The organism is Methylovorus mays, assembly GCF_020531915.1.
Classification (GTDB): domain Bacteria; phylum Pseudomonadota; class Gammaproteobacteria; order Burkholderiales; family Methylophilaceae; genus Methylovorus; species Methylovorus mays.
This window is the reverse complement of the sequence record NZ_JAJAVG010000001.1, coordinates 57672-101439: the sequence shown is the minus strand read 5'-3', so window position 1 is coordinate 101439 and position 43768 is coordinate 57672. Positions and strand designations below refer to the sequence as shown.

Sequence of the window (43768 nt, the reverse complement as noted above, 5' to 3'; positions counted from 1 at the left end):
CGGCTTCCACCGAGCCAGTGTTGAAATAGTTGGTCTCGGGGTCGTAATCGGTCGGGGTGGCGATGATGACATAGTCGGCACCTTCATACGCCGCCTGCTTGTCCATGGTGGCCTTGAAGTTCAGGGTCTTGGTGGCGAGATACTCTTCAATCTCGGCATCGGCAATCGGCGACTGCTTGCGGTTCAGCATCTCCACCTTCTCCGGCACGATGTCGAGCGCGACCACTTCGTTTTTCTGGGCCAGCAACACCGCCATGGAAAGTCCTACGTAGCCGGTACCGGCAATTGCTATCTTCATAAAACCACCTTAATGAGTAATCAGAGGAATGTGATATTGTTTAAAGCAAATGTGTAATGTATCCCAATCTGGGAATGCAAATTGCTTGATGCTGCAGGGGGGTATCTGGGCCTGTTTTAGTATGCATGCATTTACACGGAAGCAATATTCGTACTCAGTTTAACAGCCTGAGCGTCATTAATTCTATAGGTCCAATATTTACAAGGCATGAAACAACAACTCGTAAAAGGCGTGGCTTGGCTATCCGCTGCCAAGCTCATCGTTAACGGTCTTAGTACCGTCAGCACACTGATTCTGGCTCGATACTTAACGCCGGATGATTTTGGTCTAGTTGCTTTTGCCACCACTATGCTCACAGTTATCACTTCGGTGACGGAGCTTTCATTGGCCTCTGCGCTCATCCATCATCGAAATCCTTCCGAAGTTCATTACAACACGGCATGGACATTGAATTTTTTGAGGTCTCTTACCGTAGGCGGCCTGTTTTGTCTGGCGGCAACCTGGGTTTCTGACCTTCATGGTGACCCGCGCTTGCAACTGGTCATGATGATATTGGGGGCTTCGCTGGCGTTGAATGGATTTGCAAATCCTAAAATGGTGGTATTGACTAAAAATCTCGTGTTTTGGCAAGAATTTGTGCGTAATGTCGCTGAGCGCTTGGTTGGTGTTACTGTCGGTATTGTGATCGCGGTTGTTTACCAAAGTTATTGGGCATTAATAGCTAGTACCGTCGCTTCGCAGCTTGTTAGTATTCTCGTGTCTTATCTCGTATACCCTTATCGTCCCAAAGTTTCCTTTAAGCATGCGACAGAGTTGTGGTCATTTTCAATCTGGCTAACCTTGGGGCAGATCGTTAATACCCTCAACTGGAAGTTTGATCATCTGCTGGTGGGTTTTCTGCTTGGCAATAAATTATTGGGTTATTACACCGTAGGGGATAATCTCTCGACCAAGCCTACGCGAGAGATGATCGCTCCGCTGGAAACTACGCTATTCCCAGGATTCAGCAGAATTGGCGACGATAAGCAAAGACTTAAAAATGCTTATCGAAAAGCCCAGACACTCGTTGCCCTTATTGCACTTCCTCTAGGTGTGGGCATTGCCCTGGTGTCCTCATCCATCATTTTGTTGTTTTTGGGTGAGAGGTGGGAGCCCGTGATCCTTGTGATGCAAATTATGGCGGGATCTGTAGCAATTCAAACCTTAAGCTCGGCTGTACAACCTCTAGCGTTATCGCAAGGGCAAACAAAATTATTATTTAAGCGAGACCTCATCAGCTTTGCCATACGTGTTCCTTTGATTGCTTTTGGCCTATGGTATGCGGGGTTGCTGGGCGTTTTGATCGGGCGAGCAGTATCAACACTCATCAGTGTTCATATGAATATGACCATCGTTAGAATGATTATTGGCACTTCAATACGTGATCAATGGTGGGCCAATATACGATCCTTGGGCGGACTTGTCAGTATGATCATTGTTGTTATATTCGCTCAATATTTATTAGGTCTGGGTCACGGCATCATGGAGATGACGACACATCTTGTGATTTTTATTGCCTTAGGCGTTATTGCCTATGGATTAACTATACTGGGGCTATGGATGGCTTATGGAAAGCCTGAAGGCCCGGAGGGCGAGTTAATCAATGGGATTCAATCCGTGTTTTCCAAGTTAAAAATTAGATTCAAATAAATTTATTATAAGAAACTATCAAGGAATATCATGCTTGTTTCAATATATATGCCAACTAAAAACCGTCTCGCCTCCTTACAGTTGGCAATTAATTCTGTGCTCAGTCAGAGTTACAACGATATAGAATTACTCGTTGTTGATGATGGATCTACAGATGGTAGTCGAGAATATTTGCTGCAACTTCAGAAAGATGAGCCACGAGTAAAAGTTTTCCTGAATGATAAAAGTCGCGGTGCTTGTTATTCAAGAAATGTTGCGATTAAAGCAGCTAGCGGTGACTTTATTACAGGACTTGATGATGATGATGAGTTTCTCCCGTCCCATATTGAAGCATTGGTGGATTATTGGCACTTCCTGACCAAGTACTCTGATGAGCCAGTTTCGGCTATTTACACAAACTTTCTCTCACGTCAACCTCAAGGGGTTTGTAAAATTCGTAAGCGAAACAGGGTGACGTTCTCTGACCTTTATTCAGCAAACCAGGTTGGAAACCAAATGTTTGCCCCAACTTCACATTTTCGAATTGCAGGGCTCTTCGATGAAGAAATGCCAGCATGGCAAGATCTGGAATTTTTCTTCCGAATATTGAAAAAATTTGGTGATGCAAGACTTATGGATTTGCATACATATGTGTTTGATGAAATGCCTAGGGAGGACCGTATATCTTCGGGGAAAAAACAGCGTATTATGCAAGCATACAAATTAATGTCTATGAAGCATGCGGAAAATTCAGTCGACTCTCAGAGGCTTTATATACAAATGTTTTCAAGTCATTACAACTTCCCTATAAACCTAATTGATTTGATTAATTTTATGAAGATTGGATTTTGGTTTTCTGGGTACAAACAGATGATTGGAAGATACATTAGACGTAATTTTTTAAAGTAAGTGTAAAGCTAATGATTTGGTCTTTTGAAGGCCGATTAAATGTTTTCTAAATAATCTCTAGATATCTTAGAGATATAAAAGTAGGGCGCCTAAATTTCATAGTAAATTCTTTATGGATAAGATTATCTTGGCAATGAAATTTTACTTAGCTATTTGAGATGTTTTTCAAGTATTTTATTAATATTTGATTGGAAATATTAAACACATTAAATTAGATTTTTGATAAATATGATGACCTTCTGTATTAATAATAGTGTTCGGAGCGGGGTTTGCTCAATTGACATAAATATTATGCTGCAGCGGGCCATGCTGAATAGTTATTTTTTTACAATAAAATTTTGGTGATGAGAGTAATGAATTCTTTGAGCTATCCAGAATACAGTGCAATTATAAGAACATCAGCCAGTTTTCCTATCGTTGTTGATGTTATTAAGGCTTTGAAGGGGCAGTCATGTCCTCCCAAGGAAATCATCATCGTAGATTCAAAGTCCACAGAAGAAGATCGACTTAAGCTCGGCCAAATGTCTGATCAATTGATAATTTATCCAGATGAGGATTTTAATTTTTCTAAAGCCATTAATATTGGTGTTGAGCGCGCAAAGACAGATCTGGTTTTAATTATAAGCTCGCACGTTTTGATGCAAGATGATAGGGTCATGGAGCAATGCTTTTCCTATGAGGATATCTGGAGTGAAAGTTGCATAGGGGCCTGCCTGTACCCATCTCCATCTATAGCCGAGGGTTATAAGTTTAGAATAATGGATCGCACAAACCATTCTCCATATGATGGCTTTTCTAACTCGTGCGCCATAATAAAGAAAGTATACATAGATCAACGACCTTTTAGAGAAGAGGTTTTCTCTGCTGAAGATCAGGAGTGGGCAGCATATTATTTACAAAGATTGAATAAATGTTTTATTGGAATAAGTTGTAGCAAGCTACTCTACCTTAATAGTCGGGTTAATGATATCAAGAAAATTAATGAAATTACTTCCATGGCTATGTATTCTTTCCCTGAGCTGATTAAGTTCAAATCGTTATGTAAATATTTTAGATTAACTATACAATCTATAAGAGCTGGCGAGAGGCGAAAATTTTTACTAAACTTTAGAATATTATGTGAATTGATAATGCTTAGATTTAGAAAAATAAAAAGGAACTCTACTTATTACTAATTAATGATTTAGAGCTTACTTTAGCATGCATTATGCCTGATATTTTTCTAAGTAAATTGCTCTAAAATCAGAAACAAATATATTAAATTAACATTTAGATAGTAGATAAAAATGACAGAATCTCCATTCATTACCATGATTATTTGCACGCGAAACCGTGCGGCACAACTACGGCAAGTGTTGCAGTCAGCAACAGAAATGGATATTCCAAATGACTTGTCGTGGGAGTTTATCGTTGTTGATAACGGTAGTTCGGATGGCACTTTGGATGTTGTGATCAGCTTTGCAGATCGCTTGCCCATACGCTGTGTCCGGGAAGATATGGCTGGGTTATCAAATGCCCGAAATCGGGGTGTTGCAGAAGCAAAGGGGCAATATATCTGCTGGACGGATGACGATGTTGAGATCGATTCCAATTGGTTAAAGGCATATCACGAGGCGATTTTGCGCCACCCGGAAGCAAGTCTTTTTGGTGGAGAAGTGATACCCAGGTTGTTGCCGCCAACACCTGGATGGTTTGCCAAAAATATGAATGAGTGGCCATTGAGCAACTTGATTGCTCAACGTCTATTTGGTGTTGAGTTCGAGTTAACATTTCAAGGATGGAAAATTCCTTGGGGCGCAAACTTTGCAATTAAAACATCGGAACAAAAAAAATATCTTTATGATCCTGAACTGGGAGTGTCTCCAAAACATAGAAGGGTTGGGGAAGAAACAAACATGATGTATCACCTGTTCAAAAATGGTGGCTCGGGATGGTGGGTGCCAGGTGCGAAGGTGAATCACATCATTCCAGCCTCAAGGCAAACATATAAATATTTATATCAATATTCTTATTTGACGGGTGAAACTTTCGCATTCTTGCGTCATACATATCCTGATGATAATTATCTGTTGGCATCAGGTCGGCCACCTAATGAATATAGTTTTTCTAAGTTTGAACTTTACTTTTTTGCAGCTAAACGCCTGTGTAGATTTTCAATTGCTTGGATGTTAAATAAACCATCTCATTTGAGATATTTAAGAGATTATGCATATTATATGGGGGCAGCCTCATATAAAGAAATGATGAAAGATTAAATTGAATGACGATTGATAACATGTCAGATTCAGGTTCACCTACAGTCGATGTTCTTATTACCGTATTTAACGGAGAAAAGACATTATCTAAATCGATAGATTCAATTCTTAATCAAACATATTCCAATCTGAATATTGTAATCGTTGATGATGGTTCTACTGATAAAAGTAGGGAGTTGTTGAAGGATATTTCTGCTAAAGACCATAGAGTCCAAGTGGTTGAGAAAGCACATTCCGGGATTGTAGATTCTTTAAATACAGGGTTGGAGTTTTGTAAAAACCAATTTCTAGCTCGGTTTGATTCTGATGATATTTCTTTCCCGACTAGAATAGAGCGGCAAGTATCATTTCTACAGAATAATCCCGAATATGTCGCGGTATCATCTGCATTTGTAACTATCGATCAGGCTGGCAACCCAATTAGTGGCAAGAATAAACATCCTGATGTTTCTTTGGCTGATCCTGAGTGGGTGCCCGCAAAAGAACCATTTCTGATGCAAACTTTATTAATGGTCAGGCGCTCCGCTTTTGATTCTGTTGGTGGATATAGGTTTTGTGAAGTTTCTGAAGATTCAGATCTTTATTGGAGGTTAAGTCAGCTCGGTGGAATGCACATAATTGATGATGTCTTAGGCCAATATACTTATAATCCAGATGGGGTCTCGAGCAAATCGATTGTAAATGGTAGACGAATGTCGTTTTGGTCGCAGTTCGTGGCTACATCAGCTCGAAGGCGAAGAAATAATGTCCAAGACATGGTTTTTGACAAAAAACGTTTAGATTCAATTGGTCCTGCTAAATCAATGCAGGATTTCATGGACTTTGGTGCCTATGATCTTATGCCGAACGAGATTCAGTTTTTTAAGACGACTTTCTCGGCAAAATTGCTGCAACTGACTTCTTACAGGCCCTATGAGTTGGAGGTTGAAGATTGCGAATTTATAAATTTAAATTTAGTAAAAAGATTAAATGATATTTCTTATGTTAACAGATGGATATTGAAGCGAGATATTGAGAAAGCAGCATTAAGGCTTTTTAGTAAATTTAGACTTCGAGAAATGATTGCATTATGTGGGATTTCATTTCCTTTTGTTTTGATGAGTGCTTTTGCCAAAAAGGTGTTGCCAACCTCTTTTAAAAATAAGTTAAAGGCTTTATTCATTCATTATAAAAAATGAAAAGTGTATTATTTTTTTCATGTTTTATTCTGCATGTTGGGTTTATTAAAGAAATTAAATATTGAAAATTTAGAAATGGATGCTGAAAATATCCATTCAGTCTTCGTTTTTCTGATGTAATAAAAAGCAAGCATGGGGATAAGTATTCCCGCCATACACCCTGCAATGATATGAAAAGAGATGTCGCTGACGTGCAGTAGTTTGCTTAAGGCGATGCGGGTGCCACTTCCAATAATGATATGCATCAGGTAGATAGCGAGAGAAGCTGATCCTATAAAAGCAAAGAATTTGCTCTGCACAAGATTGGCCAAGGCAGATGATAGTGATGCGATAAAAAAGATAGAGATAATGGCGAGCAACAGGCTGGGAATGCCATGTGCTTGGTAGGTAAGATGTAATGTGGCGTGAAAGTAGTACTGACCCGTAAGAAAGAGAAGAGTAAAGAAAAGAAGAATCCATGGAGACGAGAGTGCATCTTGGCTGCTTTGTTTGCTAACTAGGATTCCCAGGGAAAAAAATACTAAATTATTGCTTATCATTGAAATTAAACTCCATGAAGGAAAGTAATCATGAAGTAAATAAACAGCTATGGAAAAGCAGAAAAATACGCTGATAGCCTGGAATGATAGTAGTCTAAAAAAGACTGAACAAATTAGAAAACAGAACAGCAGTGTGTACAAGAACCAGAATTGTGCTCTGGGCTCCCAAAGCAAACTGAATACTTCCGTAAGTTTCACATGACCATTGGTGTATGGAGATAATCCAAATTCAATGATTCCCTGAAGCAGTGACCACAAAATATAGGGATAAAGAATGGTGTCTATCTTGCTGAGCAGCATCTTTTTATGTCCATGTTTCTTTGTAGATGCGACAAAGAAAATGCCGGACAAGAAAAAGAACAAGGGCATATGGAAGCTATATATAACGCTATCTGCTAGCTGAAAGCTGGCATTTGTGCTGTTAAAACTTTGGCATATTCCCCTGGCTACATGGCCATATACAACTAAAATAATCCCAATTGCTTTGGCATAATCGACCCACAACTCCCGCGATCGCATGAGTGTTTCTCCAGATTAGTGAATGTTGCCTCCCCCCACAAACTGGTTTTATTAATTAAGCGAGATTTTCTCGTCAATGTTATTTGTCATGGCATTTGTAATGCTATTCCAAGCATGGCCGAGCATAAAGAAGGGGGCAATAGTGCATATGCACTATTGCCCCCTTTTGTACCTGCTTTAATGCTTAGTGGTGATGGCCGCCTGCGCCATGCACGTGACCGTGCTCGACTTCTTCCTTGCCTGCTTCGCGCACGCCGGTGACCGTACACTTGAACAGGACGCGCTCGCCAGCCCATGGGTGGTTGCCATCGACGATAACTTTGCCGTTTTCAATGTTGGTGATGGTGTAGAGAATAACTTCGCCGGTTTCGTCTTCGCCTTCAAACTGCATGCCGACCTTGAGGTCTTTGCTAGGGAATGCCGAGGCGGGTTCCATTTGCACCAGCTCTTCGTCGTAGTCGCCAAAGGCATCGGATGGCTCGAGGGTAATCTCTACGGTGTCGCCCACGGATTTTCCGTGCAGTTCTTCTTCAACACGTGGGAAGATGTTGTCGTAACCGCCATGCAGATAGCTCACGGGGTCGGTGCTGGACTCCAGGATTTCGCCTTCGCTGTTGCGAAGTTCGTAGGTCATGGAGACAACAGTGTTCATGGTAATTTGCATAGCGGTTCTTTCAGTCCAAAGTTTTGATAATGTTCAGTATTTCGAGTGCATGGCCTTTGGCCGTGACACCATATTGCATGTGACGCAGTAAACCTTTGGCATCAATAATAAAGGTGGAGCGTACTACCCCCATTTTTTTGATGCCGTCTTTCTCTTTTTCTTGCCATACCTTGTATTTTTCACAGACTTTACGGTCTTCATCGGCGAGAAGCGTGATGGCGAGTCCGTGTTTGTCGCGGAATGTGGCGTGGCTGAGACAATCGTCTTTGCTGACGCCGACAATCAAGGTGTTATAGCGGGCAAAATCCTCTTCGTGGTCGCTGAATTCAATGGCTTCCACAGTGCAGCCCGGCGTATCATCCTTGGGGTAGAAATAAAGGACGACATTTTTGCCACGGACACCGGAGAGCTTGAAAAGCTCCATGTCTGCGTCAAAGAGGGAAAAATCAGGAGCCGGTGCACCAAGCTGCAACATCTTGACCTTGCAGTAAATGAGTGTGATCAAATTCTAACCTATTTTTTATTGGCAAGTCGCTACACAGTAGGATGATTGGATGAAAAAAACAGATAAAACGCCGCAGACAGGCGAGCAGCCACTGGCCTTGCTGGGCGGCATTTCAGCAGAAATATTTCTGGCAGAGTACTGGCAAAAAAAACCGTTGCTGATTCGCGGGGCTATCCCGGATTTTGCAGGCTTGCTCAGCCCGGATGAGCTGGCAGGGTTGGCTTGTGAAGAGGATGCCCAGGCGCGCCTGGTGAGCCAGGTGAAGGGGCAATGGCGCTTGCGTCAAGGGCCTTTTGCGGAAGAGGTGTTTGCCAAGCTGCCGCAAAAAAACTGGACGTTGCTGGTGCAGGGCGTTAATCATCATTTACCCTCGGCGATGGCCTTGTTGCAGCAGTTTTCTTTTGTTCCCCATGCGCGGCTGGATGATTTGATGGTGAGTTATGCGCCCAGTGGCGGTGGTGTTGGGCCGCATTTTGATTCTTACGATGTTTTTTTGCTGCAAGGGCAGGGCAGTCGGCTCTGGCGCATCAGTGAGCAGCGCGATCTTGCTATCGTCGATGGGGCGCCGCTGCGCATATTGCAGCATTTTGATACTGCGCAAGAGTGGGTGCTGGATGCGGGTGATATGTTGTACTTGCCGCCTCATCTTGCACATTGGGGCATAGCCGTAGGGGATTGCATGACCTATTCCATCGGGTTCCGGGCCCCATCTGCGCAGGAGCTGGGTAGCGAATTTCTGGCGTATCTGCAGGAGCGCTGTGCTCTGGATGGCATGTACGCCGATCCGGATCTCACCATGCAAGCGCATCCGGCAGAGATCAGCACTGGTATGTTAAATCGCGTCGCCCGCATGCTCGAACCATTGCGTTGGCAACAAGAGGATATTGCGCATTTTCTCGGGTGTTATCTGTCTGAACCTAAACCGCATGTGGTGTTTGATACGCCTGCAGGCATGCGGCCTGCTACCTTTGCTAAAAAGTTACAAACACATGCTCTGGCACTTAGCCTTAAGACGCAGATGCTGTTTTTTCGCGATGCCCTGTTTATTAATGGCGAAGAGGTGGGCATGGCTGAGTCAGTGAGAGCTCTGCTGATTGAGTTGGCGGATCGACGTCTGATTGAGCCCCAGGAGGTAACAGACCCTGACCTGCTCTCGCTTTTGCAGGATTGGTATCAGGCGGGTTACGTCGAGTTTTTATAGTGCAGTTCAGCCGGAGGATGCCATGAGTTCCTTGCCAGAAAACACGGTGTTAACCAGCAGGCTTGACTATCAATTTGCCTTGACGGCAGTGCTGGAGCAAGCGCAGCAGAAGGTATTTATTTTTGATACTGATTTGTCGTTTGGGGGATTCGAGACGGCAGATAATGTGGAGCGGCTAAGAGCCTTGCTCGTGAAGCAGCCCGCCGTCACGGTGACGCTGATATTGCAGGATACGCGCTACCTGCTTGGCCGCTGCCCGCGGCTGCTGGGCTTGATACAACGATATCAGCATGTGATGACCGTGTATGAGACAAACGACGAGGGTAAACGCGTGAGCGATAGTTTTGTGCTGGCGGATGATCGTGCTTATCTGCGTCGATTCCATGTAGACCAGGTCAGGTTCAAATACAGTCTGGACGACGCGGTTACTGTCAGCTTACTTAGCTTGCGATTTGAGGAGCTGTTGCAGCTCACCCATCATCAGATCAGTACCACACCCTTGGGGTTATGACATATGAGGCGAATATTGGCTGTTTATGAGGGCGCAGGCATGAGGATGATGACGTTGCTGTTGCTGACGCTTTTTAGTGCCTCTTCTGCATGGGCGCGAACCGAATTCAAGATGATCACCTTGCAGCACCGGTTTGCCCAGGAGCTGGTACCTATCGTGGCACCCATGGTGGGTGATGATGGCAATGCCAGTGCCATTGATAACCATCTCGTCATTCGGGCATCGCCCGAGCGCATGCAGGCGATAGAGGAGCTTGTTGCCAAGCTGGATACCGCACGCCGCAATATGCGCATTACGGTCGCGCATGAAGACATGCAATCTGGCAATCAGCAGAATATAGGCGCAAGTGGCAATGTGCGCATTGGGCAAGGGCGCGTCATTGTACAGCGGCGCATGCCTGGAGATGGCTTGCCGGAAAACGATGTGAATATTGACCTTGATCAGCGCGAGTACAGCAGGGCTCAGCAAGGGACGGAATTTGTAAATGTGGCCGAAGGGGAAAGGGCATTCATACGGGTTGGTCAACGTGTGCCCTACACACAGCAATGGGTCGTATTAACACAGTCTTATGCGCAACATATTCGCAATACCGGGTTTCAGGACATTACCACCGGTTTTGCCGTCAGGCCTCGTTCCCTGGGTGACCAAGTGGAGGTTGAAATAACGCCTAGAATTGCCGGGCAAATGGGAGCAGGGGGTGTGGTAGATTTTGAGGAGCTTTCGACCGTGGTGATGGTGAGGCCTGGAGAGTGGCTTGATATCGGTGGAACCATGCAGTCTCGCGATGACGTCAGTCGTGCGATTCTCAACAGTCAATCGGCAAGCGGGAGTGGCTATAGCCGACTCATGATTCGGGTCGACTGAAGGTGCTGTTGTAAAGAGTATTTTAAATTAAAGTTAAATTAGCCCATCGGTGATAAAAACAGTGGTTTTTTTTTTCGGAGGTGGTAGAATTTTTACCACTCGGCTTCTTTCACAGGTTTGCCGTACTGGTTTAACTTATAGACTATATTGTTAAGGGATACAAAAATGACTCGTTCCGCTCTGCTTGCCGCTTTGCTCGCTTTGGCTCTTACCGCTTGCGGTCAAAAAGAAGAAGCTCCCGCTGAGGCTCCTGCTGTTGAAGCACCAGCTGCTGAAGCTCCTGCCGCTGAAGCACCAGCTGCTGAAGCTCCTGCTGCTGAGGCACCAGCTGCTGAAGCACCAGCCGCTGACGCTCCTGCTGCACCAGCTGAAGAAGCTAAGTAAGTCTTTCTAGTATTTACTAGCAAAGTAAAAAGGCCAACTGCAAAGTTGGCCTTTTTGTTCGTCTGTTGTTTGCTGAATTGTCGATAATTATCAGCTAATTACTCAGTTCAACGACAATTCTATATGGCTTAACGTTAAAGCCATATAGAAAATATCTGACGTTATTATTGTGGGATGTCTGTTATTTAGTCTAACGAATATCCCGCCAGTCAAATCCCAGTTCCTGATCTGCAATGCTGATCCAATCGCGTTCACAGTTGAGCGCGGAAGAGAGACAATCAATAACTAAATCCGGGTGATTGTTTTTGGCGCTAAGATGTGCCGCCAGCAAATGTTGCAGATGACTCAGATCCAGGTTGGCAAGAATGGAAGCGGAGGTGGTGTTGTCCAGATGCCCCAGTCGCCCACTCACCCGCTTTTTCAAGGGCCATGCGTAAGGCCCGTTCATCAGCATATCCAGATCGTGATTGCACTCCAGCACTAGCCCATGGCAGCCAGAAAGCATGGCTTCTATATGTGGCGTGGATGTGCCGGTGTCTGTGAGAACTCCTAGCTTGCGGTCACCATCATGAAATGTATATTGCACAGGCTCGCGTGCATCATGCGGGACGGGGAATGGGTTAATGGCAAGATCCCGTATGGTGAATGGGGTATGACTATCAATGATATGGAGTTCAAAGCCACGTTGTTTGGGCATCAGCCGTTCGACCATGGTCAGCGTGCCGTGGGTCAGCCATACCGGGATGCCGAACTTGTTGGCGAGCTTGAAAACGCCGCCAGCGTGATCATCATGCTCGTGGGTGATCAATATGCCATTCAGGCTCTCGGGTGCTATGCTGGCGCGTTGCAGGCGATAAATGGCGTCGCGCAGGCCGAAGCCACAATCCAATAACAGGGTGGTGTCGCGGGATTGAACCAGCAAGCCGTTGCCGGCACTGCCGCTTCCTATGGAGCTGAAACGCATCATGATGCCATGGAGCTTAGCGCCCCATGGCCTGGAAGATCAAGCGCAACCTTATTTCAGTTGTTCAAACAGCAGATTCATGATGCGTTTGGCGCTGGCAGATTTGCTCGGCACACCGTCTTTGTCGGTCACAGAGACTTTGGAGCCAGTGCCGTCATCTTCCACCTTCACGCGATATTGACGCTCAGCTTCCTGCTTGGCTTTGTCTTTGTCACTACCCCAGAATTTCAGCTTGTCAGTAATGCCCTTGTCCTCAGCCGGCTTGGCAGCAGCTTCTTTCTTGGCTTCGTCTTCTTTGTCATCGCCCCAGAATTTCAGGCTGTCGATCAAGCCTTTTTTCTTTTGAGGTGTGTCATCAATGTCTACATCGGAGTAGCGCACGTAGAAAATACCACTGGAGCGGTCGCGGTCTTCCACCACAAAGCCTACGCGGTCCAGTGCCAGGCCGACACGGCGCCAGGCGCGATCAAAACTGTCATTGACGGCAAGCGAGGCGGTGCCATCGCTGTTCTGGTTAAGCTTGGCTCGGACTTCGGTATTCGAGGTGGTGATGATGCTGCGCGATTTCTTTTCTTCCACGCCCAGTTTCACCATCAGGCGACGCAACAGCTCAGCGTCGATATCTTCCGCATCGGCGCGAGCTTCTTCTTTCTTGCTGCGCTTGTAGCCTAGTTCAACCACACCAGCACTGGTGACGACGCGTTCTTTGTTATCTTCTGGAGCTTCGCTGACTGAGCGGTGGCTCATGTAAATTTCAGTGGTGCCAGCTTCTGTACCGTTATCCAGACGGGTACGGAATTTCTGGCGATTCTGCAGAGTATTCAGCTTGTCGAGCCAGCCCTGGAATTTATCCAGATAATTGCCCTTGTCATCCTTGGTCAAGGTGCTGGGGTCTACCCATTCCGTTTCCATGACGCCGGTTTGTGGGTTCTCCACGCGGACGGAAAAGCCAAGGTCTGCCCAGAACTCACGAACGACAGGCCAGATTTTCTCCGGAGGCGCCTGGACAACCAGCCAGCGCTGGGCACCAGCGCGCTCCAGCCTTACGTTGTCAGGGTTGGCTAATACTTTGACCTGCTCCTCTACTTGCTCGGATTGCCCCTGGCTGTAGTTGGAGTAGGTGGTCGAGCCAGGAACAGCATAGGTGTCATTTGACGAAATTGATGTCAGGTCTGGCGGCACTTCCAGCGGGCGCGAACGGCCAGCTGCCTTGTAATCGGATGAGGTGTCGATAAAGGGAATGGAGTCGCAGGCGCTGACGGACAGCGCAAGTAAGGTCGCGAGTACAAGCGGTTTCAAAGTGAATCGATTCATGCGGTTTCTCGTCAACTTTCGAGTCAGTGAGTTTAGATAGAGGCGTTGCCCATGGCGGCACGCAGTGTCTCGTGATGCTGCGCGGAAAGGGGGACCAGTGGCAAGCGTATGCCCGGGCCGATCAGCCCCATTTCGCCCAATACCCATTTAACGGGGATGGGGTTGGCTTCGACAAACAGTTTCTGGTGGAGTGCAAACAACTTGGCATTAATGCTGCGAGTGGTAGCTGCATCCCCCGCCAACGCCGCCTTGCACATTTGCTGCATGAGGCGAGGGGCTACATTGGCCGTCACCGAGATGACGCCATGTGCGCCCATCAGCATCAAAGCGGCGCCAGAGGCATCGTCGCCACTGTAGATGGCAAAGCCGGCAGGGGCACGCAAAATCAGATCGGTACCGCGCTCCAGGCTGCCAGTGGCATCCTTGATGCCCACAATATTTGGCAGCGCTGCCAGTCGCAGGGCTGTTTCATTGCTGATATCGCAGCCCGTGCGGCCAGGTACGTTGTAAAGGATTTGCGGAATATCGACAGCCTCAGCCACGGCCTTGTAGTGCTGATACAAGCCTTCCTGGGTGGGCTTGTTGTAATACGGTGCAACCAGCAGGCAGGCGTCAGCGCCGAGTTCCTTGGCCTTGCGTGTCAGGTAAATGGCTTCGCTGGTAGAGTTGGCGCCAGTGCCCGCAATAACGGGAATACGGCCAGCCACTTGTTCGATAGCAGTTTTGATCAAGAGGCAATGTTCATCAAAGTCCACGGTGGGGGATTCGCCCGTGGTGCCGACGATCACAATCCCGTCGGTGCCTTCCTGCACGTGAAAGTCGATAAGGGAACGTAATGCCTGAATATCCAGACCACCATCCTCATGCATGGGGGTGGCGATGGCAACAAGACTGCCTTGCAGCATGATCAACCTGACAATGTGAATTAAATCAAAACATTTTAACTTAAAGTAGCCTCTGAAGAACACGCTTTTTGCATCTGCTTACATCATATTTGAGCATATGGCGGCTCTGGTTTGGCATATGGCGGGCGTGATCAAGCCCGATATTAGTCATGGTCTGTTACCGCTTAATTAAAGGGCTCAAGCCTGTATAATCCGTTTCATATCATGTCTGTATCCAAGCCTATTTCCCCCCCGGTCTTGCAGCGCCTGCGTCGATTAGTCGTGGGCAAGCCCATCCCATCCAGTTTAAGTGCGCTGCAGGCACAGGATGAAACCAGTCCACTGGTGGCGAGCATCGATGCCATTCTGCCGCAAACGCAATGCACGCAATGTGGTTATCAGGGATGCAAACCCTATGCTGAAGCGATTGCGCGAGGCGAAGCCAATATCAATCAATGTCCGCCCGGTGGCGATGCGGGGATACGTGCACTTGCCAGTTTATTGCAGCGACCTTACATTCCACTGAATCCCCAGCACGGCATACAAAAGCCCAAACAGGTTGCCGTCATCGATGAGCAGACCTGTATTGGCTGCACCCTGTGCATACAGGCATGTCCGGTGGATGCGATTCTGGGCGCATCCAAACAGATGCATACCGTGATCGCGGACGAGTGTACTGGCTGCGAGCTTTGCATTGCGCCTTGCCCGGTGGATTGCATCAGCATGCAGCCGCCACCCGTCACGACACGCCCACGCTGGCGGTATCCTCAATTTGCCATGCATGCCCCTGCCGGGCCGCTGGATGTACAGGAAGCCAATATCGCGCGTGAACGCCATGCGTTCCGTGTGCAGCGGCAAGCGCGTGAACAGGAGGAGCGGGCACGCAAGCTGGCGCAGCGCCGCGCCGCCAGTGCCGCGAATAGCACCACACAAGATCCAGCTGCTGAGCAGGCGGCCCTGGCGAAAAAAGCCGCAATTGCCGCTGCCATGGCCCGGGTGCAGGCACAAAAAGCCGCCTCTGCACCCCGCAACACCGAGGTGCTTAGCCCCACCGTGGCGGCCGAGATTGCGGCCATTGAGGCAAGACGTGCGCAGATGAAAAAGACCGATGACAGTGCAGATTGAATTTTTTAAAACTGCGTCAGCAGCCACCATGAGCGCAACACCATGAATGCAGAAAAAAGACGCGAGATTTTCAAACGCTTGAGTGAGGCCATTCCTGAGCCTAAAACCGAGCTGACGCATACATCCACATTTGAATTGTTGATTGCGGTGATTTTGTCGGCCCAGGCCACAGACAAAGGCGTCAACATTGCCACGGCAAAGCTGTTTCCGGTGGCCAATACCCCGCAGGCGATTGTTGATCTTGGGCTGGACGGGCTGGAAAGCTATATCAAGACCATAGGCCTCTACCGCAGCAAAGCCAAAAATGTGCTCGCTACCTGCCGCATGCTGGTGGAGCAATACAACAGCGAAGTGCCGCGCACGCGCGAGGCGCTGGAAAGCCTGCCAGGCGTGGGTCGCAAGACGGCAAACGTCATCCTCAACACGGCATTTGGTGAGGCTACCATTGCAGTGGATACGCATATTTTCCGCCTTGGTAATCGCATAGGCCTGGCCCCCGGCAAGACACCGCTGGAGGTGGAAAAGAAACTGCTGAAGACGGTCCCCAAGGAGTACATGCAGGATGCCCATCATTTGCTGATCCTGCACGGGCGCTATGTGTGCGTGGCACGCAAGCCAAAATGTGCAGCCTGCGTGATCTACGATCAATGTGAATACAAGGAAAAAACAGCTTGAGTGAAGTCGCTACGGGTCTGGCAGTAGGCAATGCGGCGCGCCCGGAGCTGGCCGCCGAAGCCGTGCAGCAGGCCATGCAAAAACTCGGGGATCGCGTTCCGAATAGTGTATTGCTGTTTTTAACGGAAGAATTCGCCGCCGATCCGCAGCCTGCCATCCGGGCTGCCGCCGCGGCGTCCAGCTGTCTGCAAGTCATGGGCTGTTCTGCGCCTGGCATTTTTACCGAGCAGGATTGGGTGCTGGATACTCCTGCGGCGGCGGCCATGGTGTTCAGTGGCGATATGACCATGCTGCCCAAGCCTGAAGGCCTTGAACTGCGGATGGCACTGACGGCACCTAATGCACTGAATACGGTCTGGTTGCAATCTCCCGCAGCGCGATTTGGCGGGGTGTCAGGGGATGCCATGGGCCAAGGCCCTTTCTCCGTATGGCAGCATGCCAAGGGTACGCCGGTCGGGCATTGCGAAGCTGCGTTTCGGGGCGTCAATGCTGCGGTGCTGGTGTCGCATGGTTTGCGTATATTGACCTCCATCCAGACCATCGATGCCGCCAGCGATTACGATCTCCTGCAGTTAAATGCGCAAGCAGCATTGCCGATGTTTCATCTGTCATTTCCTGATACGGCCCCTTCATCTCATCTGCTGATGGCGATGGTGGCTGATAGCGAGGCTCTTCTGCTGGCAGGGGATTTTCAGCTGGCGGGTATCGTCTCGGAAAACGCGGCGCAGCAATCGCTGACGCTGACCAAGCCATTGCGCGCAGGCCAAGTGGTATGTTGGGGCGTGCGTGCCGCCGACGCTGCCGAAGCCGAGTTGCAAGGCCTGATCGCCAATCAGCTTGCCGCCTGGGGCCGTCAACCAGCGTTTGGATTGTTTTTCAGCTGCCTCGGGCGCGGGCCTTATCTGTACAACGGCATGGATAGAGACCTGGATGCATTGCGGCTACGTTGTCCTGGCATGCCGTTGATTGGCTTTTATGGCAATGGCGAGATTGCCCCACACGGACAAGGCAGTGAGCTGCTCGAATATTCGGCCGTACTCGGCCTGTTTGCCAAGGATTAATCATGGCCTTATTTAATCCATCCCGCGATGAAGTCCGGCGGTTCTTTTTCGATAGCTGGGCCAAATATCGCCAGCAGGCAGCATTGACACCTCTCGAAGCGTTGGCGCTACAGGTGATGCAACTGCATCCTGAGTACCATGCGGTGCTGGATGCGCCTGAGCGCTATCTGGAGCAGGCGTATTTTCCTGAAATGGGTGAGACCAATCCTTTCCTGCACATGAGTTTGCACCTATCGGTGCTGGAGCAGCTCTCCATCGACCAGCCACCCGGTATACGACTAGCCTATGAGACGCTCAGGCAACGTCACGGCAATGAAATGGATGCCCAGCATGACCTGATGGACTGCCTGGCAGAAACCATCTGGCGGGCGCAGCGCGATCAGCAGCCGCCGGACGGCATGGCCTATATTGCCTGTTTTCAGACCAAAGCCAGGGCCGATTAAGGCCTTGATAGGCGGGTTACTGACATTCCTTGCTACTGACGAACTTCGCCATTTCCGTCACCTGTGCCTGAATCGCGAATGCGAGTGCCTTGCGATCCACATTTCCCACCCAGTATTTATCGCATTTCACGATCAGGCCGCCTTCTTTGGCGGGTTTGCCTTTCTGCATGTGAATAAAAGCCGGAGCCGTGACATTGGTTTTGTCCGGGCCGCCGCCGACAAAGATGCCTATCTTGAATTTTTTATCGAGAGACGGTGTGGATGCTGGCGCATTTTCAAAGCCGTTGCTGATTAATTGACTGACCTGGCTATCGGTAAATGCAGTGGTATTGTTGTCGAAATACCAGGCAAACTCCCCTGCGTTGGCCCATGTGGTGCCTGCAGCCAGCAGGCATGAAATGGCAAGTGTATAGCGCGTTTTCAAAACGTATTTCCTGTATTGGCATGGTTCATGAACAGGTGCCGTGGGCACTTTTTCGAGGTTATCAGACCAATGCAGAATTGCAATGGTCCGATTGGCCAGCCATCTGGTGGCATGGTGCAACCCCTGCATTTCGTGATTGAATAGCGCATGAAAAAAACAGACCCCCATGCCTGGCTTGCCGACCACGGTGATTATCTTTACCGCTTTGCATTGGCGCGGCTGCGGGACAGTCACCAGGCCGAAGATGTGGTGCAGGAGACGCTGCTGGCTGCCATGCAAAGCGCCAGCTATGCCGGACAATCGGCCCCCCGCACCTGGTTGGTGGGCATACTCAAGCACAAGATGATTGACCTGATCCGCAAGCAAATGCGCGAGCAACCGGTGGAAGGGCTGGGAGAGGATTTGCCCGATGAGCCAGGCATGGATGAGTTTTTTGACGAGGACAATCGTCACTGGAACGACAAACCGCAGAGTTTTGGTATGCCGGAAAACAGCCTGGAACAAAAGCAGTTCTTGACCATTCTGCAGGAATGCATGGATCGGCTACCCAAAAAACTGGCGGCACTTTTCATGCTGCGCGAAGTGCAGGAAGAAGAAAACGAAATAATTTGTAAGGAACTGGATATTAGCTCGACCAATGCTTGGGTGATGTTGTATCGGGCCCGAATGGGGTTACGCAAATGTCTTGAATTGCATTGGTTGGGGCGCTAGAAAATGAGCGCTTGTTACCTGAATAGAGGAAAGGGAGGAACGCTATGCTGAGTTGCAAACAAGCCAGCAGGCTGTTGTCCCAGTCGCTGGACAGGCGCCTGACTTGGCGTGAGCGGACTGCGCTACGTCTGCATTTGACCATATGCGATGTGTGCAGGCGTTTTGGGCGGCAGTTGTTATTGCTGCGCGAAGCTGCCAAGCGCATGGTCAGGCTGACCGAGCAAAATGAGACTTTGCAGTTATCCCAGGAGGCGAAGGCGCGCATTGCCAGTGCCCTTGATCTTGAGCGTCAATAAAGTTGAAACTGGTATTGATGTGCAGGAGCATGGGGTCGATGCTATTCACTAGATGAGCTATCCACTTAAATTTTAGGAGAAATAAAAATGAACACTTCCAAGAAAACCCTGAGCCTGATGGTCGGTACTGCATTCGTGGCTTCCGTGGCAGCTGCCAATGTCCACGCTGCTGAAAATCCATTTGCCATGAAGACCTTGTCTTCCGGCTACATGGTGGCTGAGGCTGACAAGATGAAAGACGGCAAGTGTGGCACGGGCAAGTGCAGTGCTGAAATGAAAGCCAAGATGGCCAAGGAAGGCTCATGCAGCGCCGATAAAAAAGCCGAGGGTTCCTGCAGCGCAGACAAGAAAGCCAAAGAGGGCTCTTGCAGCGGTGACATGAAGTCCAAGGAAGGTTCCTGCCACGCCGACAAGAAGTAATATGAAGCAGGCGCAATCGCATCATCCCATCAAGGGAGCGGGGCTGGGCCTCAAGCGCGAGCTGTTGCCGCAGATTCAGGCAGCTTACGGCACTGGCCTGACCGCTCACCTTGATTTTGTTGAGATTGCGCCTGAAAACTGGATAGGTGCCGGTGGCAAATATGCCAAGCAATTGGCCTGGTTCACCGCGCGCTATCCCATCGTTTGTCATGGATTGTGCCTGTCGCTGGGCGGGCCGGATCCACTGAATGAAGATTTTCTGCATCAGGTAAAACAGTTTCTCGATCAGCACCAGATTCCGCTTTATACCGAGCATTTAAGCTACTGCACCGATGGCGGCTATTTGTATGATCTGCTGCCCATTCCCTTTACCGAAGAGGCCGTGCATCATGTGGCGGGGCGTATCCGCCGCACACAGGAGATTCTGGAGCGTCGTATTGCGGTAGAAAATGCCTCGTTTTATGTGGCTTCGCCCATCGCTGAGATGGATGAGGCCAGCTTCATCCGCGCCGTGTTGCAGGAGGCGGATTGCGATTTGCACCTCGATATCAATAATATCTACGTCAACAGTGTCAATTTTGGTTTTGATCCGCATGCGTTTCTGCGCGAAATGCCGGGCGAGCGCATTGTCTATGCCCATATCGCCGGACATGACCAGGAGGCTGAGGACCTGATCATCGATACCCATGGGCAGGATGTGATTGATCCGGTCTGGCAGTTGCTGCGCGAAGCTTATGAACTGTTTGGCGTTTTCCCCACCTTGCTGGAGCGCGATACCAATATTCCGCCGCTGGCGGATGCCATGCGGGAAGTGAATAAAATTGCCGATCTGCAAATGGCGCCGCAAGGTATTGCCAGACAGCAGCCAGCCGACCCCATCAGTCGCAAGCGGGTGCCCGCATGAGTGATACGGAATCCTCATTGCCGCTATTTCAGCAATATCAGCTGGCATTCACGGCGCATATTCGCCATCCGCGCCAGCATATGCGCCCTGCAGGGGTGCAGGCCAAGCGCATGCGTGTCTATAACGAGATCGTATTCAATAATCTGCAGTCATCTGTAGGTGCCTGTTATCCGGTTTTGCAGCGTGTATTGGGCAAGCGCGCATGGCAGGCGCTGGTGCGCCGGTTTTTTGCCGAGCATCAGGCGAGTAGCCCTTTTTTTCGCGATATTCCCAAGGCCTTTCTGGAGTTTTTGCCGCAGGTTGGCACATTGCCGCCTTATGCCGTCAGTCTCGCGCATTATGAATGGGTAGAGCTGGCGATTGCCTCGGCCGATACGGTGACACCATTACTGACGGCCGAAGGCGATCTGTTGCAGGGCATCCCCATCGTGGCTCCCGCCTTGGCTGTGCTGGTCTACGATTATCCGGTGCAGAAGATTTCAGCTCGTTTCAAGCCGCGGCAGGCCTTGCCTGAGCCGGTGCACCTGCTGGTGTTTCGCAACGAGCAGGATGAAGTCAAGTTTGTGGAAATGAATGCCATGACAGCGCGCTTGTTGCAAGTACTGCAGCCTGGTGAGCTGACGGGGCTTGCGGCCTTGCAACAGTTGGGCCTGGAGATGGGGCATGCGGATACTGATGCCTTGATAAGCTTTGGCGGGGCACTGCTGGAAGAGTTGCGCCAGCAAGATATCGTCTGGGGCATTGCCGTTGGCGATGAGGCAGGTATCAGGCCCGACGCATCCTGACCTGATGACAGGTTAAGGCGGATCAGCCAGGCAGATCCGTCACGCTGTAAATCGTCCAGTGCTGGCTGCCTGCGCGGGTGATCGAGCATCCCAGGCTTGCACTGGGGTGTTCGCGATTAAGCACATGTTTGGTATGGTCGGCCGTCTGCTTGTCCAGATACCAGCGGTCTACCCATACCACTTTGCCGGATTGTGGTTGCGTATTGGTCAGCGTGATCAGTTTGCCATCATTTATTGCACAGTCTGCATCCTCCACTTCGATCAATTGCACGGCAGCAGTCGAGCTGTTGTCTGCCTGAGAATGTAGTGGGGCGAGGAAGGCCGCGATCAGCGCGGCAGATAGCCAGGTGTGTTTCATAAGCAAGCTTTCGTCTGAATCTAATGTGTTGCCTTGGTGCGGCGTGCCGGTTTTTTCAAACTCGTCATCTCGTGATGACCATGATGGCGATCCAGCAGGCTGTAGTAATTGGATGGGGTTAGCACGGTAGGAATGGCATCTGGCAGCATGTCAGGGTAATCCTTGCTGTAATGCAGGCCGCGACTCTCGTGCCGTTCCATGGCGCTATTCACAATCAGTTCGGCCACCTGCAGCAGGTTGCGCAGCTCAATCAGATTATTGCTGATGCGGAAGTTGCTGTAAAACTCGTGCACTTCATCACGCAGCAAATGTATGCGGTGCAGGGCGCGTGTCAGGCGCTTGTTGGTGCGCACGATGCCCACGTAATTCCACATGGTGCGGCGCAGCTCGCTCCAGTTGTGGGTGATGATGATTTCTTCATCGGCATCGGTTACCCGGCTTTCATCCCAATAGGGCAATTTGACCGGGCGCTTGTTCGGTTTTGCCAGAATATCCTGTGCAGCGGCCTGGCCGAATACCAGGCACTCCAGCAGCGAGTTGCTGGCCAGGCGATTGGCCCCGTGCAGGCCGGTACAGGCGGTTTCGCCAATGGCATACAGCCGTGGAATATCCGTACGGCCAATGTGGTCCGTCATGACACCGCCACAGCTATAGTGCGCGGCGGGCACTACCGGGATAGGCTCGCGCGTGATGTCGATGCCCAGCTCCATGCAGCGGCGATAAATGGTGGGGAAGTGCGAAAGCACAAAATCGGCCGGCTGATGCGAGATATCGAGATACACGCAATCAATGCCGCGCTTTTTCATTTCAAAGTCGATGGCGCGGGCGACCACGTCGCGTGGCGCCAGTTCGCCACGCGGGTCATGTTCCAGCATGAAGCGGGTACCATCGGGCAACAGCAGACGGCCACCTTCACCACGCACGGCTTCGGTGATCAGAAATGACTTGGCCTGCGGATGATACAAACAGGTTGGGTGGAACTGGATGAACTCCATGTTCGCCACGCGGCAGCCTGCGCGCCAGGCCATGGCAATGCCATCGCCCGTGGCGACATCCGGGTTGGTGGTGTAGAGGTAAACCTTGCCTGCGCCGCCCGTGGCCAGCACGGTATTCTGGGCGGCAATGGTGAGCACCTTGCCGCTCTGGTTATCCAGCACATAGGCACCTAGGCATTCTGCACCTTCGATCTTGACCTTGCGGGCCGTAATCAGGTCCACGGCGATATGGTCTTCCAGCAGGGTGATGTTGGGGTGCTTGCGGACTTTTTCGGCCAGTGTTTTTTGCACGGCATGCCCGGTAGCATCGGCGGCGTGAATGATGCGGCGGTGACTATGACCACCTTCGCGCGTCAGGTGAAAACCGCTATCGTCATCTTCACGGGTAAACGGCACGCCCTCGTCAATCAGCCATTGCACCGTTTCGCGGCCATGCTCGGCGACCAGGCGGGTGACTTCGGCATCACAGAGTCCGGCGCCGGCAATCAGGGTGTCCTGAATATGGGCTTCAATGGAATCGTCGTCGGTGAGCACCGCAGCAATGCCGCCTTGTGCCCAGTTGCTGGAGCTATCATTGATGCTGCGCTTGCTGACCAGACATACTTTTTTGTCTGCTGCCACTTTCAAGGCCAGGGTGAGACCCGCCAGCCCGCTACCAATGATCAATACATCAAATTGCTGCATATATATCCGTCAGGTGAAACTTTAATCAGTGTAGCGCTGTCTTCAACACTAAGCTAGTCGACACCAAGCTGGGAGAAATACAATGATTAATGCAAAAAATATGGGAGAATTTTCGCGCCTAGGTTTCGTAGACACTACGATGCAAGGGTATACTCCGAAAATTAACAATATGCAGACAGGGAGCGCTGGCCCCATGGTGGGCAACCGGGAGATAGATCAGGAATTGGTTGAGCGTGCTCAGCGCGGTGATAAGCGCGCTTTTGGCATGCTGGTGGACAAATACCAGCGCAAGCTGGGGCGTTTATTGTCCCGACTGATTCGTGACCAGGCTGAGGTTGAGGACGTGGTACAAGAGTCCTTCATCAAGGCATATCGCGCCTTGCCTAACTTCCGGGGTGAAAGTGCGTTCTACACTTGGTTGTATCGTATTGGCATCAACACCGCCAAGAATTATCTGGTGGCCATGGGCCGTCGTCCACAGGTATCCAACGACATCGAAATCGAAGACGCTGAAAACTTCGAGGACGGTAACGAATTGCGTACCATGGACACGCCTGAAACAGAGTTAATGACCAAGGAAATCGCCCGTACTGTCAACGACACCGTTGCGGCACTTCCTGATGAATTACGGACGGCGATTACCCTGCGCGAGATTGAAGGTTTGAGCTACGAGGAAATCGCGACCCTGATGAACTGCCCGATTGGTACGGTGCGTTCACGTATTTTCAGGGCTCGTGAAACCATTGCGCAGAAACTGCGCCCGTTGCTGGATACGCCTCAGGACAAGCGCTGGTAAGTAACAGGAGAAAGTAATGAAAGATCAAGTTTCTGCTCTCGTTGATGAAGAGCTGTCTCTGGAAGACTCCGAGTATCTATACACGGCCATTCGGTCCAGCGAAACCCTGTCCGATTCCTGGACCACCTATCATCTGATTGGGGACTGCATGCGCGGCAGCCCCATTTTCAAGTCGGATCTGACCGACCGCATCATGCAACAACTGGAACAGGAGCCGGTGGTATTGGCTCCCAAAGCCAAAAAAGCTGTTTACAAGACGCCGACACTTTGGTCGGTGGCGGCTTCGGTAGCCGCCGTCATGTTTGTCGGCTGGATGGTATTGCAGCAACAGGTGCAAACCCATGGCGAAGCTGCACCTGCTGAAATTGCACAGAATGTCGCCTCCGAGTATCTGCTGGCCCATCAGTCCATGGCCCCAAGCAACTCTGCTTATTACATTCAGCCTGCGTCCTACTCTGAAAGCGAGAAGTAATGAAGCGTGGGGTGCTGGGTTTTTTGCTTGTCAGCCATGTTGCGCTTGCAACAGCGGCCGGAGAAGCCACTGGTGACCCCTGGATGGTCTTGCAAAAGGCGGCCCAGGCTGCCCGCGAGCTAAGTTATCAGGGTGTATTTGTTTATCAGTCGGGCACAGGTTCACGCTCGGTACAGATCACCCACATGAATTACGGGCAGGGCGAATATGCCCGCATCGTGGTACTCGACGGCACCCCGCGCGAGGTGTTGAGTCAGGGGCGCGATGTGGTGATTTTCAGCCCGCGTAATGAAAAAGTGATCATTGAAAAGCGACGCGGCCAGAATATGTTCCCGGCAGTCCTCCCCTCCAATCTTGATGCCATCAAGACTAGCTACGATGTCCGGCTGGGCGGCATGGAGCGCATCGGTGGAAGAGATGGCCAAATGGTTATTCTCTCTCCCAAGGATAAATTCCGTTACACCTACAAATTCTGGGCAGACCGTGAATATGGCCTCCTGCTTAAATCCATGTCGGCGAATGATCGCAACGAGCCCATGGAGCAGTTTGCGTTCAATCAGTTAACCTTGATGAATAGCCAGAAAATGGACTGGTTTCAACCCAATGTCAGTCCCGAAAAGCAGTACGTGATGGAAGAGCCCGGGGCAGGTCGCTCGGCGCCAGTGGAAGCCATTACCTGGAGTGTTGATCAGTTGCCCTCAGGCTATCGCAAGGTCGACGAGATTACGCGGTTGGTTCCTGGTAAACCGGCACCTGTGACCCAGATTGTTTATTCGGATGGTCTGGCCTCGGTATCGCTGTTTATTGAGCCTTTGCTCAAAGGGATGGCGCCCAAGGTGGGTCATAGTGCTTTTGGTGCTACCCATTTTTATGCCAATGTCCTTGAAGGACACCAGGTCGTGGTGGTGGGGGAAGTGCCCGAAGCCACAGTGACCCAGATTGCCAATACCATTCATTTCAAGAAATAGCCCCCGTATGGATTTTCCTTGCAGCATGCAGCGCCAACGCGGCCACGCGTTTTGCCGCCATGCTGTGGGGTTTGCACGCATGGACGGTGCACATTTATCAGATGTTGTTAGGGGAACGGGCATGATGTCGCGATGTCTTCAACCACACGCAGCCCATGCTTGAGGTATGACTGTCATTTAACCGATGTACGAATGAGGTGTATGCATGCTTAAGAAAATAATCGCCACTTGCGCGATCCTTATTACAGTGTCAGGAACTGCATCAGCCAAGGACTTGCCCGACTTTACCGAGCTGGCGGAAAAACAAGGGCCTGCTGTTGTGAATATCAGCATTACCCAGGTCATGCATGGCGGGACGGAGGGCAATGTGCCGTTTCCCGGCATGCCGGATGATCCTGCCTTGGGTGAGCTGTTGCGTCGCTTTGGCATCCCCGGGATGCCGGGGCAGGGTAACGGTGCCCCGCAACAGGATTACAAATCCCAGTCCCTGGGCTCTGGTTTTATCATCAGTAGTGATGGATATATCCTGACCAATGCCCATGTGGTAAACGAGGCCGACGAAGTCCTGGTGAAGCTCTACGACAAACGTGAGTTCAAGGCCAAGATCATCGGCTCTGATCGTCGTACCGATGTCGCGCTGATCAAAATTGATGCGACCAATCTGCCCAAGGTCACGATTGGTGACCCCAACCAGCTGAAAGTTGGTGAATGGGTCGCAGCAATTGGTTCGCCATTCGGACTGGAAAATACCATGACGGCGGGTATTGTCAGTGCCAAGGGTCGTGCTTTGCCGCAGGAAAACTTTGTTCCCTTCATTCAGACCGACGTGGCGATCAACCCCGGTAACTCCGGTGGTCCATTGTTCAATCTGCGTGGGGAAGTGGTGGGCATCAATTCGCAGATATACAGCCGCAGTGGTGGTTCTATGGGGCTTTCATTCTCCATTCCGATTGATGTGGCGATTGATGTATCCAATCAGCTCAAGGCTAGCGGTAAGGTTACCCGCGGCTGGCTGGGGATAGGTATTCAGGAAATCAACAAAGATCTGGCTGACTCCTTCGGCATGAAGAGCACCAATGGTGCACTGGTCGCTGGCGTGGAAAAAGGCGCACCAGCCGAAAAGGGTGGCCTGGAAGCGGGCGACGTGATCCTGAAGTTTGATGGCAAGCCTGTCACGACATCTTCTGACCTGCCGCGGATTGTCGGTGCTACCAAGCCCGGTAAGACCGTTCCAGTGGAAGTGTTGCGCAAGGGTAGCAACAAAACGCTCAACATCACGGTGGGTGAAGCGCCTAACGAGAAAGATGCCGCTACGCCTGCTGCCAAAGGCTCAGCCAAACCAGAAGTAAACCGTCTGGGTCTGGTGCTTCGCGAGCTAACCCCGGCACAGAAGCGCAAGCTGAGTGGCAAGAATGGCTTGCTGGTGGTGGATGCGCAGGGCCCTGCTGCTCAGGCAGGTATCCGCCGTGGTGATATTGTGCTTGGGCTTAACAATACCGAAGTGCAGAGCCTGGAGCAGTTCAACAAGCAGTTGGCCACTGTGGCGGGTGGTAAAACCGTTGCGCTGCTGGTGCAACGTGATGACAACACCTTGTATGTACCATTGAAGCTGGCGGCGGATAAATAGCCGTGATCAGCAGTGCTATTAGGCCTGCTTTACGGTAAAATCACGTACTAGTGAATGTAAGAGGGCGCTTCGGCGCCCTTTTGCTATATTCGCGGCAGACGGAATCACATCGTGCCGCGAGCAGGCTTGCTGATTTGAAACAGGCTGAAAGTCCTGATCGGCAGTGCTTTTATGCATGCCGGAACTCCTGGCGGCCGGGCGGTCAACACCTCAGTGTTGACCAGGCTTGGGCGCATGGACTTTCCTCGCTATATATTGCAAACGGACCTCATGAAAAATATTCGTAACTTTTCCATCATTGCTCACATTGATCACGGTAAATCCACGCTGGCTGACCGCATCATTCAGCTGTGCGGCGGTCTTTCGGATCGCGAAATGGAAGCGCAGGTGCTGGATTCCATGGATCTGGAACGTGAGCGCGGCATCACCATCAAGGCGCAGACGGCGGCCTTGCAATACAAGGCGCTGGACGGCCAGATCTACCAGCTCAATCTGATTGATACCCCTGGCCACGTTGACTTCTCCTATGAGGTAAGCCGTTCGCTGTCTGCCTGTGAGGGTGCCTTGCTGGTGGTGGATGCATCACAGGGCGTGGAAGCGCAGAGTGTGGCCAACTGTTACACCGCCATTGATCTTGGCGTGGAAGTGACGGCTGTGCTGAACAAGATTGACCTGCCTTCGGCAGATCCGGAGCGCGTGATTCAGGAAATCGAGGACGTGATTGGCGTGGAAGCCACCGATGCGGTGCGTTGCTCGGCCAAAACCGGGGAAGGCGTACGCGATGTGCTGGAAGCCGTCGTTGCGCGCATTCCGCCACCCACGGGGGATCCAACCAAGCCGCTCAAGGCATTGATCATCGATTCCTGGTTTGATAACTATGTGGGCGTGGTCATGCTGGTGCGGGTGATTGACGGTACGCTCAAGCCCAAAGACAAGATCCGCATGATGGCCACACGCGCCGTGCATCTGTGCGAGCAAGTCGGTGTGTTTACCCCCAAGTCACGCCAGAAGGAATCCTTATCCGCCGGTGAAGTGGGTTTCATCATTGCCGGTATCAAGGAACTGACCAGCGCCAAGGTGGGCGATACGGTGACCTTGGCCGACAAGCCCGCTGCCGAAGCGTTGCCTGGCTTCAAGGAAGTGAAGCCGCAAGTGTTTGCCGGTTTGTATCCGGTGGAATCCAACCAGTTTGAAGCCTTGCGTGATGCGCTGGAAAAGCTGCGCCTGAATGATGCTTCGCTGCAATTCGAGCCGGAAAATTCCACTGCGCTGGGCTTTGGTTTCCGTTGCGGCTTCCTCGGTCTTTTGCACATGGAAATCGTGCAGGAACGGCTGGAGCGCGAGTACGACATGGACCTCATTACCACGGCACCTACCGTGGTCTATGAGCTGTTGCTGAAAAATGGCGAGGTGGTGCAGATTGAAAATCCATCGCGCCTGCCTGAGCCGTCGCGCATTGATGAAATCCGCGAGCCGGTCATCAACGTCAACCTGCTGATGCCACAGGATTATGTGGGTCCGGTGATGACGTTGTGCAATGGCAAACGTGGTGTGCAGCGCAATATGCAGTACATGGGCCGCCAGGTCATGCTGAGCTACGAGATGCCGCTGAACGAAGTGGTACTCGACTTCTTTGACAAGCTGAAATCCGTATCGCGTGGCTATGCCTCCATGGATTACGAATTCCTCGAGTTTCGTGCGGCGGATCTGGTCAAGCTGGATATCATGGTCAACGGTGACCGCGTGGATGCGTTATCCCTGATTGTGCACCGCGCCAACAGTATCTACCGTGGTCGCCAGTTGTGTGCCAAGATGCGCGAGCTGATTCCACGCCAGATGTTTGATGTGGCGGTGCAGGCGGCCATTGGCGCCAACATCATTGCCCGTGAAACGGTGAAAGCCATGCGTAAGAATGTGCTGGCAAAATGCTATGGTGGCGATATTACCCGCAAGAAAAAACTGCTTGAGAAACAAAAAGAAGGTAAAAAACGCATGAAGCAAGTGGGCAATGTGGAAATTCCACAAGAAGCATTCCTGGCGATTCTGAAAGTAGAAGACAAATGATGTTCGCACTGTTTATGGTGGTTATCCTGGCCGTCACCGGCCTGATCTGGTTGCTGGATATTCTGGTGCTGAAAAAGCGTCGTCCGGCAGGCAAGGCAGACCCAGTGCTGGTGGAATATTCCAAAAGCTTTTTCCCGGTGATTCTGGTGGTGTTCATGATCCGCTCCTTCGTGGTCGAACCCTTCAAGATTCCTTCCGCGTCCATGATGCCGACCCTGATTGCAGGCGACTTTATCCTGGTGAACAAATTCATCTACGGTTTGCGCGTGCCTATTCTCAACAACACCTTTCTCGATATCCGCCATCCGCAACGTGGCGAAGTCTTCGTGTTTCATTATCCGAAAGACCCGTCGATTGATTACATCAAGCGCGTGGTCGGCGTGCCTGGTGACAAGATTGCCTACCGCGACAAGCAGCTCTACATCAATGGCAAAAAGCTGGATGTGAACTACGCGGATGACTATCAGTATGTAGGCTCAGGCCTCAGCATGGTGGTGACCAAGCGCTACCAGGAGCAATTGGGCGAGCACAAGCACGATATCCTGCTGGAAGAAGAAAAACCTTCGCTGGATGGTGAGGTCGAAGTGCCGCCTGGTCATTATTTCGCGATGGGCGACAACCGTGACAACAGTAATGACAGTCGCTTCTGGGGCTTTGTGCCGGAAGAGAATCTGGTCGGCAAGGCGTTTTTCATCTGGTGGAATTTTGATAATTTCGGCAGAATTGGCAACACCATACAATAAGGGCTGATCAACATGAACCGTCAACGTGGTATTACCTTTATCGGGCTGGTGCTGCTTATTGCCGCGGGGCTGTTCGTGGTCATGGTAGGCATGAAGCTCACCCCGGCTTATGTGGAATATTTCACCATCAAGAAGACGTTGAAAAAGATCAGCCAGGAGCCTGGTTTTGAGACCATGAGCCGCAAGGAGATCATGGATGTCTACATCAGGGCAGCGATGATAGACGAGATCAGTGATGTGGATGCCAAAGATCTGGTGGTTGGTAAAAATACCGCTGGGCAGAACACGGTGTCCATTGATTACCAGAAAGTAATCCCGATTATCGCCAATGTCAGCGTGCTGATTGATTTCACTGCTTCTACCGATGCCTCGGCATCGCCCTGACCCGGATGTCACAAACCGGACTGGAACGGCTGCTAGGCCATGATTTCACCAATGGGCAACTGCTGACGCAGGCCCTGACCCATCGCAGCCATAGCGCCCGCAACAACGAGCGCCTGGAGTTTCTGGGCGATGGGGTGTTGAACTGCATTATCGCCAACCAGCTTTACCAGCGTTTTTCTAAACTGCCAGAAGGCGACCTCAGCCGTTTGCGCGCGCATCTGGTCAAGGAGCCTACCCTCTGCGAGATAGCCCAGCGCCTGCAATTGGGTGACATGCTCAAGCTGGGCGAGGGCGAATTGAAAAGCGGCGGCTGGCGGCGTCCTTCCGTACTGGCCGATGCGCTGGAAGCCATTATTGGCGCGGTGTTTCTCGATGCAGGCTTTATTGCGGCAGAAGCACTGGTGGTCAGGCTGTATACGCCTTTGCTCGAAGCCATCGACCCCAAATCCATAGGCAAGGATGCCAAATCCCTGCTACAGGAATACCTGCAGGGCCGCAAGATTGCCTTGCCCGAATACACCGTGACAGCCACCGAGGGCGAGGCGCACTGCCAATTGTTCAAGGTGGATTGCACCATCCCCAAACTCAAGCTGGTCACCCATGGTGAAGGCTCCAGCCGCCGTGCGGCCGAGCAACAGGCCGCCGAGCGTGCCTACCAGCAACTTACAGCTACCTCGTAGCGAAAAGACTTTATATGACCACTGAAAATACTCCTGCTTCTCCCTTCCGCTGCGGCACCGTGGCGATTGTGGGCCGTCCCAATGTTGGCAAATCCACGCTGCTCAATCATATTCTCGGGCTCAAGCTCAGCATTACCTCGCGCAAGGCGCAGACCACGCGCCACCGCCTGCTGGGCATACATACCACCGACGATACCCAATACCTGTTTGTGGATACACCCGGGTTCCAGCAAAAGCATGTGAATGCGCTGAACCGCAGTCTGAACAAGACCGTGACGCAGGTGCTGGCCGAGGTGGATGTGGTGCTGTTCGTGATCGAACCCATGCATCTGGGCGAAGCTGACCGCCTGGTGCTGAACATGCTGCCGCGCAACAAGCCGGTATTGCTGGTGGTCAACAAGGCTGACCTGATGGGCGACAAGGGCAACCTGCTGCCGCTGATCCAGGATTTTGATCTGGAATTCCCGTTTACTGCCATCGTGCCCGTCAGCGCCAAGAAAAACCTGTATCTGGATGAACTGCTGCATGCCGTGCGCCAGCATCTGCCAGAGCAGGAAGCGATGTATGGTGAAGATGAGCTGACGGACAAGAATGAACGTTTTCTGGCAGCCGAACTTCTGCGTGAAAAAGCCTTTCGCTTCCTGGGCGACGAAGTGCCTTACAGCATTGCTGTTGAAATTGAGAAGTTCGAGATGGAAGGCAACCTGCGCCGCATTCATGCTGCATTTATTGTCGACAAGGAAAGCCAGAAGCCCATGCTGATAGGCAAGGGCGGCGCCAAGCTCAAGCAGATTTCCACCGAAGCACGTCAGGATATGGAAAACCTGTTTGGGGGCAAGGTCTGGCTGGAAACCTGGGTCAAGGTCAAAGGTGGCTGGGCGGATGATGAGCGCGCCCTGAAATCCCTGGGGTATTGATCATCGCTGATGATTGCGCTCCTGGTCATTGTCACCAAGCCGTGATCGCGTTCGGCGTCTCGCAGGCCTGCATGCTGTGAATCCCCGAATTTGCTTGCTCTGATTCCATCTGATTTGATCCGCCGTTAATTCTTCTTATGGCCGTCCTCCACAAACAAGACAATCAGCCGGTGTATGTGCTGCATACCTATCCGTTCAAGGAAACCAGTCTGGTCGTGGAGTTGTTCAGCCGCGATTTTGGTCGTGTGGCGGCGGTGGCAAAAGGCGCTCGCCGTCCCCGTTCCGCCATGCGCGGCATGCTGCAATCCTTTCAACCCCTGCTAGCCACCTGGTCAGGCAAGGCTGAGCTGAAGACCCTGCATAGTCTGGAGTGGGGCAGCGGCCTGTTGCTATTGCAGGGCGATGCCCTGATGTGCGGCTTTTACATGAACGAGCTGCTGCTGCGCTTGCTGCCGCGTGAGGATAGCCACGATGCCCTGTTTGCGTATTACGGGGATACCTTGCGTACCCTGTCGCAGAACGCTGAGCATGCCACCAGCCTGCGCCGCTTTGAATTGCGCATGCTGCAGGAGATGGGCTATGCCGTGCCCTTGCTGAACGACGAGCGCGACCAGCCGATAGAGGCGGAGCGCATATATGAATACGTGGCCGAGCGCGGCGCCAGCACCGGAGTCACTCCACTGCCTGCGGCCAATCGCGTACAATTGCGTGGCAAAACCCTGCTGGACATGGCCCGGGATGATTACGCCGATAGCCAGACCCAGCAGCAAAGCAAGCAATTGATGCGCATGCTGCTGGCGCATTATCTCGGTGACAAGCCGCTGCATACGCGGCAGTTGCTGATCGACTTGCAAGGCCTGTAATGCGGGGCATCTGAGACTGCCTCATACTGTCATCAATGAAAGCCAATCAATCATGATTAAACTCGGGGTCAATATTGACCATGTCGCCACGCTGCGCCAGGCGCGCGGCACCCAGTACCCCAGCGTGGTGCAAGCCGCGTTGCGCGCGGAAGAGGCTGGCGCCGACAGCATCACCATCCATCTGCGTGAAGACCGCCGCCATATTCAGGATGCCGATGTGTTTGCCTTGCGGCCCTTGTTGCAAACCAAGATGAACCTGGAAATGGCCGTGACCGAAGAAATGCTGGGCATTGCCTTGCAGGTGAAACCGCAGGATGTCTGCCTGGTTCCCGAGCGGCGAGAAGAGCGCACCACCGAAGGCGGCCTGGAAGTAGCAGGCAATCTGGTGGCAGTGAGCCATGCCTGCCAGGTGCTGCGGGATGCCGGCATCCGCGTGTCGCTGTTCATCGCCCCCGATATTGCGCAGATTGATGCCGCCAAGGCGGCGGGTGCCCCGGTAATTGAAATCCACACTGGTACCTTTGCCGATGCGGAAACCCCGGAAGAGCAAGTCCATGAACTCGCCCGCGTCCAGGCCGCCGTTGCCCATGGGCGCAAGCTGGGCCTGGTGGTGAATGCCGGACATGGCTTGAATATTCACAATGTGCATTTGATCGCCGCTATTCCCGGCATTGAAGAGCTGAACATCGGCCACGCCATTGTGGCGCATGCCATCTTCGTTGGTTGGGAATATGCGGTGCGTGAAATGAAAGCCTTGATGCTGCAGGCGGCCAAAGCCGAATGATCTGCTCCCAGCATTTGCCGACGCAGCAGGGCGCGCAATGATATTCGGCATAGGCACCGATATCGTTGAAGTCTCGCGCATTGAGGATTCTCTGGCTCGCTTTGGCGATGCATTTGCCGCGCGCATACTGACCTCGGCCGAGTATGATGAATACCTTGCCAGCAAGACCCGTGCGCGGTTTCTCGCCAAGCGCTTTGCCGCCAAGGAAGCCTTTGCCAAGGCGCTGGGTACCGGTATTCGCGGGCCTGCAGCCTTTGAGAATATTGGCGTCGGTCATGATGACCTCGGCAAACCTGTGCTGCTGCTGGCGCAAGAATTGCAAAGCTTGCTTGATGCCAAAGGCATCGTGCACAAGCATTTATCAATCAGCGATGAAAAGGCCCTGGCGGCTGCATTTGTCGTTTTGGAAAAGGCATGATGGTGAATTCTCGATTACTCAAACTGGCGCTTTTCTCCCTCCTGTTGTTCGGGTTTGTGTTGCCAGCATACGCTGCCAACTGGAATCTGCTGGGTGAGAGCCGCTTTGGCAAACATTACATCGATATCGGTACCCTGGAGTGGGAAGCCAGCAAGACCGCATTTACCATCAACACCCGCGTGGTACAGCCAGACAATGCCGAGTGGCTCACCACCATACGCGTGGATTGCAAGGACAGCAGCTATGCCTATCTGAGCGGCAGCAAAACCCAGGATGGCCAGGTGCTGAGCGAATTTGAGACGCCCAAGCCTGCCAGCGCCATTGCGCGCGACTCCATGCCCGACCAGTTGAAAGGCAGCTTTTGCGGCGTGCGTACCGTGTCGGGCCAATGGGAGTCCGTCGGCAAGAGCGCGATTTCTGAAGTCTTTTTCAATCGACAATCCATCAAGCAATATGCTGATGGCAGCCATTTCATGGTGGATACCCGGGTGGTGCCATTTGACAAGAGTCAGGAAACCCTGAGTACGTTATCGTTTGATTGCGACGCCAGCACTTTCATCATGACGCGCATGAGCACGCTCAAGGATGGCAAGCTGACGCAGGTGTTTGACAAGCCCAAGCCTGCAACTGCGGTCAGCAAGACTGCCACGCTGGAAACCTTGGCACAGAAATTCTGTGTGGAAATCCCGATTATCAATGACTGGCAGGAGCTGGAGGTGGGTGGCAAAAGCCGTTTGTACCTCAGCAACCAGAGCGTGCGCTGGAATACCGACCGCAGCTTCTTCTCCGTCATGCTGAAGTCGACCTATGACCAGGGCAGCGAAATGGTCAACCATGTGTCGATTGATTGCGATAAAAATACCTCGACCTTCCTCGGAGGCACGCTCAAGGTCAATGATGTGATGGAAAATCTGGGTGCAGAGCCGCCCAAAACCATCCTGGCCAACACGCCATTTGCCACCATCAAGCGCTTGTATTGCGGACAGTAGGCCATGGCAGTGCGTTCGCCTTCAATCCAGACTGATGCCCAGGACGCTATCCCTGATCTGCAAGATGTGGATATGGAGCGACGCTTTGGTGGCGTGCGGCGCCTGTATGGCGCTGAGGCGCTGGCGCGTTTTCAGGCGGCGCATGTCTGCGTGATCGGCATAGGCGGTGTAGGGTCCTGGGCCGCCGAGGCGCTGGCGCGCAACGCCATTGGCCATATCACGCTGATTGACCTCGACAATATTGCCGAATCCAATATCAATCGCCAGCTGCATGCACTGGATGGCGAACTGGGCAAGGCCAAGGTGACGGCCATGGCCGAGCGCATCCAGCGGATTAATCCATTGGCGCAGGTGGTGCAGATAGAAGACTTTGTCACCGTGGAGAATGTAGACGCCATGCTGGGACAGGGCTTTGATGGCGTGATTGATGCCATTGATGATGCACGTGCCAAAGTGGCGATTGCCGCCTGGTGCCGACGCCAAAAACTGCCGCTGGTTGTGACCGGTGGCGCAGGCGGCCGTCTGGATCCCACCCGCATCCGCCATGCCGATCTGGCCCAGGTGCATGGGGATCGATTGCTGGCCAAGGTGCGCAACAGCCTGCGACGTGACCATGGCTTTCCCCGCGCGCCCTCGGGCAACAAAGCCCCGACCAAGTTTGGCATTCCCTGTGTTTATTCGGATGAACCCATCCAGAAACCAGACGCCAGTTGCGAGACCGAGGGCGGGCTTAGCGGCCTTAATTGTGCAGGCTATGGCTCATCCGTTTGCGTGACTGCGCCATTTGGCATGGCGGCTTCCGCACTGTTACTGAAGAATCTCTCCGCAGCCTGAGGCATGCACCCTGCCTTCCAGTGAATTCAAAGGCAATAAGGCCTACCTCCCCAGCAAGCCCTGTGTGCAATGTGGCCGCGCCATGACCTGGCGTAAAGCGTGGGAAAAGAACTGGGACAGTGTCAAATACTGTTCAGATGCCTGCCGCCGCGCGGCAAAGCACAAAGCCTGAAAACCCAGGTGATACGCTTGTTACCCGATTGCCGCGTACGCTTATGACAATCTGCGGGGCATATTCCCACTAAGGCTGGATGTCAGACTCGTATTCCGGAAAGTAGCGCGCGATCACGGAAAGATCAAAGCTGCGCAGGATGCTGGTGTTGGATTCACGCGCCAGAAGAAACTCAAATGAGCGCATAACGAGGGACGCTGTATCTTCATCTTGGCGCGCCAGTTTCCTGGCATATTCCGGCTGCACCGTAACCAGATGCGTGGTTGTCGTGCGGCTGGAGACTTCTACTTCATACCTGCTGTCGTCGAGCTGTTTTACCTTGATCATGATGGCTCCCCGGCTGTCATGCTTCAGTTTAGCAAAATCGCACTTGAAAAAAAGACGAATGCCCCAAATTTAAGAGCAAGTTTTTACGCATGTGTAAATCCTGAATTTATACAGCCTGCTTTTTACCACTAAAGTTTTACCATGGGAGTTTATATGTCGACCGACACCATTCAAAAAGAAACGCTAGGTTTTCAGGCCGAAGTAAAACAACTGCTGCAGTTGATGATTCATTCGCTCTACAGCAACAAGGAAATTGTGCTGCGCGAGCTGATTTCCAATGCCTCGGACGCGGCAGATAAATTGCGCTTTGAGGCGCTGTCCGACAACAGCCTGTATGGCAATGACAGTGATTTGAAGATTCGTGTGTCCTTCGATAAGGATGCGCGCACCCTGACCATTTCCGATAACGGCATTGGCATGAACCGCGCTGAAGTCATCAGCAATATCGGCACTATTGCCAAGTCTGGTACCAAGGAGTTTTTCCAGTCACTGACGGGCGACCAGGCCAAGGATGCCAATCTGATCGGTCAGTTTGGCGTGGGCTTTTATTCGGCGTTCATTCTGGCGGACAAGGTCACCCTGATTACCCGCCGTGCGGGCAGTGATGAAGCCGTGAAGTGGGAATCGGCAGGCGAGGGCGACTACACCCTGGAAGCTGTTGAGAAAGCTGGCCGTGGCACCGATATCATCCTGCACCTGCGTGAAGGCGAAGATGAGTTCCTGAATGACTGGAAGCTGAAAAGCATTATCCGCAAGTATTCCGACCATATCACCCTGCCCATCATCATGAAGAAGTCGGAATGGAAAGATGGCGAGCAGGTGCCAACCGATGAAGATGAAACCGTGAACAAGGCGTCTGCCTTGTGGGCGCGTTCCAAGAGCGATATCAGCGACGAGGAATACCAGGAGTTTTACAAGCATGTATCGCATGACTTTGAAAACCCGTTGGCCTGGAGCCACAACCGCGTAGAAGGCAAGCAGGAATATATCTCGCTGCTGTATGTGCCGAGCCGCGCGCCGCTCGATTTGTATGACCGCGAGCGCAAGCATGGCATCAAGCTCTACGTGAAGCGCGTCTTCATCATGGACGATGCGGAAAAGCTGATGCCACAATACCTGCGCTTTGTACGTGGGGTGATTGATAGCGCTGACTTGCCACTGAACGTCTCGCGCGAAATCCTGCAGTCCAGCCGCGATATCGACAATATCAAGGCAGGTTCGGTGAAAAAGGTATTGGGTCTGCTGGAAGATCTGGCGGAAAACAAACCGGAAGAGTACGCCGGTTTCTGGAAGGAATTCGGCCGTGTGCTGAAAGAAGGCCCGGGCGAAGACTTTGCGAACCGTGAAAAGATTGCAGGCCTGTTGCGCTTTGCTTCTACCCATGCCGATACTGATGCGCAAGTGGTGTCGCTGAAGGACTACATCGGCCGCATGAAGGAAGGTCAGGACAAGATCTACTACATCACGGCCGATAGCTTTGCCGCTGCTCAGCATAGCCCGCACCTGGAAATCTTCCGCAAGAAGGGCATTGAGGTCTTGCTGTTGTCCGACCGCGTGGACGAATGGATGCTGTCCAGCCTGACCGAGTTTGATGGCAAGGCCTTGCAGTCGGTGGCGAAGGGCGACCTCGACCTGGGCAATCTGGAAGACGAAGCCGAAAAAGAGCAGCAAAAGAAAGTGGAAGAAGAGGCCCGTGATTTGATTGAGCGTGTGAAAACGACGCTAGGCGAGCGTGTGAAGGAAGTGCGCGTAACGCACCGCCTGACCGATTCCCCGGCTTGCCTGGTGGCGGGTGAAAACGATCTCTCGGGTAATCTGGAGCGCCTGCTCAAGGCTGCCGGACAGAAAACGCCGGATAGCAAACCTATCCTGGAAGTGAATCCTGAGCACAAGCTGGTCGCCAAGCTCAAGACCGAGTCAGATGAAGGCCGTTTTGCCGACCTGGCAAACCTGCTGTTTGATCAGGCTTTGCTGGCAGAAGGCGGGCAACTGGAAGACCCGGCCAGTTTTGTGCGTCGCATGAATAGCCTGATCAGCTAATCCATCAGTCACGGTTATACCCTCCAAATGCCCCGCTTGCCGGGGCATTGTTTATGCGTGCAATCCCTCGCGCCTGGTCGGTTTCATCATCCTGTCATACATCATCTTTACATTTATTAACATTGCCTGCTGCACGCAGACATTTAACACACACCAATCGCACACATAACAAGGATGGGAAGATGAAAAAGAAACTGATCACACTGGCGGTTTCCGCCCTTTGCCTGCCGGCGATGTCGTACGCTGCCGATACGCTGAGCCTGAGCAAACTCTGGACATATAACCACGCCTCCACTGGCGTGGCTGGTCAAACCTCCGAAATTTCCGCTTATGACAAGGTCACCAACACCGTATGGGTGGCTGGTGTCAATGGCGTCGATGTATTGAACGCGACTAGCGGCAGCCTTGTGCAGCATATTGATACGACAGCCTATGGCTCGATCAACAGCGTTGCCATTCATAATGGCCTGGCCGCTTTCGCCATCGAATCCACCGTCGATCGTACCGCCCCTGGCGTGGTCAAGCTGTTTGATACCTCCAGCCGCGCGCTGACTTCCGGCGTGAACTCAATTACGGTCGGTGCCTTGCCCGACATGCTGACCTTTACTGCCGATGGCTCGCGTCTGCTGGTGGCTAATGAGGCCACGCCTACCAACTATGCGGGTTATGATCCTGCGGGCAGTGTCAGCGTGATCAATATGAGTTCACGCACTGTCATTACGAATGCTGGATTTACTGGCGTACCAACTACTGGCAGCAACATCCGCACCAATACCGGTATGGATTATGAACCAGAATATATTGCGGTGAACAAGGCCGGCACCCAGGCTTATGTGTCGCTGCAGGAAGCCAATGCAATTGGCGTGCTGGATCTCAAAACCAACAGCTTTAGTAGCATTATTGGCCTCGGTACCAAGGATTTCAGCCAGGTGGGTAACTGGATTGATCCTAGCCATAAGGATGGCAAGGTTGAGTTGCGAGCCAGCGACGTGAAGGGCCTGTATCAGCCTGATGCGATGGCAGCTTATGAAGTGGATGGCAAAACCTTTATCGTGATGGCGAACGAAGGCGATACCCGCGAGGATGATGGCGACAAGGCACGCGTGAAAGATATCTCGGCCTTGAAAGCTTCGGCTCCGGCAGACCTGAAAGAGCTGAATATTTCCGTGACTGATTCTACCCCCGGCAATCTGGTGACATTCGGTGCCCGTTCCTTCTCGATTCGAGACGCTTCCGGCGCCATCGTGTTTGATAGCGGTAACCAGCTGGATGCTAAGGCCATCGAGTTGGGTATCTATGATGATGGCCGTAGCGATGACAAGGGCGTTGAGCCTGAAGGTGTTGCATTGCTGGATCTGGGTGACCGCACTTTGGCCTTCATTGGTCTGGAGCGCACCTTGAAAAGTGCGGTGGCGATTTATGACGTGACCGACCCCAGCAAAGCCAGCTTCCTGGATATGATCGTGACCGATGGGGATTTGGCGCCTGAAGGCCTGATGACCTTTGTGCGTGATGGCAAATACTATTTGTCGATTGCCAACGAAGTAAGCGGCACGACCAGCCTTTACAGTATTTCTGGTGTGTCGGCGGTACCGGAAGCACAAACCTACGGTATGCTGCTGGCAGGGATAGGGCTGCTTGGTTTCGTGACATATCGTCGCAAAATTTGATGCCTTAAAGATTGCCGCGATGAAAGTATCAAGCCACCGCAATTGCGGTGGCTTTTTTTATTTGCAGATGTTTTTTACCTGAATTTTCATGATGCGTGTTGACTTAACAAATGCGAATCATTATCATTATTAAAACTTGGTTAACAAGGACTGGCCGTGAAACCCAAAGAAGCGATATTTGATCCGGAATTGCCCAATGCGAATGCTGTGCTGGCTTCGCTGTGCTGTGTGACTGCGCGTTATGCCAGTCATCCTTCGGCCGAGCTGGCTGAGCTGGCGCTGGATCTTTCCCGCAAGCTGACTGCTCCGCAATATGCCGAATCCAAGCTGGTATCAGAAGTGGCCCAGCGACTGATGCGGGATTGGGAAGCCATCGCGCACGAGCAGCATGCCATGCAGTCAGTCGTGGTGCCGGGCAGTCGTCATCTGCAATAAGCCCAAACTAAAAATCATCGATATCGGAGTGTAGTGTTATGTCCCGTTTTACTGGCCCTAGGCTGAAAGTCATGCGCGCATTGGGCGTGGATTTACCAGGCCTTTCCCGCAAAAGCATAGAGCAGCGTCCCACGCCACCTGGGCAGCATGGCGCCAAGGCCGTGCGTCGCAAAAAGTCTGACTTCGGCATCAAGCTGATGGAAAAGCAGAAGCTGCGTTTCAATTACGGTTTGTCTGAGCGCCAGTTGCGTCGTCTGATGGTAGATGCACGCCGCGGCAAGGCGCCTACCGGGGAAACCTTGCTGCAGTTGCTGGAGCGTCGGCTGGATAACGTGGTATTTCGCGCAGGTTTCGCACCAACCATCGCCGCCGCCCGTCAACTGGTGTCGCACCGACACCTGCAGTTGAATGGTAAGGTAGTCAGCATCCCCTCCATCCGCTTGAGAGTAGGGGATGAAGTCAGTCTGAAGCCAGCCAGTGCACAGATTCCTATTGTCAACGAAACACTGAAAGACATGCCCCTGATTCGCCCTGAATGGTTGAGTTGGGATGAAACACAGCGCGTTGCACGTATCGCGCACTTGCCCGCTGCAGAAGATGTGCCGTTCCCGGTAGATGTGCAGCAAGTTGTTGAGTATTACGCCAACAGACTTTAGTTCTGCTGGTCGTTCGTGGTCTCCTCTCTCGGTCGTCGTTGCTGGCGGCCGTTTTTTTTGGGTAAAAATTCCCGCTTCTCATGGCTATTCAAGGTGAATAATCAATTGTAAAATTAGGCTTGACCACCTAATTGAGAATCGTTATCATTTGTTTTATCCTGAGTTAATACTCTCAGGTTCATTTATTTCAGGTTCAAGTGAGGGTCATATGACATCGACGACATTGTTAACAGATGCACCTCGAGGGGCGGATGCCGGTGTGCAACCGTCCATGACGAACGCGAAACTGCGTCAGCTGGATAGCAAAGAGCTATTTAATGGGCAACGCGAACTGGAGATTGCACATGGCGATCAAACTTATCGCCTGCGGCTCACCCGTCAGGGCAAGCTTATTCTGACGAAGTAAAGGAGTTCGCATGAAGCCGGAAAATCCCTGCAAGCGCATTGTGCTGGCTGGTAACGACGGGTGCAGGATCTTATTCTGCGAAGAATGTAATGTGGCTGAACTCGAAGTAGGTGCGTTAAGTTTGCGGCTGGATATGCAGGCGTTTGGCACCCTGGCAGAGCTGTTGCAGGAGGGTGCTGCCAGATTGGCCATATATAATGCAGTCCAAGAAAGAAACAATGCAATGATGAATGGGGTAGGGAATGTACACTGAAATGAGGCTGGTAAAGCCTTCATTCCAACCAGCGCAGGCGCCGATCGCCATGATCCGTGGCTTGAAACCGCGTGGCGGCAATCACGGTGGGCAAGCGCCATCGCGTGCTTCCTATTCGGCCTTGCTGGCCGTGTTGCTGGCACATGCGACGATATTTGCCGCAGTGGTCTGGCTCAAGCCAGAAGAAGTGCGTATCGAACAGCCTGATACCCCGATGGTGGTGAATCTGGTGAGTGACCCCAAATCCATCACTGAAGAACCTCAGCCTGAGCCCACGCCGCCCAAGCCGGAGGTCAAGATTCAAAAGCAAAAGCCGGTCAAGCAACAAGTCAAACCCACGCCCATTCCGCAGCCTCAAGTTGCCGAGCCACAGCCTGCCGCTCCGGTTGAAGCACCGCGTGTGGTAGAAGACGTCAAGCCTAGTCCGCCGCCTCCGCCTGCCGAAATCGTGGAAAAGGCGCCTCCGCCTCCGCCCCCTGAAACGCATGAGCCAGAACTGGTCACTGGTGTAGCCTATCTATATGAGCCTGAGCGCAAATATCCGATGTTGTCCAAGCGCCTGAAAGAAGAAGGCAGGGTCAAGATGAAGGTGCGCATTTCAGCGACTGGCATTCCGGAGGATATTCAATTACTGGAACGTTCCGGATTTGAACGATTGGACAATGCGGCGGTGGATTGGCTGAAAGCAGCCCGCTTTACGCCTTATCGCAAAAATGGAAAAGCAGTCAGTGTTTACGCTATCGTGCCCATGAGCTACTCACTGCACGATTAGTGACCAGTTATTAATAGCATCATCATTATTTAGTTAAAACAAGAAGGAATATTGCATGCAAAGCGGTTATGAGTTTAATAGTCTGGCCTTTATTACCGATGGCGGCGTGGTTTCGATCACTGTTGCACTCTGTCTTTTGGTCATGTCTGTCGCCAGCTGGTATCTGATTATTGTGAAGGGGGTCCAGTCCTTGCGCCTGCGTGCAGCGTCGCGCAATTACAGTCAGCGTTTCTGGGATGCCAGCTCGCTGGAGGTCGCCATCCGTGAAAACGGTGTCTCCACCCCGATGTCGCGCCTCGCCAATCAGGCCGTCGAAGCCGCAGAACACCATCAGCGTCACGCCTCCAAGCGTCTGGCGGATGCCTGCAATCAGGATGAATTTGTCGCACGCAGCATGCGTCGTGTTATCAGCGATGAAGGGGCGCGTCTGGAAAACGGCCTGACCGTCTTGGCATCTGTCGGCAGCGTCTCACCCTTCGTTGGTCTGTTTGGTACCGTGTGGGGTATTTATCACGCGCTGGCCAGCATCAGCATGAGCGGTCAGGCGACACTGGACAAGGTAGCCGGCCCGGTAGGGGAAGCGCTGATCATGACGGCATTTGGTCTGGCAGTGGCGATTCCTGCGGTGCTGGCATACAACGCCCTGGTGCGCAGCAACCGTGTGCTGATGGCGCAACTGGATAGCTTTGCCAACGATCTGCATGTCTTGCTGACCACTGGTGCTCCACTGACCCATGGCAATACGCCAGGAGAAAGCGCACTAAAGCCCCAGAGTCACCTTAAAGAGGTGACGGCATGATAGGTTCAGGCAACGGTTTTGGCTCGGGCAGTCATTCTGCTCCCATGGCTGAGATTAACACTACGCCGCTGGTGGATGTGATGCTGGTGCTGCTGGTGATTTTCATCATCACCGCACCTTTGCTAACCCACGCTGTGCGCATTGATCTGCCGCAAGCCAGC

Annotated in this window: 53 protein-coding genes (1 of these 53 running past the window's edge); 42 read left to right on the top strand and 11 right to left on the bottom strand. The window is 51.8% G+C overall.

The annotated features are described in order from the left end of the window. Positions 1-298, bottom strand: a 298-nt coding sequence (locus LG203_RS00470; RefSeq protein ID WP_230343954.1) for an NAD-binding protein, incomplete at its 3' end; no start/stop codon positions are given. A gap of 207 nt (positions 299-505) precedes the next feature. Between LG203_RS00470 and LG203_RS00465 the strand changes: the two genes are divergently transcribed. The 5 genes from LG203_RS00465 to LG203_RS00445 all read left to right on the top strand — a co-directional run bounded on the left by LG203_RS00465 (position 506) and on the right by LG203_RS00445 (position 6308). Continuing rightward, on the top strand, positions 506-1987 hold the full coding sequence (locus LG203_RS00465) for a lipopolysaccharide biosynthesis protein (RefSeq protein WP_230344031.1): 1482 nt from the start codon (positions 506-508) through the stop codon (positions 1985-1987). 30 nt (positions 1988-2017) lie between these two features. Beyond that, positions 2018-2875: a glycosyltransferase family 2 protein gene (locus LG203_RS00460; RefSeq protein WP_230344030.1), complete on the top strand. Its 858-nt coding sequence runs from the start codon at positions 2018-2020 to the stop codon at positions 2873-2875. A 353-nt stretch (positions 2876-3228) separates the two neighbouring features. Next, complete coding sequence (locus tag LG203_RS00455; protein ID WP_230344029.1) at positions 3229-4050, top strand: glycosyltransferase family 2 protein; 822 nt, start codon at positions 3229-3231, stop codon at positions 4048-4050. 111 nt (positions 4051-4161) lie between these two features. Further along, positions 4162-5130, top strand: a complete 969-nt coding sequence (locus tag LG203_RS00450) for a glycosyltransferase (RefSeq protein ID WP_328486178.1) — start codon at positions 4162-4164, stop codon at positions 5128-5130. Positions 5131-5135: 5 nt separating this feature from the next. Continuing rightward, on the top strand, positions 5136-6308 hold the full coding sequence (locus tag LG203_RS00445) for a glycosyltransferase family 2 protein (protein ID WP_230344028.1): 1173 nt from the start codon (positions 5136-5138) through the stop codon (positions 6306-6308). Between the two features lie 17 nt (positions 6309-6325). Here LG203_RS00445 and LG203_RS00440 read toward each other — a convergent pair whose 3' ends face one another. From LG203_RS00440 to LG203_RS00430, 3 genes are all read right to left on the bottom strand, one after another. After that, entirely contained in the window at positions 6326-7366 is a 1041-nt protein-coding gene (locus tag LG203_RS00440; RefSeq protein WP_230344027.1) for an acyltransferase family protein, read from the bottom strand. Positions 7367-7550: 184 nt separating this feature from the next. Continuing rightward, positions 7551-8030: an FKBP-type peptidyl-prolyl cis-trans isomerase gene (locus LG203_RS00435; RefSeq protein ID WP_013442585.1), complete on the bottom strand. Its 480-nt coding sequence runs from the start codon at positions 8028-8030 to the stop codon at positions 7551-7553. A gap of 10 nt (positions 8031-8040) precedes the next feature. Next, complete coding sequence (locus LG203_RS00430) at positions 8041-8505, bottom strand: peroxiredoxin (RefSeq protein ID WP_230344026.1); 465 nt, start codon at positions 8503-8505, stop codon at positions 8041-8043. Between the two features lie 79 nt (positions 8506-8584). Between LG203_RS00430 and LG203_RS00425 the strand changes: the two genes are divergently transcribed. The 4 genes from LG203_RS00425 to LG203_RS00410 all read left to right on the top strand — a co-directional run bounded on the left by LG203_RS00425 (position 8585) and on the right by LG203_RS00410 (position 11495). After that, positions 8585-9736 (top strand): cupin domain-containing protein, encoded by a 1152-nt coding sequence (locus tag LG203_RS00425; protein ID WP_230344025.1) that lies wholly within the window; start codon positions 8585-8587, stop codon positions 9734-9736. Positions 9737-9758: 22 nt separating this feature from the next. Beyond that, on the top strand, positions 9759-10247 hold the full coding sequence (locus LG203_RS00420; protein ID WP_230344024.1) for a DUF7931 domain-containing protein: 489 nt from the start codon (positions 9759-9761) through the stop codon (positions 10245-10247). A 45-nt stretch (positions 10248-10292) separates the two neighbouring features. Continuing rightward, positions 10293-11111: a secretin N-terminal domain-containing protein gene (locus LG203_RS00415; protein WP_230344023.1), complete on the top strand. Its 819-nt coding sequence runs from the start codon at positions 10293-10295 to the stop codon at positions 11109-11111. A 165-nt stretch (positions 11112-11276) separates the two neighbouring features. Further along, positions 11277-11495: a hypothetical protein gene (locus LG203_RS00410; RefSeq protein ID WP_230344022.1), complete on the top strand. Its 219-nt coding sequence runs from the start codon at positions 11277-11279 to the stop codon at positions 11493-11495. 190 nt (positions 11496-11685) lie between these two features. Here the strand turns inward: LG203_RS00410 and LG203_RS00405 are convergent, their stop codons facing one another. The 3 genes from LG203_RS00405 to dapA are packed head-to-tail and all read right to left on the bottom strand — an operon-like array spanning position 11686 to position 14678. Beyond that, on the bottom strand, positions 11686-12459 hold the full coding sequence (locus tag LG203_RS00405; RefSeq protein WP_230344033.1) for an MBL fold metallo-hydrolase: 774 nt from the start codon (positions 12457-12459) through the stop codon (positions 11686-11688). A 51-nt stretch (positions 12460-12510) separates the two neighbouring features. Further along, on the bottom strand, positions 12511-13773 hold the full coding sequence (gene bamC / locus LG203_RS00400; protein ID WP_230344021.1) for an outer membrane protein assembly factor BamC: 1263 nt from the start codon (positions 13771-13773) through the stop codon (positions 12511-12513). A 32-nt stretch (positions 13774-13805) separates the two neighbouring features. Further along, complete coding sequence (dapA, locus tag LG203_RS00395; RefSeq protein WP_230344020.1) at positions 13806-14678, bottom strand: 4-hydroxy-tetrahydrodipicolinate synthase; 873 nt, start codon at positions 14676-14678, stop codon at positions 13806-13808. A 204-nt stretch (positions 14679-14882) separates the two neighbouring features. On the opposite strand from dapA, the gene rsxB reads away from it, so the two are divergent. Genes rsxB through LG203_RS00375 form a run of 4 tightly spaced genes read left to right on the top strand, consistent with a single transcriptional unit; the run spans position 14883 to position 17961 of the window. Continuing rightward, complete coding sequence (gene rsxB, locus LG203_RS00390; protein ID WP_230344019.1) at positions 14883-15782, top strand: electron transport complex subunit RsxB; 900 nt, start codon at positions 14883-14885, stop codon at positions 15780-15782. A gap of 42 nt (positions 15783-15824) precedes the next feature. After that, entirely contained in the window at positions 15825-16457 is a 633-nt protein-coding gene (gene nth / locus LG203_RS00385; RefSeq protein WP_230344018.1) for an endonuclease III, read from the top strand. Then, positions 16454-17518 (top strand): FIST C-terminal domain-containing protein, encoded by a 1065-nt coding sequence (locus tag LG203_RS00380; protein WP_230344017.1) that lies wholly within the window; start codon positions 16454-16456, stop codon positions 17516-17518. The genes nth and LG203_RS00380 overlap by 4 nt, the downstream gene beginning before the upstream one ends. 2 nt (positions 17519-17520) lie before the next feature. Further along, complete coding sequence (locus LG203_RS00375; RefSeq protein ID WP_230344016.1) at positions 17521-17961, top strand: DUF1841 family protein; 441 nt, start codon at positions 17521-17523, stop codon at positions 17959-17961. A gap of 16 nt (positions 17962-17977) precedes the next feature. Here LG203_RS00375 and LG203_RS00370 read toward each other — a convergent pair whose 3' ends face one another. After that, positions 17978-18385, bottom strand: coding sequence for a hypothetical protein (locus LG203_RS00370; RefSeq protein ID WP_230344015.1), 408 nt, complete (start codon positions 18383-18385; stop codon positions 17978-17980). A 147-nt stretch (positions 18386-18532) separates the two neighbouring features. Between LG203_RS00370 and LG203_RS00365 the strand changes: the two genes are divergently transcribed. The 5 genes from LG203_RS00365 to LG203_RS00345 all read left to right on the top strand — a co-directional run bounded on the left by LG203_RS00365 (position 18533) and on the right by LG203_RS00345 (position 21501). After that, positions 18533-19096 carry a sigma-70 family RNA polymerase sigma factor gene (locus tag LG203_RS00365; protein WP_230344014.1) on the top strand — a complete coding sequence of 188 codons (564 nt, stop codon included), beginning with the start codon at positions 18533-18535 and terminating at the stop codon, positions 19094-19096. 44 nt (positions 19097-19140) lie between these two features. Next, entirely contained in the window at positions 19141-19392 is a 252-nt protein-coding gene (locus tag LG203_RS00360) for a zf-HC2 domain-containing protein (protein ID WP_015830425.1), read from the top strand. Positions 19393-19479: 87 nt separating this feature from the next. After that, positions 19480-19812: a hypothetical protein gene (locus LG203_RS00355; protein ID WP_230336893.1), complete on the top strand. Its 333-nt coding sequence runs from the start codon at positions 19480-19482 to the stop codon at positions 19810-19812. Position 19813: 1 nt separating this feature from the next. Then, a complete protein-coding gene (locus LG203_RS00350) occupies positions 19814-20716 on the top strand; it encodes an HvfB family MNIO-type RiPP peptide maturase (RefSeq protein WP_230344013.1) in 903 nt (300 codons plus the stop codon). After that, complete coding sequence (locus LG203_RS00345; RefSeq protein WP_230344012.1) at positions 20713-21501, top strand: HvfC family RiPP maturation protein; 789 nt, start codon at positions 20713-20715, stop codon at positions 21499-21501. Before LG203_RS00350 ends, LG203_RS00345 begins: the two co-directional genes overlap by 4 nt. Before the next feature lie 22 nt (positions 21502-21523). Here the strand turns inward: LG203_RS00345 and LG203_RS00340 are convergent, their stop codons facing one another. Further along, a complete protein-coding gene (locus tag LG203_RS00340) occupies positions 21524-21859 on the bottom strand; it encodes a hypothetical protein (RefSeq protein WP_230344011.1) in 336 nt (111 codons plus the stop codon). Positions 21860-21879: 20 nt separating this feature from the next. Beyond that, positions 21880-23538, bottom strand: coding sequence for an L-aspartate oxidase (gene nadB / locus LG203_RS00335; RefSeq protein ID WP_230344010.1), 1659 nt, complete (start codon positions 23536-23538; stop codon positions 21880-21882). Between the two features lie 193 nt (positions 23539-23731). Here nadB and rpoE point away from each other — a divergent pair, with 193 nt between their 5' ends. The 15 genes from rpoE (at position 23732) to LG203_RS14450 (ending at position 36249) form a co-directional block, all read left to right on the top strand. Further along, a complete protein-coding gene (gene rpoE, locus LG203_RS00330; RefSeq protein ID WP_013442565.1) occupies positions 23732-24334 on the top strand; it encodes an RNA polymerase sigma factor RpoE in 603 nt (200 codons plus the stop codon). A gap of 16 nt (positions 24335-24350) precedes the next feature. Then, a complete protein-coding gene (locus tag LG203_RS00325; protein WP_230344009.1) occupies positions 24351-24806 on the top strand; it encodes a sigma-E factor negative regulatory protein in 456 nt (151 codons plus the stop codon). Continuing rightward, complete coding sequence (locus LG203_RS00320; RefSeq protein ID WP_230344008.1) at positions 24806-25774, top strand: MucB/RseB C-terminal domain-containing protein; 969 nt, start codon at positions 24806-24808, stop codon at positions 25772-25774. The genes LG203_RS00325 and LG203_RS00320 overlap by 1 nt, the downstream gene beginning before the upstream one ends. Before the next feature lie 205 nt (positions 25775-25979). After that, on the top strand, positions 25980-27401 hold the full coding sequence (locus LG203_RS00315; RefSeq protein ID WP_230344007.1) for a DegQ family serine endoprotease: 1422 nt from the start codon (positions 25980-25982) through the stop codon (positions 27399-27401). 270 nt (positions 27402-27671) lie between these two features. Further along, the gene (gene lepA / locus LG203_RS00310; protein ID WP_230344006.1) at positions 27672-29465 is read left to right on the top strand and encodes a translation elongation factor 4; all 1794 of its coding nucleotides are present in this window, start codon (positions 27672-27674) and stop codon (positions 29463-29465) included. Next, a complete protein-coding gene (gene lepB, locus LG203_RS00305; RefSeq protein ID WP_230344005.1) occupies positions 29462-30208 on the top strand; it encodes a signal peptidase I in 747 nt (248 codons plus the stop codon). Before lepA ends, lepB begins: the two co-directional genes overlap by 4 nt. 12 nt (positions 30209-30220) lie before the next feature. Beyond that, complete coding sequence (locus LG203_RS00300) at positions 30221-30592, top strand: DUF4845 domain-containing protein (protein WP_230344004.1); 372 nt, start codon at positions 30221-30223, stop codon at positions 30590-30592. Positions 30593-30597: 5 nt separating this feature from the next. After that, on the top strand, positions 30598-31272 hold the full coding sequence (rnc, locus tag LG203_RS00295; RefSeq protein ID WP_230344003.1) for a ribonuclease III: 675 nt from the start codon (positions 30598-30600) through the stop codon (positions 31270-31272). 14 nt (positions 31273-31286) lie between these two features. Beyond that, the gene (gene era / locus LG203_RS00290) at positions 31287-32189 is read left to right on the top strand and encodes a GTPase Era (protein WP_230344002.1); all 903 of its coding nucleotides are present in this window, start codon (positions 31287-31289) and stop codon (positions 32187-32189) included. A gap of 137 nt (positions 32190-32326) precedes the next feature. Beyond that, positions 32327-33052, top strand: coding sequence for a DNA repair protein RecO (recO, locus tag LG203_RS00285; protein ID WP_230344001.1), 726 nt, complete (start codon positions 32327-32329; stop codon positions 33050-33052). A 52-nt stretch (positions 33053-33104) separates the two neighbouring features. Beyond that, complete coding sequence (gene pdxJ, locus LG203_RS00280; protein WP_230344000.1) at positions 33105-33836, top strand: pyridoxine 5'-phosphate synthase; 732 nt, start codon at positions 33105-33107, stop codon at positions 33834-33836. A gap of 37 nt (positions 33837-33873) precedes the next feature. Then, a complete protein-coding gene (gene acpS, locus LG203_RS00275) occupies positions 33874-34254 on the top strand; it encodes a holo-ACP synthase (protein ID WP_230343999.1) in 381 nt (126 codons plus the stop codon). Further along, positions 34251-35243, top strand: a complete 993-nt coding sequence (locus tag LG203_RS00270) for a hypothetical protein (RefSeq protein ID WP_230343998.1) — start codon at positions 34251-34253, stop codon at positions 35241-35243. Before acpS ends, LG203_RS00270 begins: the two co-directional genes overlap by 4 nt. Before the next feature lie 3 nt (positions 35244-35246). Next, positions 35247-36077: a tRNA threonylcarbamoyladenosine dehydratase gene (locus LG203_RS00265; RefSeq protein ID WP_230343997.1), complete on the top strand. Its 831-nt coding sequence runs from the start codon at positions 35247-35249 to the stop codon at positions 36075-36077. Continuing rightward, complete coding sequence (locus LG203_RS14450) at positions 36061-36249, top strand: DUF2256 domain-containing protein (RefSeq protein ID WP_407665326.1); 189 nt, start codon at positions 36061-36063, stop codon at positions 36247-36249. Before LG203_RS00265 ends, LG203_RS14450 begins: the two co-directional genes overlap by 17 nt. Positions 36250-36318: 69 nt before the next feature. On the opposite strand, the gene LG203_RS00255 is transcribed toward LG203_RS14450, so the two are convergent. Further along, positions 36319-36576: a hypothetical protein gene (locus tag LG203_RS00255; protein ID WP_230343995.1), complete on the bottom strand. Its 258-nt coding sequence runs from the start codon at positions 36574-36576 to the stop codon at positions 36319-36321. Positions 36577-36729: 153 nt separating this feature from the next. On the opposite strand from LG203_RS00255, the gene htpG reads away from it, so the two are divergent. The 9 genes from htpG to LG203_RS00210 all read left to right on the top strand — a co-directional run. After that, the gene (gene htpG, locus LG203_RS00250; RefSeq protein ID WP_230343994.1) at positions 36730-38616 is read left to right on the top strand and encodes a molecular chaperone HtpG; all 1887 of its coding nucleotides are present in this window, start codon (positions 36730-36732) and stop codon (positions 38614-38616) included. A 182-nt stretch (positions 38617-38798) separates the two neighbouring features. Further along, complete coding sequence (locus LG203_RS00245) at positions 38799-40286, top strand: choice-of-anchor I family protein (RefSeq protein ID WP_230343993.1); 1488 nt, start codon at positions 38799-38801, stop codon at positions 40284-40286. 156 nt (positions 40287-40442) lie between these two features. Then, complete coding sequence (locus LG203_RS00240; RefSeq protein WP_230336913.1) at positions 40443-40721, top strand: hypothetical protein; 279 nt, start codon at positions 40443-40445, stop codon at positions 40719-40721. Between the two features lie 38 nt (positions 40722-40759). Continuing rightward, positions 40760-41377, top strand: coding sequence for a 30S ribosomal protein S4 (gene rpsD / locus LG203_RS00235; RefSeq protein ID WP_230343992.1), 618 nt, complete (start codon positions 40760-40762; stop codon positions 41375-41377). Positions 41378-41648: 271 nt separating this feature from the next. Then, on the top strand, positions 41649-41783 hold the full coding sequence (hemP, locus tag LG203_RS00230) for a hemin uptake protein HemP (RefSeq protein ID WP_202943907.1): 135 nt from the start codon (positions 41649-41651) through the stop codon (positions 41781-41783). A gap of 10 nt (positions 41784-41793) precedes the next feature. After that, positions 41794-42036: a hypothetical protein gene (locus tag LG203_RS00225; RefSeq protein WP_230343991.1), complete on the top strand. Its 243-nt coding sequence runs from the start codon at positions 41794-41796 to the stop codon at positions 42034-42036. A 1-nt stretch (position 42037) separates the two neighbouring features. Beyond that, the gene (locus LG203_RS00220; protein WP_230343990.1) at positions 42038-42808 is read left to right on the top strand and encodes an energy transducer TonB; all 771 of its coding nucleotides are present in this window, start codon (positions 42038-42040) and stop codon (positions 42806-42808) included. A gap of 55 nt (positions 42809-42863) precedes the next feature. Next, positions 42864-43607 carry a MotA/TolQ/ExbB proton channel family protein gene (locus LG203_RS00215; protein WP_230343989.1) on the top strand — a complete coding sequence of 248 codons (744 nt, stop codon included), beginning with the start codon at positions 42864-42866 and terminating at the stop codon, positions 43605-43607. Further along, positions 43604-43768: the beginning of an ExbD/TolR family protein gene (locus LG203_RS00210; RefSeq protein WP_015830400.1), read on the top strand. Its footprint extends 261 nt past the window's final position; only the first 165 of its 426 coding nucleotides appear in the window; it begins with the start codon at positions 43604-43606; its stop codon lies beyond the right edge, outside the window. Before LG203_RS00215 ends, LG203_RS00210 begins: the two co-directional genes overlap by 4 nt.

Coding starts and splice junctions, on each gene's coding strand:
- LG203_RS00375 (WP_230344016.1), top strand. CDS start 17,521: ATGGCCTTATTTAATCCATCCCGCGATGAAGTCCGGCGGTTCTTTTTC.
- LG203_RS00415 (WP_230344023.1), top strand. CDS start 10,293: ATGATGACGTTGCTGTTGCTGACGCTTTTTAGTGCCTCTTCTGCATGG.
- LG203_RS00350 (WP_230344013.1), top strand. CDS start 19,814: ATGAAGCAGGCGCAATCGCATCATCCCATCAAGGGAGCGGGGCTGGGC.
- LG203_RS00430 (WP_230344026.1), bottom strand. CDS start 8,505: ATGTTGCAGCTTGGTGCACCGGCTCCTGATTTTTCCCTCTTTGACGCA.
- LG203_RS00410 (WP_230344022.1), top strand. CDS start 11,277: ATGACTCGTTCCGCTCTGCTTGCCGCTTTGCTCGCTTTGGCTCTTACC.
- LG203_RS00360 (WP_015830425.1), top strand. CDS start 19,141: ATGCTGAGTTGCAAACAAGCCAGCAGGCTGTTGTCCCAGTCGCTGGAC.
- LG203_RS00220 (WP_230343990.1), top strand. CDS start 42,038: ATGAGGCTGGTAAAGCCTTCATTCCAACCAGCGCAGGCGCCGATCGCC.
- LG203_RS00455 (WP_230344029.1), top strand. CDS start 3,229: ATGAATTCTTTGAGCTATCCAGAATACAGTGCAATTATAAGAACATCA.
- LG203_RS00445 (WP_230344028.1), top strand. CDS start 5,136: ATGACGATTGATAACATGTCAGATTCAGGTTCACCTACAGTCGATGTT.
- LG203_RS00450 (WP_328486178.1), top strand. CDS start 4,162: ATGACAGAATCTCCATTCATTACCATGATTATTTGCACGCGAAACCGT.
- era (WP_230344002.1), top strand. CDS start 31,287: ATGACCACTGAAAATACTCCTGCTTCTCCCTTCCGCTGCGGCACCGTG.
- LG203_RS00340 (WP_230344011.1), bottom strand. CDS start 21,859: ATGAAACACACCTGGCTATCTGCCGCGCTGATCGCGGCCTTCCTCGCC.
- LG203_RS00270 (WP_230343998.1), top strand. CDS start 34,251: ATGATGGTGAATTCTCGATTACTCAAACTGGCGCTTTTCTCCCTCCTG.
- LG203_RS00420 (WP_230344024.1), top strand. CDS start 9,759: ATGAGTTCCTTGCCAGAAAACACGGTGTTAACCAGCAGGCTTGACTAT.
- dapA (WP_230344020.1), bottom strand. CDS start 14,678: ATGCTGCAAGGCAGTCTTGTTGCCATCGCCACCCCCATGCATGAGGAT.
- pdxJ (WP_230344000.1), top strand. CDS start 33,105: ATGATTAAACTCGGGGTCAATATTGACCATGTCGCCACGCTGCGCCAG.
- LG203_RS00460 (WP_230344030.1), top strand. CDS start 2,018: ATGCTTGTTTCAATATATATGCCAACTAAAAACCGTCTCGCCTCCTTA.
- rsxB (WP_230344019.1), top strand. CDS start 14,883: ATGTCTGTATCCAAGCCTATTTCCCCCCCGGTCTTGCAGCGCCTGCGT.
- acpS (WP_230343999.1), top strand. CDS start 33,874: ATGATATTCGGCATAGGCACCGATATCGTTGAAGTCTCGCGCATTGAG.
- LG203_RS00325 (WP_230344009.1), top strand. CDS start 24,351: ATGAAAGATCAAGTTTCTGCTCTCGTTGATGAAGAGCTGTCTCTGGAA.
- LG203_RS00440 (WP_230344027.1), bottom strand. CDS start 7,366: ATGCGATCGCGGGAGTTGTGGGTCGATTATGCCAAAGCAATTGGGATT.
- LG203_RS00300 (WP_230344004.1), top strand. CDS start 30,221: ATGAACCGTCAACGTGGTATTACCTTTATCGGGCTGGTGCTGCTTATT.
- LG203_RS00355 (WP_230336893.1), top strand. CDS start 19,480: ATGAACACTTCCAAGAAAACCCTGAGCCTGATGGTCGGTACTGCATTC.
- nth (WP_230344018.1), top strand. CDS start 15,825: ATGAATGCAGAAAAAAGACGCGAGATTTTCAAACGCTTGAGTGAGGCC.
- LG203_RS00320 (WP_230344008.1), top strand. CDS start 24,806: ATGAAGCGTGGGGTGCTGGGTTTTTTGCTTGTCAGCCATGTTGCGCTT.
- LG203_RS00245 (WP_230343993.1), top strand. CDS start 38,799: ATGAAAAAGAAACTGATCACACTGGCGGTTTCCGCCCTTTGCCTGCCG.
- hemP (WP_202943907.1), top strand. CDS start 41,649: ATGACGAACGCGAAACTGCGTCAGCTGGATAGCAAAGAGCTATTTAAT.
- bamC (WP_230344021.1), bottom strand. CDS start 13,773: ATGAATCGATTCACTTTGAAACCGCTTGTACTCGCGACCTTACTTGCG.
- nadB (WP_230344010.1), bottom strand. CDS start 23,538: ATGCAGCAATTTGATGTATTGATCATTGGTAGCGGGCTGGCGGGTCTC.
- lepB (WP_230344005.1), top strand. CDS start 29,462: ATGATGTTCGCACTGTTTATGGTGGTTATCCTGGCCGTCACCGGCCTG.
- htpG (WP_230343994.1), top strand. CDS start 36,730: ATGTCGACCGACACCATTCAAAAAGAAACGCTAGGTTTTCAGGCCGAA.
- LG203_RS00315 (WP_230344007.1), top strand. CDS start 25,980: ATGCTTAAGAAAATAATCGCCACTTGCGCGATCCTTATTACAGTGTCA.
- LG203_RS00225 (WP_230343991.1), top strand. CDS start 41,794: ATGAAGCCGGAAAATCCCTGCAAGCGCATTGTGCTGGCTGGTAACGAC.
- LG203_RS00435 (WP_013442585.1), bottom strand. CDS start 8,030: ATGCAAATTACCATGAACACTGTTGTCTCCATGACCTACGAACTTCGC.
- LG203_RS00425 (WP_230344025.1), top strand. CDS start 8,585: ATGAAAAAAACAGATAAAACGCCGCAGACAGGCGAGCAGCCACTGGCC.
- LG203_RS00265 (WP_230343997.1), top strand. CDS start 35,247: ATGGCAGTGCGTTCGCCTTCAATCCAGACTGATGCCCAGGACGCTATC.
- LG203_RS00345 (WP_230344012.1), top strand. CDS start 20,713: ATGAGTGATACGGAATCCTCATTGCCGCTATTTCAGCAATATCAGCTG.
- lepA (WP_230344006.1), top strand. CDS start 27,672: ATGAAAAATATTCGTAACTTTTCCATCATTGCTCACATTGATCACGGT.
- recO (WP_230344001.1), top strand. CDS start 32,327: ATGGCCGTCCTCCACAAACAAGACAATCAGCCGGTGTATGTGCTGCAT.
- rpoE (WP_013442565.1), top strand. CDS start 23,732: ATGGTGGGCAACCGGGAGATAGATCAGGAATTGGTTGAGCGTGCTCAG.
- LG203_RS00215 (WP_230343989.1), top strand. CDS start 42,864: ATGCAAAGCGGTTATGAGTTTAATAGTCTGGCCTTTATTACCGATGGC.
- rpsD (WP_230343992.1), top strand. CDS start 40,760: ATGTCCCGTTTTACTGGCCCTAGGCTGAAAGTCATGCGCGCATTGGGC.
- LG203_RS00465 (WP_230344031.1), top strand. CDS start 506: ATGAAACAACAACTCGTAAAAGGCGTGGCTTGGCTATCCGCTGCCAAG.
- LG203_RS00255 (WP_230343995.1), bottom strand. CDS start 36,576: ATGATCAAGGTAAAACAGCTCGACGACAGCAGGTATGAAGTAGAAGTC.
- LG203_RS00405 (WP_230344033.1), bottom strand. CDS start 12,459: ATGCGTTTCAGCTCCATAGGAAGCGGCAGTGCCGGCAACGGCTTGCTG.
- rnc (WP_230344003.1), top strand. CDS start 30,598: ATGTCACAAACCGGACTGGAACGGCTGCTAGGCCATGATTTCACCAAT.
- LG203_RS00365 (WP_230344014.1), top strand. CDS start 18,533: ATGAAAAAAACAGACCCCCATGCCTGGCTTGCCGACCACGGTGATTAT.